Below are 56,884 nucleotides of genomic sequence, written 5' to 3'. Positions count from 1 at the left end.
CAACACCCAAAACAAAAATGCCGTTCAGTTCTTAACTGAACGGCATTACCCGCTCGGGTGCTTTTTCGTTTCGGTCCGCGGCGGTTGCTCGCGTGGCGTTACGCGCCGAGCTCCGAATGATCGCCGTGGGCCTGCTTGACGGTGTCGACGCTCGCGTCGTCCTGCTGCGGCGGCCCCTTCGACGCGGCAGCGGCCTTCGCGGTCAGCGGCTGCGCACCGTCGAGCGTCGCATGCACGCGCTTCGCGCCGCCTGCCGCGGCCGTCACGGCAGCGGCGGTAACGATCGGCTTCGCGGGCTGCGCCGGCGCCTGCGGCGCATTGACCGGCACGCTGCGGCCGCGCGCGACGTCGCGCAGGCGGCCGCGCTCGGCCATCACCTTCGAGCCGTAGCCGTTGTCGTCGGGGTTCGTCGAGCCGTTGTACAGGCGCAGGCCGCTCGCGAGCGAACCGCCGCGCGCGATGCAGTCCTTCAGCACCAGTGCACCGACCTGCAGGTTCGCGAGCGGTTGCAGCGCGGTGTCGGTGCCACCGAAATACTCGAACTTGTCGGAATGAATCTTCGACATGACCTGCATCAGCCCCTTCGCACCGACGCCGCTTTCGGCGTACGGGTTGAAGCCCGATTCGATCGCCATCACGGACAGCAGCAGCAGCGGATCGAGGCCGACGTCGCGCCCGGTCTGGAACGCGGCCTTGACGAGCTGGCCGAGCGGCTCCTGCGCGACGCGGTAACGGCGCGACAGATAGGTGGCGACGAGCGCCTGTTCGCGGTTCGACGCGAGCGCGCGATCGTCACGGGCATCGGCCGCCACGCGCTGAATCGGAATCAGCTTGGCCAGTGCGACGGGCGACGGGCCGTTGCGGGCCGCGTCGGACGCATCGCCCTGGGCGCCTTGAGCGCCCTGAGCGGCGGTTTCCGGTGCGACATCGAGGCCGACCGCAAGCGCATCGGCTTCGGGCGCGTCTTCCTGCTGCGGCTGCGCGCCGGCAGGCGCGAAGTTCGGCAGCGGATGGCCGGACAGCAGACGGGCCGGACCGGCCTGTACGGCCGCGGACACGACCGGCATCAGCTTCGCGGCGAGCGTGCCGCGGACGGTTGGCAGCAGCCACAGTGCAAGCGCAACCGCGACAGCGAAACAGCCGACAACGCTGAATAGATGGTGACTGACACGCGTCCCGCGACGCAGCAAGTTGCGCACGATTTGCGCATGCTGCTCAGTGGGACGCCACGATAACCAAGCGTTCATTCAGATCATCTCCCATGAACATGACTCGTGCGGCTCGCTCAGCTCGATGGCGAGACAGAAAACGCGCCGCGGAATCACGACGCCGCACGCCTTGGTTGGGACGCGCAAGCATCGGGGAAACGGTATAAGTACCGTTCGAGGCCACGGTGTAAGAAGGCCGGCGCCTTCGCACATTGGGCGAGGCGGGCATACGCGGTGGCACCCACGCAAAAAACCAGCGTCTCGTGGCGCTGGCTGGGACTACGACATAAGCCGTCGAAAACGCCGTGCAGGATTCGGCGGACGGTGACGCGCTGCGTCAAAGATCGGTGATTGGCGGCTCGAAGCCTTTTACCCTGCAACCAATGTGAGCGGATTCTAGCAGGGTTTTATAGATCGTCAACACTATAAAAACTCAAATTCATAACAAAAAGTAATTTAAAAGCCCTCTTCAGAACGCAATCCCCGTGCCGTAAGGGGTTTGCGCGCGATCGAGTTTTTCTCCGCCGGGGCGGCGGCGCGGCTGCCCGGGGTAAAATCGTCGGTCGATTCGGGGTCGCAGCCGGCCGCGGCCCCGCCCATCGCTGCCCGTTCACGCGGGTGGCCCGGACCTTCTTCATGAAATACAAAGACTTACGCGATTTCATTCAGCGCCTCGAGGCGCTCGGCGAACTGCGGCGCGTCACGCAGCCCGTGTCGCCCGTGCTCGAAATGACCGAGCTGTGCGACCGCGTGCTGCGCGCCGGCGGCCCCGCGCTGCTGTTCAACGCGCCGCCCGGCCATGCGTTTCCGGTGCTCGGCAACCTGTTCGGCACGCCGCGCCGCGTCGCGCTCGGGATGGGCGTCGATGCGGGCGACGATGCCGCGCTCGGCTCGCTGCGCGATCTCGGACGCCTGCTGTCCGCGCTGAAGGAACCCGATCCGCCGAAGAGCCTGAAGGATGCCGGCAAGCTGCTGTCGCTCGCGAAGGCCGTGTGGGACATGGCGCCGAAGTCGGTGTCGTCCCCGCCGTGCCAGGAGATCGTGTGGGAAGGCGCCGACGTCGACCTGAACCAGCTGCCGATCCAGACCTGCTGGCCCGGCGATGCGGGGCCGCTCGTCACGTGGGGCCTGACGGTCACGCGCGGGCCGAACAAGTCACGCCAGAACCTCGGCATTTACCGTCAGCAGTTGATCGGCCGCAACAAGCTGATCATGCGCTGGCTCGCGCATCGCGGCGGCGCGCTCGACTTCCGCGAATTCGCGCTGCAGAACCCGGGCAAGCCGTATCCGGTCGCGGTCGTGCTCGGCGCCGATCCGGCCACCACGCTCGGCGCGGTGACGCCCGTGCCCGATTCGCTGTCTGAGTATCAGTTCGCCGGCCTGCTGCGCGGCAGCCGCACGGAACTCGCGAAGTGCCTGACGCCCGGCGTCGACACGCTGCAGGTGCCCGCGCGCGCGGAGATCGTGCTCGAAGGCTTCATTCATCCGCAGGAAGGCGCGCCCGGCCCCGCTCCGGCCGGCGCGCCGCCGCGCCCGGCCGGCCATGCGGCGGCCGCATACGAGCACGCGCTCGAAGGGCCGTACGGCGACCATACCGGCTATTACAACGAGCAGGAGTGGTTTCCGGTGTTCACCGTCGAGCGCATCACGATGCGCCGCGACGCGATCTACCACTCGACCTACACGGGCAAGCCGCCCGACGAGCCCGCGGTGCTCGGCGTCGCGCTGAACGAGGTGTTCGTGCCGCTGCTGCAGAAGCAGTTCACGGAAATCACCGACTTCTACCTGCCGCCGGAAGGCTGCAGCTACCGGATGGCCATCGTCCAGATGAAGAAGAGCTACGCGGGCCATGCGAAGCGCGTGATGTTCGGCGTATGGAGCTTCCTGCGGCAGTTCATGTATACGAAGTTCATCGTGGTCGTCGACGAGGACGTGAACATCCGCGATTGGAAGGAAGTGATCTGGGCGATCACGACGCGCGTCGACCCCGTGCGCGACACGGTGATGGTCGACAGCACGCCGATCGATTATCTCGACTTCGCGTCGCCGGTGGCCGGGCTCGGCTCGAAGATGGGGCTCGACGCGACCAACAAGTGGCCCGGCGAAACGAGCCGCGAATGGGGCCGCCCGATCGAGATGGATGCGGCCGTGAAGGCGCGCGTCGACCGGCTGTGGCAGGAGATCGGCCTCTGACGCCACGCGGCCGGCGCGCGCCGGCCCACGCATCGCAATCGCCGCACGCACCCAGAAGATGAGCTTTCCGCCCGCCTCCATGCTGTCCGACGGATTCTTTCTGTCGCTGTCGTTGTGTCTCGACATCGGCCTCGTGAACGTCGCGATGCTGTCGCTCACGCTGTCGCACGGCTTCCGGCCGGGCTTCTGGCTCGGCGTCGGGTCGTGCGTCGGCGATCTCGTCTACGCGGCGCTCGCGCTCGCGGGGATGGCCGTGCTGCTGCAGTTCGAACCCGTGCGCTGGATCGTGTGGATCGGCGGCGGCGCGGTGCTGCTGTTCCTCACGTGGAAGATGGCGCGCGAAGCGCTGACGCCCGCGAAGACGGCCGACGACGACGCGGACGATGCACCGCTGCCGCGCGCGAGTGCACGACGCAGCTTTCTGCGCGGAATGTTGCTCGCGATGTCGTCGCCGAGCGCGATCCTGTGGTTCGCGGCGGTCGGCGGCGCGCTGATCGCGAAAGCCGGTGCGACCACGCCGGCCACCGCGTCGGTGTTCCTGTCGGGCTTCTTCCTCGGCGGCCTCGCGTGGACGCTCTTCATGTGCACGCTCGCGAGCCAGGGCCGCAAGCGCGCGGGCACCGGGCTGATGCGCGCGTGCCACGTCGCGTCGGCGCTGCTGTTCGCGTACTTCTCGTACAGCGTGATCGTCGGCGGCTACCGCGACCTGATCGTGCACGCGGCCTAATCGCGGTCGCGCTGCCGCGCGCGTCACGGCGCCACCTGTGAGCCTCAATGAAAAAACGGCGCAGCGCCCCTCGCGGGACGTAGCGCCGTTTTGCCGCGCGCGGTCAGGCCGCGCGGGACGAATCAGCGACGCCAGTAACCGTGATGGCCCCAGCCGCCGTAACCATGGCGCCAGTACGGGCGACCGTAGTAGCCGCCCACGACCACCGCGGGCGGCGGCGCATAGTAGGCGGGCGCCGGTGCGTAATACACGGGCGGAGGCGGCGGCGCGTAGTACACGGGCGGCGGCGGTGCATAGACGGGATACGCGGGTGCGACCGGGATGCCGATGCCGACCCCGATCGACACGTGGGCCTGCGCGGCGCTTGCGGCACCCAGGCCCAGTGCGGCGGCGGCGATGAACGGAATGAGCTTTTTCACTTCGATTCTCCTGCTGGAGCGGGATTTTAGGCGCTCCTGTCGGCAACGGCGGGCATGCACGTCGCATGGAAGCAATGTAGCGAAAACCCGCCCCGCGCGTATCGTCCATTTGTTGCAAATTGCAATTGCACGGGGCCGAGACCGCCGTGCGGCGCGGCGCCCGGCGGGAGCGGCGAGCCTCGCAGGTCGCGCGATTCCGTCCGCTGAGTCGGGTCGCAACAAAATGGCCGGTCAGCCTTACCGAATCGGCCGCGCGCGGCGGGCACGCTTGCGTAATGAACGATTACAAATTTGAGACAAGATGCCGACATTTCAAGCGGGATGCGGGGCACGGTGTTTGGGGTCGGATACTCCCTCATGAGCCGCCTGCAATGCCGAACTTCGACGCGTACACAAATCGCACCGTATACCGGTAATTCATACGTGCATCCGCCCCTGCGCCTTCCCCGACACCGCCGTCATTCCTGCGATACTGGCGGTTGCTTCGTTTTCGCTTACATCGACTGCCATGCCGCTTCCCGACACACCCCGCCTCGGCTTCATCGGCGCCGGTCGCCTCGCGCGCTGTATCGCGCAGCGTTTCGCCCGGGCAGGCTTCCCCGTCGTCGCGATCGCAAGCCGCACGCCTGCGTCGGCCGCCGACCTTGCCGCGCGCATCGACGGCTGTCGCGCGGTCGATACCCCGCAGCAGGTGGTCGATGCCGCCGACCTGATCTTCGTGACGACGCCCGACGATCATCTCGCATCGAGCGCCGCGGCACTGCGTTTCGACGCATCGCGCGCCGCCGGCCAGGCGGTCGTCCATTGCAGCGGCGCATCGGCGGTCGCGCTGCTCGATCCGGCGAAGCAGCAAGGCGCGGCCACCGGCGGCTTCCATCCGCTCTATCTGTTCGGCGGCACCGACGCCGACCTCGCGCGCATCGACGGCTGCTCGGTCACGATCGAAGCGGACGGTGCGCTGCACGCGACGCTGCTGCGACTTGCCGCCGCACTCGGCTGCCATCCGCTGTCGATTCCGGCCGGCGGCCGGATGCTGTATCACGCGGCTGCCCACTACGCGGCGAGCTTCGCGCTGTGCGGGCTGTCGGAAGCGGTCGAACTGTGGCGCGGCCTCGGTTTCGACGAGGACGCCGCGCTACGCGCGCTGTTGCCGATGCTCGCCGGCACGATCGAGACCGCGCGCGACAAGGGGCTCGCGAATGCGCTGTCGGGCCCGGTGTCGCGCGGCGACACGGGCATCGTCGAGCGTCAGCTCGCGCTGCTCGACGCGCGCGGCGGCGATCACGCGATGCTGTACGCGCTGCTGACGCGCCGCGCGGTCGCGCTGGCGGCAAAACGCGCGGCGCCGCCGGCGTCGCTGCCGGCGCTGGCCGAAGCCGTCGAAACCTCCCTCGCGCGCGCGGCCATACACCCCTCCCCGTCGCGAGACGAGGCGTGATAAGGTGTCGGCCGATGCGCCGCCAACCGGCGTTGGCGGCCGCACGCTACTGACTGTATAAAAAGGATGCCAACGATGTTCGGCGAGATCGCCCGTTTTCTGCTCAATACCGTCTTCACGCTATTCGGCGCCGCGCTGATTCTGCGCGTCTGGATGCAGGCCGTCCGCGTGCCGCCGTACAACCCCGTCACGCAAGCCGTGCTGCAGGCGACCAACTGGCTCGTGCTGCCGTTGCGCCGCGTGATCGCGGGCGTACGCGGCATCGACTGGGCCAGCGTCGTCGCGGCGCTGCTCACCGCGCTCGTCTATGTCGTGCTGATGGTCGTGATGGCCGGCTTCGATCCGGCCGCCGTGATCGCGACGCTCGTCGTGGTCGCGCTGCTCACCGTCGTGAAGTGGGCGCTCAATCTCGTGATCTGGATGACGATCCTGATGGCGCTGCTGTCGTGGCTCAACCCGCGCTCGCCGGCGATGCCGATCCTCTACCAGCTCACCGCGCCGTTCCTGAACCCGCTGCGCCGGGTGATCCCGAACCTCGGCGGCATCGACCTGTCGCCGATCCTGCTGTTCGTGATCGTGCAGGTGCTGCTGATGATCGTCACGCGCGCCGCCGTGTCGCTGACGATGTTCGGCATCTGATCCCGCGCGACATCTACGCCGCCGGCCCCTGCGCCGGCGGTGCGCCGAGCGTGTCGATCACGCCGAACTGCGCGGGCATCATCGCGTAGCACACACGCACTTTCTCGTGCGACAGCCGCTCGAGCAGCCGCCGCGCCTCGTCCTCGGTGACGATGAATTCGACCTCGATCGCGAGCGAACCCTGCAGTTCGAAAAAGCGATCCTCGTGCAGCACGCGATGCTGGCCGAAACCGGCCATCGCGCGAAACGCGGAACCGCCCGCGACGCCCATCCGGTTCGCCTCTTCCAGCAGCCATTCCCACAGCGGCTTCCAGTGCAGCCGGTGCTGCTCGTGCACGTAGAAGCGCAAAAAGACCCGGTCCATCGCACCCTCCGATGGCAGCCCGCTCAGGCCGCCGCGAGCCACGCACGCGCGGTCCACATGCCGAGGGCCGTCAGCGCGAACGATCCAGTCAAGTGTAGGACAGCCACCGCCAACGCCCATCCGAATTCGCCCTCGAGCGCGTGCGTCATCACCTCGACCGAATAGGTCGAGAACGTCGTGAGGCCGCCGAGAAAGCCCGTGATCACGAACAGCCGCCACTCCGGCGGCAACCCGACGCGAACGGTGAACACGACGGCGGCCATGCCGATCACGTAGCCGCCGAGCAGGTTCGACGCGAGCGTGCCGAGCGGCACCGCGGGAAAGAACGCATTGAGCGCGAGGCTCAGGAACCAGCGCAGCAACGCGCCGAGGCCGGCGCCGACGAAGATGGCGACGATCGAATAGAACAAGGGCACCCCCGGTCGATGACACAGCGCGGCGCAGCCGCCGTCTCCCGGTTACCCGGGCGGCGCGCAGACGCGCGGCACTAGTTGAACTGTATGCGGATTCGGCGAGCCGCCGCAACGACGGCGGCCGGCAACGCGCAGGCCGTGTGCCAGCCCCCCGGCACGTTCATGCGCGCTGCCGGGCCGCGTCGAGCGCGTTCAGCGTCGCCAGCGCCCCGCCCTTCAGCCCGATCACGTCCGCCCGGCGCGCATGCGCTTCGCGCGCATTGATGCGGATCACGTCGGCGCCGAGCCGTTCGCTCAGCAGGCGCACGGTCGGAATCGCGGTGCCCGCGCCGATCTCCACCACGGCGACGCGCCCGGCCCGCGCGATCCAGTCGTCCAGGGCGCGTTCCTGCGCGTCGTAGCACGCACCGAGCCAGCCGGTGTCGCCGAACATCAGGATGTTCGGCCGCGCGAGACCGCCGCAGTGCGGGCAGCGCGGCATGTCGCCCACGAGGCGGCACGTCGCTTCGTCGACCTCCGGCACGAACGGCGCCGCGTCCCACGTGTCGTCCGTGCACGGGCGCAGGCACTGCATCGCATGAATCGAACCGTGGATTTCGACGATGCGCGCCGGATCGAAACCGGCCTTCTGGAACTGGCCGTCGACGTTGCTCGTCAGCACGAAGCCGCCGTTCGGCATCGCGTCGATCCAGCGGCGCACGATCGCGAAGCCAGCGTGCGGCGTGGTCGCGCGGTAAAGCGCGAGACGGTGTCCGTAGAAGCCCCATGCGAGCGCCGCACGTGCACGAAACGCGTGCGGCGACGCGATCTCGTGAAATTCGAAACGCTCGCGGCGCAGCGCCGGATACGCGCGCCAGAAACCGTCCGTGCCGCGAAAATCGGGCAGCCCGGAATCGACGCCGATGCCCGCGCCGGCCGTGACGAGCAATGCGTCGGCGCGCGCGAGTGCGTCGACGGCGGACGCGACGAGATCGGCGGGAAGCGGCGCGGCGGCGGAGTCGGCGGAGTCGGCGGAATCGGAAAGCGGCATGATGGAAAAGCGGTGGCGTCGAACGTTGCGCGAGTAGCGTCGCGATCATACGCCGGTTCGGACGTCACGCCGCATCGGCAACGCAACCGCGTGGCGCTGCGCGTGTGCGGCTCGGCGATGCGCATGCGCGCCATCCGCACGCGCCGCACCGGCGCCCCCGCGACGCGGCGCCCACGCTTGCTCAGTGAGCCGATTCGTCCTGCGCAACCGGAATCTCGTCGACCGCGAAATAGACCGGCTTACCGAGTTGCCGCGCAAGCGCGACGTCCGCATCCGCCCCGCGCGACGCGCCGTCGATACGCAGCACCGCATCGCAACGCCGCAGCAGCCGGTGCGCGGCCGGATACAGGAACGTTTCGCCGATCGCGTCGCCGACCTGTGTCGACCCGGCCGCGGCCGCGAGCGGCAACGATACCCATTCGCCGATCATCGGCACGTGCCCGCGGCGATACACGGCGAGCGCCGCCGCTTCCAGCCGGTGCAGGTTCGCGGCGATGCGCGCGGGGTCGCCGTCCGTGCCGCTGCGATACGGGCCGGCGACCAGCACGAGCCGCGGCGTCATGCGGCGCGCACGCCCGCGGTTTCCCGCAGCGCGACGTATTGCAGGAGCATGATCGTCTTCGCATCGACGATCTCGCCGCGCTCGACCGCGTCCAGCGCCGCCTGCAGCGGCATCTCGACGACCTCCAGATCCTCGCCCTCTTCCGCGACGCCGCCGCCCGCGCCCGTGCGCAGCGACGCATCGTATTCGCCGACGAAGAAATGCAGCTTCTCCGTCACGGAACCCGGACTCATGAACGCCTCGAACACCTTGCGCACGCCGCGCACGCGATAGCCGGTTTCCTCCTCGGCCTCCGCGCGAATGCGCGCTTCGGGCGTTTCGTCGTCGAGCAGCCCGGCGGCCGCTTCGAGCAGCATGCCGTCGTGCCCGCTCACGAACGCCGGCATCCGGAACTGCCGCGTCAGCAGCACGTCGCCCGTCTCGGCATGACGCAGCAGGATCGTCGCGCCGTTGCCGCGATCGTAGGTCTCTCGGCTCAGGCGCTGCCACGTTCCGTCGCGGCGCAGGAAATCGAACGTCACCTTCCGCAGCACATACCAGTCGTCGGACAGCACCGTCGTATCGACGATGCGCACCCGCTCCCGCGTTGCAGCCAGTCCAGCCATTGCAGCCTCCGGTTCGACAAAGGACGGCGCCCATGGTAACGTGCAGATTCGTGCAATTTCAAGAATTTTCGTGCAAACACGATGCTGACGACCCAACGCAAGAAGGCGATCCTCGATGCGCTCGTGCGCGACGGCCAGGTACTGGCCGCCGAGCTGAGCGTGCAATTCGGCGTGTCCGAAGACACGGTGCGCCGCGACCTGCGCGAACTCGCGGCCGAAGGGCTGTTGCAGCGCGTGCACGGCGGTGCGCTGCCGGCGTCGCCGGCCGTCGCGCCGTTCGCGCAGCGCGAGGCGCTCGAAACCACGGAGAAGCGGCGCATCGCACGGCGGGCCGCGCAGATGATCGCGCCCGGGCAGGTGGCGATCGTCGACGGCGGCACGACCTCCGCGCTGCTCGTCAGCCAGTTGCCGGCCGACCTGCGCGCGACGATCGTCACGCACAGCCCGAGCGTCGCGGTCGCGCTGGCCGCGCATCCGTCGATCGACGTGATCCTGATCGGCGGGCGGCTCTACAAGCACTCGATCGTCGCGGTTGGCGCGGCGGCGATGGAAGGCATCGCGCGCATTCACGCAGATCTGTATTTCATGGGCGTCACGGGCGTGCATCCGGTAGCCGGCCTGAGCACCGGCGATTTCGAGGAAGCGGCGATCAAGCGCGCGCTGGCCGAACGCGCGGCCGAGACGGTCGTGCTCGCGTCGCAGTCGAAACTGCGCGCGGCGTCGCAGTTCGTGATCGGCGACATCGCGCTGGCGCAGGCGATCGTCGTCGAGAAGGAAACCGACGCCGCGCTGACGAAGCCGATCGAGGCCGCCGGTGTGACGGTGGTGCGCGCATAGCGTGCGGTGCGCTCGTACGCGCCGAATCGGTTGCGAGTTGCACCGCACTCGTGCCGAACCCATGTCAGCCTGCTGACAGGCACCGCTTGCTAACATGGGCGATCGTCCGATCACCACGTGCTACCCGCCTGATGCTTCCGCCCTCCACCACAACTGCCCCGGCGCCGCCCGCAGGCGACGCACCGTCGCCGGGCGTCCTCGCACTGTTCGTCGCGTTCGCGCAGATCGGCCTGACCAGCTTCGGCGGCGGGCTCAGCGGGCGGATGATGCGCGATTTCGTGCACGAGCGACGCTGGCTCGACGAAGAGGCGTTCCTCAACGGTCTCGCGCTGTCGCAGGCGTTGCCGGGCGTCAACGTGAAGAACCTCGCGATCTGGATCGGCTACCGGCTCGCCGGATGGCGCGGCGCGGTGGCCGGCTTCACCGGCATCATCGCGCCGCCGGCCGTGCTGATCGTGCTGTTCGGCGTCGCGTTCTCGACCCTCACGCGCTTTCCGCTCACGCACGTCGCGCTCGCCGGCGCGGCGGCCGCGGCGATCGGGCTCTCGATCTCGATGGCGATCACCGCGGTGCGCCGGCTGCCGCGCCGCGTGCTGCCGTTCGCCGTCATGACGCTCACGTTCGCGTCGGTTGCGGTGCTGCACTGGCCGCTCGTATGGACCGTGCTGATCGGCGGCACGCTGAGCGTCGCGCTCGAATACCGTCGTGCGGCCGCCGCGCCGGTCGGGAGCGACGCGCGATGAATGCGTCCGCACGTTACGCAGCACTGTTCGGCGTGTTCGCGCCGCTGTCGATCGCGACGATCGGCGGCGGGCAGGCGGTCATCGCGGATATTCAGCGGCAAGTCGTCGATGTCCATCACTGGATGAGCGCCACGCAATTCGTGAACGACTTCGCGATCGCGCGGATGGCGCCGGGCCCGGGCTCGTTGCTGGCGACGCTGATCGGCTGGCAGGTCGCCGGCTTCTGGGGCGCGGTGATCGCGACGCTCGCACTGTTCGGCCCGACCGCGTTCCTGATCTACGGCGTCGCGCATCTATGGCGACGACACCGGGGCGCGCGCTGGCAAATCGCGCTCGAAGCCGGCCTGCGTCCGGTCGCGGCCGGCATGATCCTCGCGTCGGTATGGGTGCTGCTGCAGGCGCTCGACGGCGGCTGGGCGGCTCGCGCGATCGCGATTGCGTCGACGCTGTGCGTGATGTACACACGCATTCATGCGCTGCTGTTGATCGCGATCGGCGCGCTGCTGCTCGTCGGCTTGCACGCGCTCGGCGGCGCTTGACGCGCGCCGCCGTCATCGCCCCGGGCGCCGCCTGCTCGCCTAAACGCCGCGAAATACCGGCGCACGCCGCTCCGCGAACGCACGCAACCCCTCGTCGAAATCCGCGCCTTCGCACGCATGCCGACGCAAGTCGGCGATCCGTTCGAGCGCGTCGGTCGGCAATGGCCGCGCACATCGAGACCCAGGAATGCAAGCTCGCGCTGTAGACGGTACCGCACAGGCTGTTCGCGCGCGCTCTGTCGCTGCGCTGACACGACACCGCGCTCGCCAGCCACGCGGTGCAGGAGGTGAAGGCCGAAATCGTCTGCGGTTCGATACGCACGGGCAACGGCCGGAGCGTGCGCGGCCGGCCGGTATTGACAACGCCCCAGGCACCCCTTAACGTGGCGTCCATCCTAACCATCACCGGTTCAGCTTAAGAGGTTGTCGGCCCGCTCGTGCTCGACACCTCTGCCTTCATCGAAGGCCTGCTGCTTGGCGCCGGCCTGTTCACGTCGGTCGGTCCCAAGGACGCCTTCGTCATCAAGCGCTCAATTTCGAGCCCTCACCTGCTTTCCATTGCCCTCGTCTGCGCCGGTAGCGACGCGCTGCTGATCGCGCTCGGCGCACACGGGCTGTCGGCGTTGCTGTCGCGCCATCCCGGCGTGGTGTCGGCCGCGCTGTGGGCCGGCATCGCATATCTCGCCGGCTATGGCCTGCTCGCGCTGCGCTCGGCGATCGTCGGACGGCAGCCTGAGCATGTAGATGGCTCACGCGTCGGCAGCGAACCCACGCGGTCGCGCACGGTGCTCGCGACCGCCGCCGTTTCGCTACTCAATCCGCATGCATGGATCGATACGGTGCTGCTGCTCGGCACCGTGATCGTGAGCCACGCGCCGTCCGCCCGCGCGCCGTTTGCGATCGGCGCAGTGACTGCGTCGCTCGCGTGGTTTCTGGTGCTCGTCTATGGCGCACGCGCGTGCCGTGCGTGGTTCGCTCGTCCGCTCGCGTGGCGCGTGCTCGACGGCTTCGTCGCGATGATGATGCTCGGCTTCGCGGCGCGTTTCGCGATCGACGCGCTTTAGGCGTCAGCCGCCCGATAGCGATTCCAATATCGCGCGGAATACGTCGTGCGCGCGGGCATGCAATTCGAACCCGATACCCGGTGCCCGCGGCACGCGTGCGTATCCCGCGTCGACGATTTCGCCATCGGCGAGTCCGCTGAACGGTTCGAATGCGAACGGGCTGACTTCCGCACCGCCGAGCCCGAGCGCCGCGACGACGTGCAACGAGAACAGGTGCCCCCCGTGCGGCCAGAACGCGTCGCGCCGCCAGCCACGCGATACGAAGTGATCGACGATCGGCAGATAGCCCGGCAGCCCGTAGCTGTGCACGGGATCGAACACCAGTACGTCGCGGTCGTTGCGCAAGCCGCCGTAGCGGTCGAGCAGCTTCGCTTCCGAGAGCGAGAACAGCGCTTCGCCGGACGCGATCGGTGGAGCGTATCGCGTGGCGACGTCCGCCTGGAGCGGCAGGTCGAGCGGATCGCAGATGTCCTCGAACCACCAGAGGTCGAACGGCGCGAGCATCGCGGTCGCGGCGGGTGCCGTCGTCGCGTCGTACGTGTTCATCGCGTCGACTGCAAGATGCGAAGGGCCGGCCAGCTGTGCGGCCGCGGCTTCGATGCGGCGCCGGTCCTGCTCGACATCCGCGCCGCCGATCTTGATCTTCGCGTGCGTGTAGCCGAAATCGACGATTCGGCGCATCTCGTCCGACAGGCGCGCGAGATCGTCATGCGGATAGCGGTAGCCGCCGCCCGCGTACACGCGCACGCGCGACTGCGGCGTGCGTCCGAGACGATCGGCGAGAAAACGGTGCAGCGGCAGATCGGCGATCTTCGCGGCGGCGTCCCAGATCGCCATGTCGAGCGTGCCGACCGCGACGCAGCGTTCGCCGTGCCCGCCCGGCTTTTCGCCGGCCATCATCGCGCGCCATGCGCGGAACGGGTCGAGGTTCGTGCCGGCTTCGTCGGCGAGTGCGTCGGCCGCGGCCAGCAGGCGCGGCGCGAACCGTTCGCGGATCAGGCCGCCCTGCGCGAAGCGGCCGATCGACGCGTAGCCATAGCCCGTCACCGGGCGGCCGTCGCGCACGACGTCGGTGACGACCGCGACGACGCTCGTCGTCAGGCCGCCGGACGCAATCGCGGGATCGGCATAGCGGGACACGGGAATCGCACGTTCGTGGATCGCGGTGATGCGCATGGTCGGGGCTCCGGAGGGGCGTCCGGCACAGGCGGAAAGTTCGTGCGCTGCAGCGGAAACGGTGGGCGGATCGCTGCATCTTAGGGGTTTGCGTGATGGCGTGCAGGATCGGTGGCGAGCGTCATCGTGTCGTCGCCCGGGCAATTGCGTGTCGAATTCGTCAGGGGGTGCAGCTGGATAAAGAAGCGCGCCGAGCAGGCGGCCAGGCTCGGTGCGCTATTTCCGAATCGAGTCCGGTCGAGCCGGGATCTCGATTGCCGTCCCGGCTCCATGAACCGGGACGATGGCGGTATGCCTGGACTGAATCGAATCGACAGGCTCGCTCAGGCGAAAACGAAGTACTTGCGCACCGTCTCGACCACTTCCCACGTCCCTTTCATGCCGGGTTCGATCACGAACACGTCGCCGGCTTTCAAGTGCTGCGGCTCCTCGCCTTCCGGCGTGATGATGCAGTAGCCATCGAGGAAGTGGCAGTACTCCCATTTTTCATAATTCACCTCGAACTTGCCCGGCGTGCAGATCCAGGTGCCCATGATCTTGCTGCCGTCCTTCGAGACGTACGCGTTGAGGTTCACGGTGTGCGGATCGCCGCCGATGCGCTTCCACTTGGTTGCATCAAGGACAGGCGTCGGGCAGGTTTTGCGCAGAACGGTGATGAAATCGGACATGTCGGCTCCAGACTAACGATCGTATGAGAGGCCTGTCACGTTAGTTCGAAAGCTTTGCATGGGCTTGTATGCTTCCGACACCGACTCGTCCATTTTCGACATTGGCTGGCGTGCCGGCCGGGCCGCACCAGTTTCGATACCGGCGGCCAAGACGCTCCGCTTGCCATCCCCGGCCAAATCCCTGTAGAATTGCGCGTTCTGCGGGCGTCGTATAATGGCCATTACCTCAGCTTCCCAAGCTGATGACGTGGGTTCGATTCCCATCGCCCGCTCCACTTTCCGGCTGCACAACAGCCTGCGCATGAGCCGCCTCGTCGAAGGCGGCTTTTTTGTACCATGCGCCGAATCGCCCGGCAGCATTGCTGCGCACGGGCCCTCGCCCGAACCGAGCCTTTCTCTGTACCGATGATGCACGACGATCCGAACGAAGCCGGCCTGCCGCCGCACGACGACGCCATTCCCGACGAAGCCGGCCAAGCCGGCGAAGGCGCCGACGAAGTCAACCCGCTGCACCGCCGCCGCATCCGCAGCTTCGTGACGCGCGCCGGCCGCGTGTCGACCGGCCAGCGCCGCGCGCTCGACGAGTTCGGCCCGCGCTTCGTCGTCCCGTATGCGCCGGAGCTGCCCGACTGGAACGCGATCTTCGGCCGCAGCGCACCGCGCATCCTCGAGATCGGTTTCGGGATGGGCGCGTCGACCGCGGAAATCGCCGCGCATCGCCCGGGTGACGACTTCCTCGGCGTCGAGGTCCACGAGCCGGGCGTCGGCGCGCTGCTGAAGCTGATCGGCGAGCAGGATCTGACGAACATCCGCATCGTCCAGCACGACGCGGTCGAGGTGCTCGAGCACATGATCGCGCCGGAAAGCCTCGACGGCGTGCACATCTTCTTCCCCGATCCGTGGCACAAGGCGCGTCACCACAAGCGCCGGCTGATCCAGCCGCCGCTCGTCGCGCATCTCGCGTCGCGTCTGAAGCCCGGCGCGTACCTGCACTGCGCGACCGACTGGCAGAACTACGCGGAGCAGATGCTCGAAGTGCTCGGCGCGGAACCGACGCTCGAAAACACGGCCGCCGATTACGCACCGCGCCCCGACTACCGTCCGGTGACGAAGTTCGAACGGCGCGGACTGCGGCTCGGCCACGGCGTGTGGGACCTGGTGTTCCGCAAGCGCCCACGCTGAGCGCCCCACCCCGCGCGGAATAAAAAAATCCCGACCGGCGTCTCGCGCCGATCGGGATTTTTTCATGGAGCGGCGCATCGACCGCTCGCCAGCCTCACGTCCAGTTCAGCCAGCCGCTGTAACCCACCAGCAGCACGAATAGCCCGAACGCGATCCGGTACCATGCGAACACCGTGAAATCGTGCGTCGCGACGTAGCGCAGCAGCCAGCGCACGCACACGAACGCGCTGACGAACGCGGCGACGAGCCCGAGCGCGAACAGGCCGAGCGAATCGACGGTGAACGCCTGCCAGTCCTTCACGGTTTCGTAGAGCGTCGCGCCGAAGATGATCGGAATCGCGAGGAAGAACGAGAATTCGGTGGCCACGCGCCGGTCGAGGCCGAACAGCATCCCGCCGATGATCGTCGAGCCCGAGCGCGACATGCCGGGCACCAGCGCGAAGCACTGCGCGATACCGACCTTGAGCGCGTCGAGCGGCGTCAGCGCGTCGACCGACATCACGCGCGGCGGCTCGCTGCGTTCGCGCTGCCGCGCCTCGGCCCACAGGATGATCGCGCCGCCCACGACGAGCGCGAATGCGACGGGCACCGGCGAGAACAGCACCGCCTTGATCTTCTTCTCGAACAGCAGGCCGAGCGCGATCGCGGGAATCGTCGCGATCACGACGTTCAGCGTGAAGCGCTGCGCGTCGGGCCGGCTCGGCAGCCCGGACACGACGGATACGATGCGCTGCCGGTATTCCCAGCAGACCGCGAGGATCGCGCCGAACTGGATCACGACGTCGAACGTCTTCGCGTGCGAATCGTTGAAATTCAGGAAGCTGCCCGCGACGATCAGGTGTCCGGTGCTCGACACCGGCAGGAATTCCGTCAGCCCCTCGACGACGCCGAGGATCAATGCCTTGCAGATCAGGATCCAGTCCATCCGTGGCCCAACTCCGAAATGGTCGAAAGAAAGGGCCACTCTTGCGCGCGCGGCCCGCCCGGCCGTGCGCGCCCGTCGTCACTTTTCGACGATCGCCACGCGTATGCCGTTTGTAAGGATCGTAATTGTACCGGGTTCGTAGTTCACTCCGGCAAATTGGAGTTGTTCCGGCTTGAACGTGTAGATCGGATAGTTGGTCAGCAGCTGCGTCGCGAGCAGGCCGGCGGCCGCGCCGACCTGCTGCGCGTACATCTGCGCGTCGCCGTCGAGCGCGAGGCTGTCGACGGCCGGCGCCCTCAGCACGACCGAACGGCTCGGTGCGTCGTACGCGAGCTGGCCCGACACGGTGAACTTGCCGCTGACGGGCTCGCGCAGGAACGGGCTCGCGAAATGGGCGTCGAGCTGCACGGCCACGCGGTTCTGGTCGGGCAGCAGGTTGACGGCCGGGTTCGCGAGCGACACGTCGACCACCTGGGCGACCGTCTTCTGGTAAGGAAACTTGCGCGCGACGGCCTTCTGCACGTCGCCGCGCGAGAACGTGTAGTGATCGGGAATGAACGGAAACGTCGACGCGCACGCGGCGAGCGATACGCACACGCCGACGGCGCCGATAGCGGCAGCGAGAAAACGGCGCCGGCCGGGCGCGCGAGGGACGGTCATGCTGATTTCTCTCCTGGATGCGCCGGCCGCGTCGCGGCCTCGAGGCGCGTGAGCCACGCGAGCGCGTCGTCGCGCGACGCGCCGCACATGTCGGCGGACGGCTGCAGCCCGGAACAGCACGCGGGGCGCTCGGGCCGGCCGAAGATCATGCAGCGCAGGTCGTCACCGAGCTGCACGCAGCGCACGCCGGCCGGCTTGCCGTCGGGCATGCCCGGAATCGGGCTGGAAATCGACGGGGCAATGCAGCACGCGCCGCAGCCCTCGCGGCACGCATGCGGCGGCGGGACTTCGGCGGGCGCCGGGCGGGCAGGCATTTCGACGGACACTCGACTCTCTCGACGAACAACGAAAAACGGTGCGGCAACCGGACGCGGCGTCCGGCAGCCCCACCCCGCATTGTGCCATCGCCGGCTGCGACGTTATTACACAATCCAGCCCGAGCGCGTGTTCATATACTCGAAAGCATCTAAAAAAGCGCGAGACCGCCATGCGTTCTGGTTCTGCCGACACGATGTTCCGTCCCGATTTGCTCACGAAATACGGCGCGAACGGGCCGCGCTATACGTCGTACCCCACCGCGCTGCAGTTCCGCGACGATTTCGATCCGGCCGACTACGTCCGCGCGGCCCGCGACCCCGGCGCGTCGTCGAGCGACCTGTCGCTGTACTTCCACATCCCGTTCTGCAACACCGCGTGCTTCTACTGCGGCTGCAACAAGATCGCGACCAACAACCGCCGCCGCGCGCGCCCGTATCTCGACCAGCTCAAGCGCGAGATGGCGCTGCAGGCCGCGCTGTTCGATCCGTCCCGCCCCGTCACGCAGCTGCACTGGGGCGGCGGCACGCCGACCTTCCTGTCCGACGACGAAACGGCCGAGCTGATGGCGGCCACGCGCGAGCATTTCACGCTCGCGCCGGACGCCGACGCCGAGTTCTCGATCGAGATCGATCCGCGCACGGTCACGCCGGCGACGCTCGTCCATCTGCGCACGATCGGCTTCAACCGGCTGAGCCTCGGCGTGCAGGATTTCGACCCGGTCGTGCAGCAGGCGATCAACCGCATCCAGCCGCGCGCGATGACGGCCGACCTGCTCGCCGCCGCACGGGCGACGGGCTTCCATTCGGTGAGCGTCGACCTGATCTACGGGCTGCCGCACCAGACGGTCGCCGTGTTCGCACGCACGCTCGAGACGATCATCGAACTCGCTCCCGATCGCCTGTCGGTGTTCGGCTACGCGCACATGCCGCACCTGTTCAAGATGCAGCGGCAGATCGACGATGCGACGCTGCCGCCGCCGGAAACGCGCATCGCGCTGCTCGGCCTCGCGATCGACATGCTGACGTCGGCCGGCTACGTGTACATCGGGATGGACCACTTCGCGCGGCCGTCCGACGAGCTCGTGCGCGCGCAACGCAACGGCACGCTGCAGCGCAATTTCCAGGGCTACAGCACGCGCGCGGATACCGATCTGATCGGCTTCGGCGTGTCGTCGATCGGCAAGGTCGGCGACGTCTACGCGCAGAACGCGAAGGACCTGCCCGCCTACGGCGCCGCGCTCGACGCCAGCCGGCTGCCGATCGCGCGCGGCGTGCGGCTCACGCCGGACGACCGGCTGCGCCGCGACGTGATCACGCAATTGATGTGCAACCTCGAACTGCCGTTCTCGCATGTCGAGGCCGCGCACGGGATCCGCTTCGCGGATCATTTCGCGCGCGAGCTCGACGCGCTGCGCCCGTTCGAGCGCGACGGGCTGCTGACGATCGCGCGCGACCGGCTGACGATCCATCCGGCCGGCCGGATGGTCGTGCGCAACATCGCGATGGCGTTCGACGCGTACCTCGGCCAGACGTCGCAGCAGCGCTACTCGCGCACGGTTTAGGGCGGTTCGCGCGCCGGCCCACGGGCGGGCGCCGGCCGCACGCTCGTGGCCGGTTTGATAGAGTGTGAGGCTTACATCCGCTCCGCCACCCCAAGATGCGCACCACCAAAGCGACCCACGCGGTCGAACGCCTGAAGGCCCGCTCCGGCAACCCGCAATTCGCGGCCGTCGCGATGGCGGGCGGCCTGTTCTATCTCGTCGACCGCTCGGGCGGCACCGCCGAAAAACGCTGCGAGCCGCTGCCGCTCGACGAATTCGTCAAGTTCGTCGACGAATTTGGCCCCAAAAAGCCGCGCAAGGCGAGCAAGCTCGACCTCGCGTTCGAGGCGCAGATCAAGAAGAGCAAAGGGTAAAGGTCTGTTGCAGGCCGCCTGAAGGCTTCGCGGCCGTGCCGTTTGGTACAATCACGAAGTTTCTCTATCCCCGCTGATGGCCGACCTGGCTGCGTGACCACACCATGAATATCGAAAACGCGCGTTTCAACATGATCGAACAGCAGATCCGTCCGTGGGACGTGCTGGATCTGGATGTCCTGGGCCTGCTGTCGATCGTCAAGCGTGAAAACTACGTGCCGGCCCAATATCGCGATCTCGCGTTCGCCGATCTCGAACTGCCGCTGCCGGGCGGCACGAGCAAGATGCTGTTTCCGCGCGTCGAAGCGCGCGTGCTGCAGGAGCTGACGGTCAAGAAGCACGAGAACGTGCTCGTGATCGGCGCGGGCTCGGGCTACCTGGCCGCGCTGTTCGCGCATCGCGCGCAGCACGTGACGGCCGTCGAGATCGATCCGGCGATCGCGAAGTTCGCGGAAGACAACCTGCGCAACGACGGCGTGACCAACGCCGAAGTCGTGCTGGGCGACGGCTCGCGCGGCTGGGCGGCCAAGGCCCCGTACGACGTGATCTGCGTCGCGGGCGGCCTGCCGGTCGTGCCGCAGGAAATGCTCGAACAGCTGAAGGTCGGCGGCCGCCTGTCGGCGTTCGTCGGCGGCCGTCCGGTGATGAAGGCGCAGATCATCACGCGCATCGACGACAAGCAGTACCGCGTCGCCGACGTGTTCGAAACGTACATCGATCACCTCGTCAACGCGATCGAGCCGTCGCGCTTCAAGTTCTGAGCGGCGGAGCCTCCATGCAGATCCTGACGCCCGCGATGCTCGCGGAATGGCTCGGCGACACGGCGCGCCCCGCGCCGGTCGTGCTCGACGTGCGCGAGCCGTGGGAAATCGCGACCGCGCAGATCGCCGGCAGCGTGTCGATTCCGATGCAGCAGATTCCCGCGCGCAGCGAAGAGCTCGACGACGAAGCGGAAATCGTCTGCGTGTGCCATCACGGGATGCGCAGCGCGCAGGTCGCGATGTTCCTCGAATCGCGCGGCTTCACGAAGCTGTACAACCTGCAAGGCGGGATCGACGCGTGGTCGCGCGACGTCGATCCGTCGGTGCCGCGCTACTGATCGATCCTTCCGGCGGCGCATCATGTGCCGCCGCGCCGCCCGGCACCCCGCCGCCGGCCGCACAGATCCGCCGAACGGGCGCGCACCGCGCGCCCGTTTTTCTTTTCCTCCCCCGGTTTGCCTGCGTTTCGACGCCGCCGCACCGTCGTGCACCATTTGCGCCCGTGCGCCTGCACCGCAACGGACCGCGGATGCTGCACGGCGCGTCATCCGCACCGCGCCGATGCCCGCCGGTGCCCACCCGTGCCCCGCGCAGGCACGCCGGGCGTGCATCCGCGCGACTGGCACATGCCTTGCGTTACACGATGGCCGGCGCCGCCACGGCGCACGCGCATCCAACACGACAAGGGGATACCGATGAAACGTCGCAGTCTGTTGAAGTTCGGTTCGATGGCCGGCGCGCTCGCGCTGGCGGGCAAGAGCCCGTTCGCGCACGCGGCCGATGCGGGCACCGGCCCGATCAAGGTCGGCATCCTGCATTCGCTGTCGGGCACGATGGCGATCTCGGAGACGTCGCTGAAGGACACCGCGCTGATGACGATCGCCGACATCAACAAGAGCGGCGGCGTGATGGGCCGCAAGCTCGAGCCGGTGGTGGTCGACCCGGCGTCGAACTGGCCGCTGTTCGCCGAGAAGGCGCGCCAGCTGCTCACGCAGGACAAGGTCGCGTGCGTGTTCGGCTGCTGGACGTCGGTATCGCGCAAATCCGTGCTGCCGGTGTTCGAGGAGCTGAACGGGCTGCTCTACTACCCGGTGCAGTATGAAGGCGAGGAAATGTCGCGCAACGTGTTCTACACGGGCGCCGCGCCGAACCAGCAGGCGATTCCTGCCGTCGAGTACCTGATGGGCGCGGAAGGCGGCGGCGCGAAGCGCTTCTTCCTGCTCGGCACCGACTACGTGTATCCGCGCACGACCAACAAGATCCTGCGCGCGTTCCTGAAATCGAAAGGCGTGAAGGACGCCGACATTCAGGAGGTCTACACGCCGTTCGGCCACAGCGATTACCAGACCATCGTCGCGAACATCAAGACCTTCGCGCAAGGCGGCAAGACGACCGTGATCTCGACGATCAACGGCGATTCGAACGTGCCGTTCTACAAGGAACTCGGCAACCAGGGGATCAAGGCGACCGACGTGCCGGTCGTCGCGTTCTCGGTCGGCGAGGAAGAACTGCGCGGGATCGATACGAAGCCGCTCGTCGGCCACCTCGCCGCGTGGAACTACTTCATGTCGGTGAAGAACCCGACCAACACGAAGTTCAAGGACCAGTTCGCCGCGTGGGTGAAGGCGAACAACCTGCCCGGCGGCGCGAAGCGCGTGACCAACGATCCGATGGAAGCGACCTACGTCGGCATCCATATGTGGAAGCAGGCCGTCGAGAAGGCGAAGAGCACCGACGTCGACAAGGTGCGCGTCGCGATGATCGGCCAGACGGTCGCCGCGCCGTCGGGCTTCACGCTCACGATGGACGGCAACCATCACCTGCACAAGCCGGTGATGATCGGCGAGATTCGCGGCGACGGACAGTTCAACGTCGTGTGGAAGACGAAGACGGCCGTGCGCGCGCAACCGTGGAGCCCGTTCATCGCGGGCAACCAGGGCAAGCCGGACGTCGTCAGCTCGATTCCGGCGTTCCTGCGCCGGCAGCGCGCGGCGCTGGCGTGACGCCGTGCGGCGCGTCGCGCTTCGTGCGCGACGTGCCGCTCGCGCATCCACCGCGATGCGCCGGCCGCGCTTGTCGTGACGAATCGCCACCGCCGGCGCCGCACCACTCCGCTCCCCTCGCCCGACAGGATTTCCCGATGCCTACACGCTTTCGCCGAGCCGCCCGCGCGATCGTGGCATGCGCCGCCCTCGCGGGCCTGCTGCCGCACGCCGCGTTCGCACTGACGGCGGCCGACACCGCCGCGCTCGCCGGCGACGACTTCGACGCGAAGACGGCGGCGATCGAACGGCTCGCCACAGACACCGATCCGCGCGCCGTCGCGGTGCTCAACGCGCTGTCGAGCGGCGATGCGCTCGCGACCGGCGACGGCCGCCTGCTGATCCAGTCCGGCGACACCGCGCACGACGCGCTCACGCAGGCCGCGACGCCGGCCGGCGACGCGCAGCCGGTGATGCAGAACAACCTGCTGCGCACGAAGATCGCCGGCGCGCTGTCGGGCCTCGCGCTCGCGTCGCCCGACGTGGCCGCACGCCGCGACGCGATCGACGCGCTGCTGAAGTCGCCCGACCCGGCGCTCAAGCCGATGATCGATCGTGCCCGCGCAAAGGAAACCGATCCGGCATTGAAACGTCGCCTCGACGCGCTGTGGGCAATTGCCGCGCTGCACGACGCCGATCCGGCGAAACGCCTCGAAGCCGTGCAGGTGGTAGCCGCGCGCAGCGACCTCGACATGATCGAACAACTGCGCCCGCTCGTCGCGAAGAACGCCGACGGCAGCTACGCGGAACCCGACGCACGCGTGCGCGACGCCGCGCAACACGGGCTCGATGCGTTGCACGCACTGCAGCGCCGCGGCGAAATCGTCGGCACGGTGTTCGCCGGCCTGTCGCTCGGCAGCGTGCTGCTGCTCGCCGCGCTCGGCCTCGCGATCACGTACGGGCTGATCGGCGTGATCAACATGGCGCACGGCGAATTCCTGATGATCGGTGCGTACGCAACCTATGTCGTGCAGACGCTGATCCAGCACTACGCGCCCGGCGCGTTCGACTGGTATCCGCTCGTCGCCGTGCCGGTGTCGTTCGCGGTGGCCGCGCTCGTCGGCATCGTGCTCGAACGGCTCGTGCTGCGACATCTGTACGGCCGCCCGCTCGAAACGCTGCTCGCGACCTTCGGCGTGAGCCTGATCCTGATCCAGGCGACGCGCATGCTGTTCGGCGCGCAGAACGTGCAGGTCGTGAACCCGTCGTGGATGAGCGGCGGCGTGACGGTGATGCAGAACCTGATCCTGCCGTACAACCGGCTCGCGATCCTCGCGTTCGCGCTCGCGGTGGTGTTCGTCGCGTGGGCCGTGCTGACGAAGACGCGGCTCGGCCTGTTCGTGCGCGCCGTCACGCAGAACCGCCGGATGGCCGCCTGCGTCGGCGTGAAGACCGCCCGCGTCGACGCGTATGCGTTCGCATTCGGCGCGGGCATCGCGGGCCTCGGCGGCTGCGCGCTGTCGCAGATCGGCAACGTGGGTCCCGATCTCGGCCAGAACTACATCATCGATTCGTTCATGGCCGTCGTGCTCGGCGGCGTCGGGCAGATCGCCGGCACCGTGCTCGGCGGCTTCGGGCTCGGCCTCGCGAGCAAGGCGATCGAACCGTTCTGGGGCGCCGTGCTCGCGAAGATCGCGGTGCTCGTGATGATCGTGCTGTTCATCCAGAAACGCCCGCAGGGCATGTTCGCGCCGAAGGGCCGCAGCGCGGAGGCTTGACGTGACTTCATACACCGATTCGATGTCGAACCCGGTCGCCGGCATGCCGCAGCCCGCCGCCGGCGCGCGCGCGGCGGACGGCTTCGCGCTCGGCCTGCCGCCCCGCCCCGCGCTGCTGTCGCGCCGCGCATGGCTCGCGCTCGTCGCGCTTTGCGTGGCGATCGGCATCGGCGTGCCGCTCGCCGCGCTCGTCGCGCCGGAAGCCAGCGCGTTCCATCTGTCCGCGTACACGATGACGCTCGCCGGCAAGCTGATGTGCTACGCGATCGCCGCGCTTGCGCTCGATCTCGTGTGGGGTTACTGCGGGATCCTGAGCCTCGGCCACGGCTTGTTCTTCGCGCTCGGCGGCTATGCGATCGGCATGTACCTGATGCGCGAGATCGGCCGCGACGGCAAGTACGGCAGCGACCTGCCCGACTTCATGGTGTTTCTCGACTGGCACCAGTTGCCGTGGTACTGGAGCGGCACGCAGCATCTCGCGTGGGCGCTCGCGCTCGTCGTGCTCGTGCCGGCCGTGCTCGCGTGGGTGTTCGGCTTCTTCACGTTCCGCTCGCGCGTGAAGGGCGTGTACCTGTCGATCATCACGCAGGCCATGACGTTCGCCGCGATGCTGCTGTTCTATCGCAACGAGACGGGCTTCGGCGGCAACAACGGCTTCACCGATTTCAAGCGCATCGCCGGCTTCGCGATCACGTCGCCGGGCACGCGCACGGTGCTGTTGCTGCTGACCTTCGCGACGCTCGTGCTCGCGTTCGTCGCCGCGCGCGCGATCGTCACGAGCAAGCTCGGGCGCGTGGTGACCGCGGTGCGCGACGGCGAGACGCGGCTGATGTTCCTCGGCTACAGCCCGCTCGCGTACAAGCTGTTCGTGTGGACCGTGTCGGCCGTGCTGTGCGGCATCGCCGGCGCGCTGTACGTACCGCAGGTCGGCATCATCAATCCCGGCGAGATGTCGCCCGGCAATTCGATCGAAATGGCGATCTGGGTCGCGGTGGGCGGGCGCGGCACGCTGATCGGGCCGATCGTCGGCGCGTTCGCGGTGAACGGCGCGAAGAGTTTCTTCACCGCGTACTTCGCCGAATACTGGCTGTTCTTCCTCGGCCTGATCTTCGTGCTCGTGCCGCTCTTGCTGCCGCGCGGGATCATGGGCCTCGTCGAAACCGTGCTCGCGAAGGGGAAACGCGCATGAACGGAACGGCTCTCTATCAGTTCACGCCGCCGCCGCCCGAAGACGAGCTGCTCGCCGTCAGCGGCAGCGCGTCGATGGGGCGCGTCGTGCCGGCCGGCATCGACACGTCGCACGGTACGATCCTCTATCTCGAGGATATCGAGGTGAGCTTCGACGGCTTTCGGGCGCTGAAGAAGCTGTCGCTCGCGATCGACGCGGGCGAGCTGCGCTGCGTGATCGGCCCGAACGGCGCGGGCAAGACGACGATGATGGACGTGATCACCGGCAAGACGCGGCCCGATGCGGGCAAGGTGTTTCTCGGCCAGACGATCGATCTCGCGCGGATGAACGAACCCGAGATCGCGCGTGCGGGCATCGGCCGCAAGTTCCAGAAGCCGACCGTGTTCGAACAGCATCCGGTGTGGGAAAACCTCGAACTCGCGATGCAGACCGACAAGGGCTGGCTCGCGTCTCTGCGCGCGCGGCTCGACCGCACCGCGCAGGCGAAGATCGAGGAGACGCTCGCGCTGATCGGCCTCGAAAGCCAGGCCTATCGCGCGGCCGGCGAGCTGTCGCACGGGCAGAAGCAGCGGCTCGAAATCGGCATGCTGCTGATGCAGCGCCCCGCGCTGCTGCTGCTCGACGAGCCGGCGGCGGGGATGACCGACCACGAGACGATGGAACTCGCCGAGCTGCTGAACACGCTGCGCGGCACCTGCTCGATGATGGTCGTCGAGCACGACATGGAGTTCGTCGCGGCGCTCGCGGGCGACACGGGGCGTGTGACGGTGATGGCCGAAGGCGCGGTGCTCGCGCACGGCACGCTCGACCAGGTCAAGCGCGACGATGCGGTGATCGAGTCTTACCTCGGACGATGATGCGATGCTGAAAATCGAAGCGCTGAACCAGTACTACGGCGGCAGCCATATCTTGCGCAACGTGAACCTCGCCGCCGACGACGGCAAGCTCACCGTGCTGCTCGGCCGCAACGGCGTCGGCAAGAGCACGCTGCTGCGCTGCCTGATGGGCGTCGTCGCCGCGAAAAGCGGCAGCGTGTCGTGGCGCGGCACCGCGCTCGGCGCGCTGCCGCCGTATGCGCGCGTCGCGGCCGGGCTCGCGTACGTACCGCAGGGCCGCGACATCTTTCCACGGCTCACCGTCGAGGAGAACCTGCTCGTCGGCGCGGCGAGCCGCAAGGCGCCGTCGAAAGTGCCCGATCGCATCTACGACCTGTTCCCGGTGCTGAAGGACATGCGCGCACGGCGCGGCGGCGACCTGTCGGGCGGCCAGCAGCAACAGCTCGCGATCGGCCGCGCGCTGATGAGCGAGCCGCAGTTGCTGATCCTCGACGAGCCGACCGAAGGCATCCAGCCGTCGATCATCCAGGACATCGGGCGCACGCTGCGCCAGCTCGTCGACGAATCGAAGATGACCGTGCTGCTCGTCGAACAGTATTACGACTTCGCGCGCTCGATCGCGGACAGCTACTGGGTGATGAGCCGCGGCGAGATCGTCGCGGGCGGCGACGCGCGCGACATGGAGGCGAACGGCGTGCGCGAGCTGATCGCGGTGTGACGGCAGGCGTGGCGGCCGGCGCCGCGGTGCGCGGCGGGTGACACGTGCGGACGGCGCGCGGGCAGCCGCGCACAGCCCTTTCAACGAACGCAGTATCTGCATTATTGTTCCGGTAGCATCCACGTTCTTCGCACCCGCTTCCTCGTTTCCCGTTCGCCGCCGATGTCCGCCCCCGATTCGCATGCCACGCTGTCCCGCCCCGCCGTCGCCAAGTCGTGGCACGGCCGCCTCGAACTCGGCTTCGAGCGGCACGGCGCGCGCACGACGCTCGTGCACCGACTGCACAACGGCCCGCTGCGCGTGCAGCGGCCGCTGTATCCGGAGGGCGACGCGATCTGCCACGCGGTGATCGTCCATCCGCCGGGCGGCGTCGCGGGCGGCGACCAGCTCGACATCGACATCGCGCTCGGCGACGGCACGCACGCGGTGCTGACGACCCCCGGCGCGACCAAGTGGTACAAGTCGAACGGGCTGGACGCGACGCAACGGATCGGCATCACGGTTGGCGAACACGCGAAGCTCGACTGGCTGCCGCAGAACAACCTGTTCTTCGACACGGCGCACGCGTCGCTCGACTTCACGGTGACGCTCGGCGCAGGCGCGAGCGCGATCGGCTGGGACGCGACGCAGCTCGGCCGGCAGGCGGCAGGCGAAAGCTGGTCGGCGGGGCGCATCGCGTCGAGCTCGGCGCTTGTCGCCGCCGACGGCCGGCCGCTATGGACCGAGCGCGCTCTGCTCGACGCGCGCGACCCGCTGCGCGGCGCGCTGCAGGGCCTCGCCGGCTTTCCCGCCTACGGCACGCTGTGGGCGGCCGGCGCCGCGTGCGACGCCGCGCTCGCCGAAGCGCTCGCCGCACGCATGCCGTTCGACGACACGCTGCGCGCGGGCGCCACCTGCGTGACGCCCGGCGTCGTGCTGGTGCGCGCGATGTCGACGTCGATGGAAGCGCTGCAGCGCCACTTCACCGACTGCTGGCTGCAGTTGCGACCGATCGTGCACAGCGTCGACGCGCGGCCGCTGCGTCTCTGGCAGACCTGAGCACGTCCACCTTACGCACCGTTTCGGCGCAACGCCACGACACACGACGCACAGTCTGCATGCATCACGCACCACGGGCGCGCATGGCGGCACGTCGAATGCCCATGGCACGCACCTTGCTGCTTACATAAGCGATACACGACGCACGCCAAACAGGGCGGTGCTACGATGGTCCGCACCCTGCCCGGTCGCTTACGCACCGATAAAAATTACGTTTTCCTGAACGCCTGCCTTCATGAAACTGACTCCCCGCGAAAAGGACAAGCTGCTGATCTTCACGGCGGCGTTGCTTGCCGAACGCCGCCGCGCGCGCGGCCTGAAACTGAATTATCCGGAGGCGGTCGCCTTCATCACCGCGGCGCTGATGGAAGCCGCGCGCGACGGCAAGACGGTCGCCGAAGTGATGCACTACGGCACGACGCTGCTCACGCGCGACGACGTGATGGACGGCGTGCCGGAAATGATTCCCGACATCCAGGTCGAAGCGACCTTCCCCGACGGCACGAAGCTCGTGACCGTCCACCACCCGATTCCGTGAGGCCCCGCATGATCCCCGGCGAAATCCTCACCGACGACGGCGACCACGAACTGAATGCGGGCCGCGCGACGCTGTCGCTCGTCGTCGCGAACACCGGCGATCGCCCGGTGCAGGTCGGCTCGCACTACCACTTCTTCGAGGTCAACGACGCGCTGTCGTTCGACCGCGCGGCCGCGCGCGGTTTCCGGCTCAACATCGCGGCCGGCACGGCCGTGCGCTTCGAGCCGGGCCAGACGCGCACCGTCGAGCTCGTCGCGCTCGCGGGCGAGCGCGCCGTCTACGGTTTTCAGGGCAAGGTGATGGGGCCGCTGTAAGCCGCGCCCCGCTCTTCAGGAACAGCACATGACACTACGCTTGAGCCGCCGCGCGTACGCGGAAATGTTCGGGCCGACGACGGGCGACCGCGTGCGGCTCGCCGATACCGAACTGCTGATCGAAATCGAACGCGACTTCACCACGTACGGCGAGGAAGTGAAATTCGGCGGCGGGAAAGTGATCCGCGACGGGATGGGCCAGTCGCAGCGCGTGGCCGCCGACGTGCCCGATACCGTCATCACGAACGCGGTGATCCTCGATCACTGGGGCATCGTGAAGGCCGACATCGCGATCAAGCACGGCCGCATCGCCGCGATCGGCAAGGCCGGCAACCCCGACATTCAACCGGGCGTGACGATCGCGATCGGCGCGGCGACCGAAGTGATCGCCGGCGAAGGGCTGATCGTGACCGCGGGCGGCATCGACACGCACATCCACTTCATCAGCCCGCAGCAGATCGACGAGGCGCTGGCCTCGGGCGTCACGACGATGCTCGGCGGCGGCACGGGGCCGGCCACCGGCACCAACGCGACCACCTGCACGCCGGGCCCGTGGCACATGGAGCGGATGCTGCAGGCCGCTGACGGCTGGCCGATCAACCTCGGCTTCCTCGGCAAGGGCAACGCGAGCCTGCCGCAGCCGCTCGTCGAGCAGATCGCGGCCGGCGCGATCGGGCTGAAGCTGCACGAGGACTGGGGCACGACGCCCGCCGCGATCGACAACTGCCTGTCGGTCGCCGACGACACCGACACGCAGGTAGCGATCCACACCGACACGCTGAATGAGGCCGGCTTCGTCGAATCGACGGTCGCCGCGTTCAAGGGCCGCACGATCCACACTTACCACACCGAAGGCGCGGGCGGCGGCCATGCGCCCGACATCCTGAAGGTGTGCGGCGAGATGAACGTGCTGCCGTCGTCGACCAATCCGACGCGCCCGTACACGATCAACACGCTCGACGAGCATCTCGACATGCTGATGGTGTGTCATCACCTCGATCCGTCGATCGCGGAGGACCTCGCGTTCGCCGAATCGCGCATTCGCCGCGAGACGATCGCGGCCGAGGACATCCTGCACGATCTCGGCGCGCTGTCGATGCTGTCGTCCGATTCGCAGGCGATGGGCCGCGTCGGCGAAGTGATCATCCGCACGTGGCAGACCGCGCACAAGATGAAGGTGCAGCGCGGCGCGCTGCCGGAAGACACCGCACGCAACGACAATTTCCGCGCGAAGCGCTACGTCGCGAAGTACACGATCAACCCGGCGCTCACGCACGGCATCGCGCACGAAGTCGGCTCGATCGAGCCCGGCAAATGGGCCGACCTCGTGCTGTGGGAACCCGCGTTCTTCGGGATCAAGCCGTCGATGATCCTGAAGGGCGGCATGATCGCCGTCGCGCAGATGGGCGACCCGAACGCGTCGATCCCGACGCCGCAGCCGGTTCACTATCGCGAGATGTTCGCGACGCGTGGCGGCGCGCTCGCGCGCACGTCGCTGACCTTCGTGTCGCAGATGGCGGCCGACGCGGGCATCGCGGAGCGCTACGGCCTCGCGAAGCGGATCGTGCCGGTGCGCAACTGCCGCAACGTGACGAAGGCCGACATGATTCACAACGCATGGCGTCCGTCGATCAGCGTCGATCCCGAAACCTACGACGTGATCGCCGACGGCCAGTTGCTCACCTGCGAACCGGCGACGGTGCTGCCGATGGCGCAGCGCTATTTCTTGTTCTGATCCGGAATCCTCAGCTTCATGCGCACCCTCGACAAACGCATTGCCCCGAACGTGAAACTCGCCGCGTCGCTCGTCGCACGCGCGCCGACGCTCACGCTCGCCTATGACGCGCGCTGCAAGAGCCGCCTCGCGGCGACGCTCGACAGCGGCGAGGACGTCGCGGTCCTGCTGCCGCGCGGCACCGTGCTGCGCGACGGCGACGTGCTCGTCGCCGACGACGGCGCGCTCGTGCGCATCGCCGCGGCACCCGAAACCGTGCTGCTCGTGCGCGCGGCCGACCCGCTCACGCTGATGCGTGCCGCGTATCACCTCGGCAATCGTCATACGCCGGTCGAAATCGGCGACGGCTACCTGAAGCTCGAAGCCGATCCCGTGCTCGCGGACATGCTGCGTCGGCTCGGCACGCAGGTCGACGAAACGAGCGCACCGTTCCAGCCGGAGGCCGGCGCGTACGGCGGCGGCCACAAGCACGGGCACGACGCGACGTTCGCCGAAGACTACGCGCTCGCCCAGCAGGTGTTCGGCGAACACCACGGACACTCGCACTCGCACGATCACGATCACGATCACGATCACGATCACGATCACGATCACGATCATCAGCATGGTCCCGGCTGCACGCACGGCCACCACGGTCATGACCACCACTGAACTCGTCGCGCTGCTGCACCTCGCATCGCCCGCATTGCCGATCGGCGCGTACAGCTATTCACAGGGCCTCGAAGCCGCGCTCGACGCGAACCTGATCCACGACGCCGATTCCGCCCGCGACTGGATCGCCAGCGGCCTGACCGACGTGCTCGCGCACGGCGAGTTGCCGTTCCTCGCGCACCAGCTCAACCGCTGGCAGACGCACGACACACACGCGCTCGTCGCCGAAAACGCGTGGTTCGTCGCGAGCCGGGAATCGGCCGAACTGCGCCGCGAAACCGAACAGATGGGCTGGTCGCTCGCGCAGCTGTGCGCGTCGCTCGAATGGGGCGACGCCGCCCGCCGCGCGACGCTCGCGTCGCTGTCGCCGGTCGCGCTGCCGACCGCGTTCGCATATGCGGCGGCCGCACACGACGCCAGCGCCGACGCGACGCTCGCCGCGTACGCATTCGGCTGGGTCGAGAACCAGACGTCCGCCGCGCTGAAGGCCGTGCCGCTCGGCCAGCTCGCCGGGCAACGCATCATCGTCGCGCTGCGCGGCGCGATCGACGCGGCCGTGCGCCGCGCGCTCGCGACGCCGCCCGACGCTGTCAACACGTTCGCGCCGCAGCTCGGCATCCTGTCCGCGCGGCACGAAACCCAGTATTCGCGGTTGTTCCGCTCCTGAACTTGATCCACGCCATGAACGCACCCGCTCCCTCCCCCGCCCGCCGCACGAAAAAACTGCCGCCGCTGCGCGTCGGCATCGGCGGCCCCGTCGGCTCCGGCAAGACCACGCTGCTCGAAATGCTGTGCAAGGCGATGCGCGACCGGTACGACCTCGTCGCGATCACGAACGACATCTATACGAAGGAAGACCAGCGGCTGCTGACGGTCGCGGGCGCGCTGCCCGAGGAACGCATCATGGGCGTCGAAACGGGCGGCTGCCCGCACACGGCGATCCGCGAGGACGCGTCGATCAACCTCGAGGCCGTCGACCGGATGCTCGCGCGCTTCCCGGATGCCGACATCGTGTTCATCGAGTCCGGCGGCGACAATCTCGCGGCGACCTTCAGCCCCGAGCTGTCGGACCTGACCATCTATGTGATCGACGTGGCCGGCGGCGAGAAGATTCCGCGCAAGGGCGGCCCCGGCATCACGAAGTCCGACCTGCTCGTGATCAACAAGACCGACCTCGCGCCGCTGGTCGGCGCGAATCTCGACGTGATGGCATCCGACACGCGGAAGATGCGCGGCGAACGGCCTTACGTGATGACGAACCTGAAGGCGCTCGACGGCGTCGCGGACGTGATCGCGTTCATCGAGAAGAAGGGCTTGCTGACGGTGTGAGCGGCATGGCGGCGGCTCGCGTCGCCGCCATGCGTGCGCGGGCGGCCTTGCGCCGCCCTTCGTCTATTCGTCTTCGGAAGCGGCGCCCAGCCCACCCGGCAGCCCACGCGCACCGGCTTCGGCGGGCGGCAGCAGCGCGGCGAGCACGTCGACCGTGCGCGCGGTCGCGCCGCGGTGACGCGACGCGAAGGCCGCGCCGGCCGCGCCCATCGCGATGCGCCGCGCCTTGTCGGCGAACAGCGCGTCGAGCACGTGCGCGAGATCGAGCGGATCCGCGACCTGCATCGCCGCGCCGGCCGCGACCGCATCGGCGGTCGCCTGCGTGAAGTTGAACACGTGCGGCCCGATCAGCACCGGCACGCCGACCGCGCACGCTTCGATCAGGTTCTGCCCGCCGAGCGGCAACAGGCTGCCGCCGATGAACGCGATATCGGCCGCCGCGTAGTACGCGCCGAGCTCGCCCATCGAATCGCCGAGCAGCACCGTCACGTCGTCGGCCAGCGGTTCGGCGGCCGGACGGCCCGCCGCGAGCGCGGCCGCATCGGCCGCCCAGACGGAGCGCCGCACGCACTTGAGCCCGTTGCGCACGATGAGCGCCTCGACCTCGGCGAAGCGCTGCGGATGACGCGGCACGAGCACCAGCAGCGCGCCGGGCGTGCGCATTTCCGCGAACGCCTGCAGCACGAGCGCTTCCTCGTTCTCGCGCGTGCTGGCGGCGACCCACACCGGCCGCGCGCCGATCGCGTCGCGCCACGCATGGCCGCGCGCCGCGAGTTCCGGCGGCGTCGTCATGTCGAACTTCAGGTTGCCGAGCACGGTCACGTTGCGCGCGCCGAGCGACGTCAGCCGCTCCGCATCGGCCGGGCTCTGCGCGAGCACGCGCGAGAAGCCGCCGAACACGTCGCGCGTCGCCGTGCCGAACTTCGCCGCGCGCCGGAACGAACGCGCGGACATCCGCGCATTGGTCAGCACGAGCGGCACATCCGCGCGGCGGCACTCGTCGATCAGCGTCGGCCACACCTCGGTTTCCATCACGAGACCGAGCGTCGGCCGCCATGCGCGCAGGAAGCGCCGCACCGCGCCCGGCATGTCGTACGGCAGGTAGCAGCGCAGCACGCGATCGCCGAAGATCTGTTCGCCCGTCGCGCGGCCGCTCGGCGTCATGTGCGTGAGCAGGATGCGCGCATCGGGGCGCGCATGCATCAGCGCGTCGATCAGCGGCTGCGCGGCGCGCGTCTCGCCGACCGACACCGCATGCACCCAGATCAGCGGCGCGCGATCGTCCGGCGAGCGGCCCGCGACGCGGCCGAAGCGCTCGCCGATATGCTCGCGATAGCCGCGCTCCTTGCGCGAACGCACATAGAGCCGGATCACGGCGGCCGGCGCGACGAGCCACCACAGCGCACGATAGATCGCCCTCAGCATGCGGCCGCCCTCGAGTGACGTCGAAGCAGAGGCGCGCTCAAACCAGCGCCCTGCCCGTCAGGCGTTCGAGAATGCCGAGCGGCGCGCACTCGCGGCGCACCATCGCATCGACCGGCAGGAAGAAGGTCTGCTCGAGCATGAACTGGCCGGACATCACAGCGTGCGAAGTCTGATCCGAGAAACATATCCACACGCTGCCCGGCGGAAACGGCATCGTCTGCTGCGGACAAGTCTTCTGATAGTCGAGGTCGGCCTTCATCCCGTCGTGCAGGTTCAACATCAGGTGGTCGTACGCGCTGCGCGGCGATTTCGTCACGTGCAGCAGGTTCAGCAGCCACGCGGAGCCCGGGAACTGCGGCCGGATCTTCGGCAGGAAACGCTTCGCGACGTCCTCGAACGGCTCGCCGACGCGCCACACGCGCGGTGCGCCGGCCGGGTTCACGTTCGTGAACACGCGCAGGATTCGCTCGCCGTAGTTCGGCCGCGACGGGAATGCGTCGACGTGCAGGCGGCTGTCGTCCTTGCGCCACGACGTCTGGCGCGTTTCGACCTGCATCAGCCGCAGGCTCGTCGGCGCGACGCGCAGCTTGCCGCGGTATTCGGGAAAGAGGCCGTCGACGAGCGTGCCGGCCTGCTGCTGGAAGCGCGCGACGAGCGCGCGCACGGCCGATTGCGTGACGCTGTCGCCGAGCACGCCGGCGAGCGCGCCGCCGTTCGGCGCGAGGCTGATGTTCTTGCGTTTCGGATCGGCGAGCGCCGGATCGAGCAGCGCTTCCTCGCCGCCTTCGATCGCGAAGCGCAGATGCGGGAAATACAGCACCTTGCCTTCCTCGACCGCGGCGAGCAACTGCTCGCGCGGCGCCGACAGGTTGTGTCCGCTCCAGTCGGCGGACGGGACTTCGATGATCTGGGATTCGCTCATGATCGGTTCGCGTGTGGACAGCGTTACAGGAGACCGAAGCCCGCGAGCGCCGACTTCACCTGCGCGATCGACGGGGGCTGCCCCGCCGTGCCGAGATTGACGACGTTCGGCGACCAGTAGCCGCCGGTCCGCCAGGCCGTCGCGAAATTGTACAGTTCGACCGTCGGACGCTTCAGCGCGGCCGCGATGTGAACCAGACCTGTATCAACCCCGACCGTCGCGGCCGCGCCGTCGATCAGCCCGACCACGGCCGGCAGCGACAGCTTCGGCGGCACGATCGCCGCCGCGCCGAATTCCTTCGCGAGCCGCTCGCTGGTCGCGCGTTCCGCGTCGTTGCCCCACGGCAGCACGAGCGACGCACCGCGCCGCACGAGCGCCTGGCCGAGCTCGATCCAGGCGGCATCCGGCCACTGCTTGTCGGCGCGCGACGTCGCGTGGACGAACACGACGTACGGCACCGGCAGGTTCAGGCCGAGCGCGGCCACCGCGAGCGCCGCCGCCCGCGTGTCGAGGCCGAATTCCACCGGGTCGGCCGGGGTCGGCGCCGGGTCGTCCAGCGCGGCCGCGACGAGTTGCCGCGAGCGCTCGACCACGTGCGTGCGCGGCGCGATCGGCACGCGCTTGCGGTAGAAGAAGCGCACCGGCCATTCGTAGCCGGCGCCGTCGGTGCGATTGCCGAGCCCGACGAGCGGGCCGCGCGCCCAGCTCGCGACCCAGGCCGTCTTGATGAGGCCCTGGCAGTCGATCACGAGGTCGTACTGCTCGGCCGCGAGGCGCCGGCGGAATGCGCGGATCTCGCGCCACGTCGCGCCCGAGAACGGCTGCTTGCGCCAGCGGCGCAGCGAGAACGGCAGCACGTCGCGCACGCCGTCGACGAGCCGCACGAGGTCGACGAAGCTTTCCTCGACGAGCCAGTCGATCTGCGCATCGGGGTGACGGCGCCGGATATCGGCGATCACCGGCATGTTGTGCACGACGTCGCCCAGCGACGACACGCGCACGATCAGGATCTTTTGCACGCTGAAAAAACGCCGGCTGGCAGCCGGCGACAGACATAAAGGGGAGATTTTATCCCGGCCGAAGGGCCGGACAGACAAAAAGCGGCCGCGCGCCGGGGCGCGCGCCGCTTTTCGGGATAAACACGGCCGATGAACGGGCCGTCGTACGGGCGGCCCGCCGGCCGCCTGCGCTCAGAACGGCAGCTTGACGTCCGGCTTCGCGGCCGTCAGCACGCGGCGGAAGTCTTCTTGGATGCGCTTGAGCCCTTCCTGCGTCTCGGCTTCGAAGCGCATCACGACGACCGGCGTCGTGTTCGACGAACGCGCGAGGCCGAAGCCGTCCGGGTACTCGACACGCAGGCCGTCGATCGTCACGACTTCGTCGGCGCCGTCGAACTTCGCCTCTTTCTGCAGTTGCTCGATCAGGCGGAAATTCTCGCCTTCGTCCAGCCAGAGTTGCAGTTCGGGCGTGCTCATCGCGTCCGGCAGGCTGTTGAGCAGCGCGCTCGGATCGGCCGTCTTCGCGAGAATCTCGAGCAGGCGCGCGCCGGTGTACAGCCCGTCGTCGAAGCCGTACCAGCGATCCTTGAAGAACACGTGGCCGCTCATTTCACCCGCGAGCGGCGCACCCGTCTCGCGCAGCTTCGCCTTCACGAGCGAGTGGCCCGTCTTCCACATCAGCGGCTCGCCGCCCTTCGACTTCACCCACTGCGCGAGGTGGCGCGTGCACTTCACGTCGTAGATGATCTGGGCGCCCGGGTTGCGCGACAGCACTTCTTCCGCGAACAGCATCAACTGGCGGTCCGGATAGATGATCTGGCCGTCCTTCGTGACGACGCCGAGGCGGTCGCCGTCGCCGTCGAACGCGAAGCCGATCTCGGCGTCGGTGTCCTTCAGCGCCTGGATCACGTCCTGCAGGTTTTCCGGGTGGGCGGGATCGGGGTGGTGGTTCGGGAACGTGCCGTCGATGTCCGTGAAGCGCTCGACGAGCTCGCAGCCGAGCGCCTTGAACAGGCGCGTCGCGAGCGGGCCCGCGACACCGTTGCCGGCGTCGACCACGAGCTTCAGCGGCCGCGCGAGCTTCACGTCGCCGACGATGCGTGCGATGTACTGATCGGCGACGTCGATTTCCTCATAGGTGCCGCTGCCCGTCTCGAAGCGCTCGTCGACGATGCGGCGATACAGCGCCTGGATCTGCTCGCCGTAGATCGCGGCGCCGCGCAGCACCATCTTGAAGCCGTTGTAGTCGGGCGGGTTGTGGCTGCCCGTGACGACGATGCACGAATCGACGCGGCGCTCGCCGCCCTTCAGCGCCAGCGGCACGTTCGCCGCGAAATAGCCGACCGGCGTCGGCACCATGCCGACGTCGACGACGTCGACCCCGGCCGCACGCAGGCCGTCGGCCAGTGCGCCGACGAGTTCCGGCCCGGACAGGCGGCCATCGCGCGCGACGACGACCGCATCGCCGCCCTGCGCACGCACTTCGCTACCAAATGCGCGGCCGATCCCGCGCGCCGTGTCGACGTCGAGTGTCTTGCCGACCACGCCACGGATGTCATATGCCTTGAAGATGGATTGGGAGATCATCGATTCTCTTCTCTCTCAGTTGCGTGCATGGAAAATTGTCTGGCTTGGCTGGCCGCCTCTCGCCGGTGCCGCGCATGATACAGGCGCCCCGTAAAACAGGGAGCGGAACGGCTGGAGCGGTCGCGATCCCACTTATAATCGCGGGTTTTGATGACGCGCATATCGCCCATTTTAATGCCTAGCCGCTCCGCCGCCGCCCACCCGCCGCTTCCGGCCGCCTCCCGCGCGCGCCGCCGCCGCCGCGCATGCTGAAGCGCTTCGGCAACCCGGACGTCGCGAAGGCCGTCGCGAACCTCGTCTGGCTGGGGCTCGAACGGCTCACGCAGATCGGCGTCGCGATCGCGATCAGCGGCCTGCTGGCCCGTTATTTCGGGCCAGATGTGTTCGGCAAATGGCAGTATGCGAATACGCTTCTCCTGGTGCTGGCGCCACTCACCTGGGTGTGCGGCGCGGAAATCCTCGTCCCGACCATCGTCCAGCGCCCGTCGCCCCAGCTCGGCGCGGTGCTCGGCAGCGCGTTCGTGCTGCGCATCGCCGTGTCGGTCGCCGCGCTCGCCGCGACCTGGATCGCGATCGCCGCGGGCGCGTTCGACCCGCTGGTCGGCGCGATGCTCGCGGGCCTCGCGGTCACGATGGTGTTCCGCGAGCCGTTCGTCGGCGTGATCAACGCGTGGCTGCAGAGCATGACCTACAGCAAGCCGCAGCTCGTCACCAGCATGGTCACCGCGCTCGCGAAGGCATTGCTCGTCTGGCTGCTGGTGCGTGCCGCCGTCGGCCCTGCCCGCTTCGCGTGGCTGTGGGCGCTGGAAGCCGCCGCGATCGGCCTCGCGCTGCTGCTGTACTACCGCCATCGTAACGGCGGCGCGCTCGGCTGGACGTTCGACACATCGCTGTTCCGGCACTTTGCCACGGCCGGCACCGTGTTCTGGCTCGGCCTCATCTGTATGTACCTGTTCCTGAAACTCGACCGCCTGATGCTCGAGCGCCACGTGTCGTTCGCCGATCTCGGCCGCTATTCGGCCGCGCAGCAGCTCAACGAGAACTGGATCACGCTCGCGCTGATGCTCGCGCAGACCATCGCGCCCGCGTTCGTCTACCGCGTGCAGGACGTCGCGCGGCTGCGCCGCAACATCGTCCGGCTGATCGCGATGACGGCCGGCCTGATGACGGCCGGCGCGCTCGTGCTCGACGCGGCCGCCCCGCTGATCGTCGGCAAGGTGTTCGGCCGCGGCTACGAGGCGTCGGTCGACATCTTCCGCTGGGCCGTCTGGCTGTCCGTGCCGGCCGGCATCGAGGCGATAGGCAATCTTATCGTTCTCAAATATCAAGCAAAATTCGTGTTGCTCACGAAATGGCTGCTCGCGCTGGCGATCGCCGCGCTCGTCAACCTGTTCGCGATCCCGCGGCTCGGCCTGTACGGCGCGCTCGTCGGGCTGGCGGCCGGCTACCTCGCCGCCGCCGCCGTCAACTTTTATTACATCCGTTTCAAGCTGCGAACATGACGCCCCCCGATTGCCCGCCCCCGCTCGACGACGTGGCCGTGCTGATGCCGGCCTACAACGGGCACGACGACGTCGTCCGGACCCTCGCGTCGTTTCGCGAGGATGCGCGCGTGCACGTGCTGATCGTCGACGACGGCAGCACGCCGCCGATCGTCGCGCCCGACCTGCCGGGCCTGTCGATCGACGTGCTGCGCATGCCGCAGAACGGCGGCATCGAACGCGCGCTGGCGGCCGGCATCGACGCGCTCGCCGCGCGCGGCTTCCGCTATGCGGCCCGCATCGATGCGGGCGATCTCGCCGCGCCGCAGCGCTTGGCGAAAGAACGTGCCTATCTCGGCGCCCACCCGCGCGTGGCCTGCGTCGGCATGTGGACGCAGGTCGTGTCGCGCGCCGGCGAGCCGCGCTTCATGCTGACACCGCCCGCCGATCCGCGTACGCTGCGCCGCACGCGCTTCCTGCGCTCGCCGCTCGTGCATCCGTCGGTCATGTTGCGCATCGACGCCGTGCGCGAGGTGGGCAACTATCGGGCGCAGTACCGCGCGGCCGAGGATCTCGATCTTTTTTTACGGTTAATGCAACGCTACGATTGCGCGAACCTGCCGGAACTCGGCCTGTATTACGAGCTTAACGAGGGCGGGATCAGCGCGACCAAACGCCGGCGCCAGCTGGTGTCGACGCTCACGCTGCTGTTGCGCCACTTCAACGTGCTGAACCCGTACGACTGGGCCGGCCTCGCCAAGAACCTGCTGCATTTCGTGACGCCGTACCGTACGCTGCAGCGCATCAAGCAGACGCTGTTCGCCGCGCGGCCGTCCGCCTGACGCGCATCCGGCCCGCTCGCCCATTTCGACGCTTTATTTTTTCTTTTTTTCATGTCCGCCACCTCCCCGCTGCGCATCGCGCTCGTCTGCAACACGGCCTGGGCGATCCATACGTATCGCCACGGGCTGATCCGTGCGCTCGTCGCGCGCGGCGCCGAGGTCATCGTGATCGCGCCGCACGACCGCACGGTGCCACTGCTCGAGCAGATGGGCTGCCGCTACGTGGCGCTCGCGATCGCGTCGAAAGGCACGAGCCCGCGCGAGGATCTCGGCACGCTCGCCGCGCTCGCGCGCCACTACCGCGCGCTGCGGCCCGATCTCGTGTTCCATTACACGATCAAGCCGAATATCTACGGCTCAGTGGCCGCGTGGCTCGCGCGCGTGCCGTCGATCGCGGTGACGACCGGCCTCGGCTACGTGTTCATCCAGAAGAGCCGCGCGGCGAGCGTCGCGAAGCGCCTGTACCGGTTCGCGTTCCGCTTCCCGCGCGAGGTGTGGTTCCTGAACCGCGACGATCTCGCGACCTTCACCGACGAGCGCTTGCTCGCGCATCCCGAGCGCGCGCGGCTGCTGCACGGCGAAGGCGTCGATCTCGAACAGTTCTCGCCCGTGCCGCTGCCGGGCGGCGACGCGCCCGTCTTCATCCTGATCGGCCGGCTGCTGTGGGACAAGGGCGTGCGCGAATACGTGGAAGCCGCGCGTCTCGTGCGCGAACGCTTCCCGAACGCGCGCTTCCAGTTGCTCGGGCCGCTCGGCGTCGACAATCCGAGCGCGATCGGTCGCACGGACGTCGACGCGTGGGTCGACGAAGGCATCGTCGAGTATCTCGGCGAAGCGCACGACGTGCGCCCACATATCGCGGCGGCCGATTGCGTCGTGCTGCCGTCGTACCGCGAAGGCGTGCCGCGCACGTTGATGGAAGCATCGGCGATGGGTCGCCCGATCGTCGCGACCGACGTGCCGGGCTGCCGCGACGTCGTCGCCGACGGCGAAACGGGCTTCCTGTGCCGCGTACGCGACAGCGCGAGCCTCGCCGAACAACTGAATCGCATGATCGCGCTCGGGCCGCAAGGCCGTGCGGCGATGGGCGTACGCGGCCGGCACAAGGTCGCGGCGGAATTCGACGAACAGCAGGTCGTCGAACGCTACAGGGAGACCATCCATTCGTTGACGGGATTCACACTCTGAAGGAGCGCATCAGCATGACCGCTAAAGGCACCATCCTCGTTACCGGCGGCGCGGGCTACATCGGCTCGCACACGGCCGTCGAGCTGCTCGACAACGGCTACGACGTCGTGATCGTCGACAACCTCGTGAACAGCAAGGCCGAATCCGTGCGCCGCATCGAGCGGATCACGGGCAAGACGCCCGCGTTCCACCAAGTCGACGTGTGCGACGAAGCCGCGCTCGCGAAGGTATTCGACGCGCACCCGATCACCGGCACGATTCACTTCGCGGCGCTCAAGGCCGTCGGCGAATCGGTCGCGAAGCCGCTCGAGTACTACCAGAACAACATCGGCGGCCTGCTCGCCGTGCTCAAGGTCATGCGCGAGCGCAACGTCAGGCAGTTCGTGTTCAGCTCGTCCGCGACCGTGTACGGCGTGCCCGAGCGCTCGCCGATCGACGAATCGTTCCCGCTCGCCGCGACGAACCCGTACGGCCAGTCGAAGCTGATCGCCGAGCAGATCCTGCGCGATCTCGAAGTCTCGGACCCGTCGTGGCGCATCGCGACGCTGCGCTACTTCAACCCGGTCGGCGCGCACGCGAGCGGGCTGATCGGCGAGGATCCGGCCGGCATCCCGAACAACCTGATGCCGTACGTCGCGCAGGTCGCGGTCGGCAAGCTGGAAAAGCTCCGTGTATTCGGTTCGGATTATCCGACGCCGGACGGCACCGGCGTGCGCGACTACATCCACGTCGTCGATCTCGCGAAGGGGCACATCGCCGCGCTCGACGCACTGGCCAAGCGCAACGCGAGCTTCGTCGTGAACCTCGGCACCGGGCAAGGCTACAGCGTGCTGGAAGTCGTGCGTGCGTTCGAGAAGGCGTCGGGCCGGCCGGTGCCGTACGAACTCGTCGCGCGCCGTCCGGGCGACATCGCCGAGTGCTATGCGAATCCGCAGGCCGCGGCCGACATCATCGGCTGGCGTGCGACGCTCGGCATCGAGGAAATGTGTGCCGACCACTGGCGATGGCAGGAGGGCAACCCGCGCGGTTTTGTATAATCCGCTGTCCATTTTTCGAGCGATCCCATGCTCAGCTTCGCGTCCGGCTTCATCGTCTCCTTGCTCGTCACGCTGTTCATCGTGCGCTACGCGCACCTTCACGAGAAATTCTCGATCGACAGCGACCTGGCCGGCGTGCAGAAATTCCACGTGCGGCCCGTGCCGCGCGTCGGGGGCATCGGGATCCTCGCCGGGGTCGTCGTGGCCGCGCTGGTGCTGTCCCGGCGCTATCCGACGATCTCCTGCAGCATTCTCGGGATCGCCGCGTGCGGGCTGCCGGCTTTCCTCTCCGGCCTCGTCGAGGACCTGACCAAGCGCGTGTCGCCGCGCGCACGGCTGCTCTGCACGATGGGCGCGGCCGCGCTGGCGTTCTGGCTGCTGGGCATCGCAGTCAAGCGCATCAGCGTGCCGCCGCTCGATTTCCTGCTCGGCTACGTGGCCATCTCGGCGTTCATCACGGTGCTCGCGGTCGCGGCGCTCGCGAACGCGATCAACATCATCGACGGGTTCAACGGGCTCGCATCGATGGTCAGCTTCATGATGTTCGCGTCGCTCGCGTATGTCGCGTTCCATGTGAACGACCCGGTCGTGATGTCCGCGTCGATCATCATGATGGGCGCGGTGCTCGGCTTCTTCCTGTGGAATTTCCCGGCCGGGCTGATCTTCCTCGGCGACGGCGGCGCGTATTTCATCGGCTTCATGCTCGCGGAGCTCGCGATCATGCTCGTGATGCGCAACCGCGAGGTGTCCGCGTGGTATCCGGTGCTGCTGTTCATGTATCCGATCTTCGAGACCTGCTTCTCGATCTACCGGAAGAAGTTCATCCGCGGGATGTCGCCGGGGATTCCGGACGGCGTGCATCTGCATATGCTCGTGTACAAGCGGCTGATGCGGTGGGCCGTGGGGACGAAGCACGCGCATGATCTGACGCGGCGGAATTCGTTGACTTCACCTTATCTGTGGCTGCTGTGCCTCGTCGCGGTGATTCCGGCGACGCTGTTCTGGCGGCATACGGTGCATCTGTTCGTGTTCGTCGTGCTGTTCGCGCTGACGTATGTGTGGCTTTATCTCAGCATCGTCAGGTTCAGGGCGCCGCGGTGGATGGTGGTGAGGAAGGAGCGGCGGGGGCACTGAGGAGCCGCGGCCGGCGTGTTGCCCGGCTCGCGCAGCCCGCCGCCGGGAACGGCGGCCGTGCGATATTCGGTCGCGAAGCGACGAGTGAAGCTGCTAGGCACCTGCTGTATTCGTGCTCCAGCGCGGCAGCGGCACATAGATCACGACGTTGCCGTCGTCCTGAACATAAGTCGCCGCGCCTGAATTGCCGCTGGTGCCGGAATACCAGAGCGGGACCCCCGTCGGACTGTAGACGACCAGATTGCCATCCGTTTGCATCGCCGCGAATGCGCCCGGATGACTATACGTACCGGAATTCCATTGCACAACGCCCTGGCGGAGCAGCACGAGATTTCCGTCTCCCTGCATGATCAGCACGTTCGCACCATTGCCTGAAGTAAAACTCTGGCCACTGCCGAGGGCAACACCGCCCTTCCATACGGCCGGGCCGGCCGGGGAGTTCGCATATCCGCTGGAAGCGGTCGATGTGGAGAATACCGGGACGAATGATCGGTAGATCACCAGATTGCCGTCGTCCTGCACGACAAGAAACTGGCTGTAGGACGTGCTGCTGGTCGCCGAGTTCCACAGCACATTACCGCTCGCGCCGTACACCACGAAGTTGCCATCGCCTTGGAAGGCGGCATACGCGCCGGGATTTCCGTAAGTGCCTGAATTCCACACCGCGGCACCATTGGTCGTGTTGTAAAGCACGAGGTTGCCGTCATTCTGCATGACCAACTGATGGCTTCTGGAACCCGAATATGCGATTTGCCCCGGCCTGAGCGTCGTACCTTGATTGATCACACCGCCGTAAATCGCCGCTGTCGGACCACATATCGCAGAATACATCGCGCTGACGTTCGGCGTGCCCCAGCCGGTCACGAAATCCCATCCCGAGCCTGCACCGTATGCGCCGTTCGATCCGTAGGTGATATCGCGAAAGATCGACGGCGTCTTGACCTGGGCGCTGTACAGCGTGGGCGCCGCAAAACCAAGATTCGTTGCGCAGGCCCCGGACAGCATGCGCGCCCAGGTCGCAGCAAACAACGGCGCGGACAGGCTCGTCCCACCCATTATCACGAGTTGTCCGCCCGCGACGACTGCTTCGCCGCTGTTCGGATCGGCGTCGAACGCGATGTCCGGCATGCCCCGAAAAGCGCGCCCCTTGAGCGCCGGAACATTCGACTGCCACGATGGAATCGGCTCGATACCGCTAATGCCGCCCCCACTGGAATCCCAGGCCGTCTCGCCTGCATAGCTGCCGTTCCCGTTCGTATAGAGCGTCGTGCCGCCAACGGCCACTACATACGGTGACGTTGCGGGATATTGCACCGATGTGCCACTGCAGCCGTATGCCACGCTGCCTGAATCGCCGGAGCTGACCGAAAAAGTCTGCCCCTGCGCGACGGCGAGTTGGAACAACGTGTCGATGACCGCCGTCGGCGCCCAGTTCTCGCACCCGCCGATCGACATGTTGATGACCCGAGCAGTGTTGTCGGTCACGGCGCGATTGATCGCCAGCGCCATATCGCTCCAGGCAAACGACCGCGCAACGTAGAAATTCAGTTGCTTGAGGCCGCCGGACATCCCGACGATGGTCTGGCTATCGAGCGACCATTCCGTGGTTGCGCTCGTGTCCCCACTCGACAGCCCGGCATGAATCACGGAAACGGGTACGGCAGGCAGGTGGTTATTGCTTTCGAACGTCGCCAAGTCGATGACGGACTGCGTCACGTCTCCTTCGGCAATGATGCCTACTATGGTGTTCACCGCCGCCGGGGCACTGCCGACGGAATAGATGCGGGGAAAATCCGTCGGATTGTGACCCACCGCGACGGCGGAAGTCGTCGGCGATGCGTTCGCGGTCGGCGCGACGGCGGCATCGGAAGCGCGTACGAAATTGGGGTGCAGGCGGGTCGCGGTATCGAGCCCGAGCACCCCTTGAACGACACCGCCGATCGCATTGGGCACCGTCTCCGGGGCGGTATTGATATGCGTGCTGGTGCCGTCCGCCATCGCGACCGGTACGAGCGTCGTCTGAAACACGCCCGATATCACGCCGGCCGGGGCATCGGCTTCGACGATCATGTTGTTGCCGGCCACGCTGATGTTCGTGAAGCCCTTACTTGCCAAGTAAGTCTTCACGGTGGCGACCTGGCCTGCGCTGGGTGCGTATTGTGCGGCGACCTGCGCGGAGGTCAGCACGGCCCCGAAACTCGCGCTTCCCGGAGTTCGCGCTTGCTGCAGAAAGCGGTTCAACCCGGCTTCGTCATTCAGCTTGAGCACCAGCACAACATGGACCGGCGCCGTCGCGCTCATCGGCGCGGCGCCCACCACGTTGCCCGTGGCCCGCAGCGCCGATAGTTTGACCGCCTGCGCAGAAGTCGCAGCCGGACCAGCGTCGTCGCCGCCGCAGCCTGCCAGCGCGAGCACCATGAGCGCCGCGCCTATTCCCCTGACAAGTTGTTCCGTTTTCATCGAATTGGTATGGACCGTAGAGCCTCGTATTTGGCTGTTCGCCTTTTTTCTTTACGGCAATCGCACGGCTACCTTGAGGAAAACATAGGAAGGAATCGGTCGGTAGTCAATTGAATGCAGCCGGGTGGAACGCGGGGTGGAATAGAACAGGATGATCCGTACCCGAAATGGATGGCAACGCCGCGCGTGCATCCGCCGACGCCGAGATACAACCGGCGATCGGCATTCCGACACCCGGCGGCGCAGACCCGCCGCATTCCCCTGATCACTACGCACATGAGTCGATCTTGCCCGCCGCTAGTCGACCGAGCCATTCGACACTTTCCGCGGCGCACGATCCGGAGTTTGGCAGCCGGTGTGCGGGTCGCCGTATGGTTTCACTCCAGACGCAGTTGGTGGGAATTCGATCCCGATCGTGTAAGCGAAAAAACGGGAGACGGATCAGGGCCCACCCGAGATCCGCGATCTCGAACGGCTCACTCATATCGAGGACAGCCGCTGCGGCCCGTCTGCGATGCTGGTATTGTGGCAGCCGCATTTCGTTGTCGATAAACTGACGCCCGAACATAGCCGCGCCTGTGGATCGATATGCCCCGCCGGCCTTGTACTTATCGCGAGTCATCGTGAAGAAACCGCCTCTCCAAGGCGATCATCGATAGATCATCTTCGACTAAATCGTGTTCGACTATTTCACTACGCCCAGATTTCAAAACGAGCCGCGCAACGGCGAGAAGTCGCTTGCGGTCATGCATATCCCGAAAACGGCAGGCACATCAGTAGTCACCGGCATATCGCAAACCTTGCAAACGAATGACGAAGTTCGAGGAATCGATCGACTACTGCTCGGCGCATTCGATCGACTTTCGGAGTTCGATGATGAGGTTGCACGCACGATTCATCTTGATGAAAGCAAGATGCCGGAATCGAAGCTGATCATGGGCCACTTCTCTTATCACACTTTGACGAGTCGATACCCTCGCGCCCAATTACTGACTTTCCTTCGTGAGCCGTTATCCCGCCTGATGTCTCATTGGGTGTACTGGCGATGTATGTCGGACGAATATCTTGTGCGGTGGGGAAGTTGGCGAGATTGCATCAAACTATCGCGCGGCACCCTTAAAGACTTCCTGACGGATCCACGCATTGCGTGCCAAACGGACAATCTGGCCACACGCATGCTATTGTGGCCGGACGAGCGTATCGGCAATGATTCGTTCATCGCCCGCGATCAGGAGCCCAGATTACTGAAAGATGCACTGAACCGGCTCAACTCAGTCGCTTATAGCGATATTATCGAGAATCCTCAGTTCCATCAAAATTTGAGTCGATGGTTTAACACCGATCTGCCGATGATGCATCTTAATCCAACTGCACGCGTGCCGGAAAATATGCGAATTCGTCTCGACAAGGAACTCGATCAAGAGACTCTGTCATTGCTGGATGACCGGTGCAGGCTCGATGCGAAACTCTGGTCCCTGCTGGCGATACGTCGACTCCCCAAGGGCGCGAATATACCGTCGCTCCAGCGTCAAATCACCATGCGAGCAATTGCACGATACGGGGCACTACTAGCACCGTAACGCCAGGTTGCATCATGTGTTCGATGCATGTCGCCTTCCTCCAGGAACGATTGCAAAAATGGATACGGTGGCGGTCGTGCGTGGAGGTATGCGCGGTCGCTATCCTCGCGCGACGGACTTCGGCGGGAACAACGCTGATACGGTTTGAAGGGCAGGACTTGCGGCCGCCTGATATTCCGGCACCCAGCGCCGCAGATCGCGCCGCACCTCGTCGTCGCTCAGCACGCGATTCTGCATCAGCCACGGCAGCAATTCATCGAGCAGATGATCCGGCACTTCGCGTGCGCGCGCAATCCGCAGCTTCGGATGCGGCGTACGCGTCGTCGTTTCATCATCCGCGAGCAGTTCCTCATAAAGCTTCTCGCCCGGCCGCAGGCCCGTGAATTCGATCCGGATCTGCCCTTCCGAAAGCCCATACAGGCGGATCAGATCACGTGCGAGATCGACGATCTTTACCGGCTCGCCCATGTCGAGAATGAAGATTTCTCCGCCATGCCCCATGCTCGATGCCTGCAGCACGAGTTGCGATGCTTCAGGGATCGTCATGAAAAATCGCGTGATCTCGGGATGCGTGACCGTCACCGGCCCCCCCCCTTCGCGATCTGTTGCTGGAACTTCGGAATCACGCTGCCGGCACTGCCGAGCACGTTACCGAAACGCACGGTCTCGAACTGCGTGCCGCCGCTCGTCTGCTGCAGCGCTTGGCAGGCCATCTCGGCGAGACGCTTGCTCGCGCCCATCACATTGGTCGGATTGACCGCCTTGTCGGTCGAGATCAGCACGAAATGACGCACGCCGTGACGAATCGCCGCGCGCCCGACGCGATACGTACCGAGCACGTTATTGCGCAGCGCCTGCCACGCGTTGTGCTCTTCCATCAGCGGCACATGCTTATACGCTGCCGCATGGAACACGATGTGCGGCGCATGACGCGACATCACTTGATCGAGCAACAGCGAATCCTTCGCGTCGCCGATGATCGGCACCACTGGCTGATCGGGAAAACGCTCGCGCAACTCTTCTGTCAGCCTATACATCGCGTATTCGGACAGGTCGAACGCGACGAGTTGCGCCGGCGCAAAACGGAGAATCTGCCGGCATAGCTCCGAGCCGATCGACCCGCCCGCACCCGTCACCATCACGACGCGGCCGCGCAGCAACGCCTCGACGTGCGGTGTGTCGATCGTCACCGCGTCGCGGCCGAGCAGATCCTCGAGATCGATGCTCCGTACCTGTGACAGGAAGCCCTGCCCCGGCATCAGCGCGGTCAGCGACGGCAGCACCATCGCTTTCACACCGGCGCGCACGCACAGTGTCGCAACCCTGCGCTGCGTCTCGACCGATGCCGACGGAATCGCGATGATCGCGTATTCGACCTTCAGCGCGTCTGTCCAGTGCTTCAGGTCATTGAAAGAGCCGAGCACCTTGTAACCGTAGATCTCGCGCCCCTGCTTGGTGACGTCGTCGTCGAGCAAGCCCACCAGACGCCATTCGCCCGAACGCGACAGTTCACGCGCGAGGCTCGCGCCGGCGGTACCGGCGCCGAGCACCAGCACGGGCTTGCCCTGCCCGACCAGCCCGCCGTACAGGTAGAACTCCTTCGTCGCGCGGTACAGCGCGCGCGCGCCGCCCATCGCGAGAAACAGCATCAGCGGCGAGACGAGCAACACCGAGCGCGGAATGATTGGCGACGGCTGGAACATCACAGCCCCGATCATCACGATAACGCCACCGCCGACGACCGCTTTCGAAATGCGCATCAGGTCGGGCAGGCTCGCAAATACCCACAGCCCACGGTACAGGCCAAACAGGTGGAACATCAGCGCGTAGACCGGCAACACCCACACGAGCGCCATCAGCGCGCCGCTCAGGAAATCAGGCGGAACGCTGCCGTTGAAACGAATGAGATAAGCGAACAACCACGACGCGACGACCGCCGTCAGGTCAAACAGGAAAGCGCTCAGCGAAAGCCATGATGCTTTGGATCGCAACATCGGCGGGAGACCTCAAGAGTTATTTTCGGCGGCGGACTGAAACCGGCGCCAACGCATGTCGATCACCAATCCGAGACATGCCAGGACGCCGTACCACGCGAAGAACGACAGCCACTGCTGCAGTTCCGCGCGGTCCTTTGCCCACACGGCGACGATTATGCCTGCGAGCATGATGAGGTACCAATAAAGAGCGGTCCGGCGGTGACCTACGCCCGCCCGGACCATCCTTTGATAATAGTGCTCGCGGTGGGCTTGCCAGAACTTTTCGCCACGTAACAGACGTCTCAAAAGTGTTACAGATGCGTCAGCAATAAAGGGCGCGAACACTAGGGCTGGAAACCAGATCGGCCAGACGCTCGTACGCCAGCCCCAGTAGCCGAGCGCGCCGGCCAGGAAACCGAGCGGAATGGAGCCTGCATCGCCGAGAAACAGCCTCGCCGGATGGAAGTTAAGTAGCAGAAAACCGAACGCGGCGCCTGCGACCGCCGCGCCCGTCAAGGCGAGATCGGGGGACGGATGCGCGCCGGTCGCTGCAGCGGCCGCGTACGCGCCAAAGCCGAACAGCGCCATGCCGCCCGCGAGGCCGTCGGCGCCGTCCATGAAGTTGTACAGGTTCGTGAGCCAGACCATCACGAAGCCGACGCCGACGAGCAGCCACCACGGCGCATCGGCCGGATAGACCGCGATCAGCACGACGACGGCCGCCAGGTGCACCGAGAACCGCACGCGGGCCGGTAGCCCGCGTCGATCGTCGATCTGCGACATCGCGGCAAGCGCGGCGGCGGAGACTGCGATCAGCCACAGGTGCGGCGCCACCGCCAGCAGCGCGACGATGCAAACCGGCACGATGCCCCAGCCGCCGACGCGCGGCGTCGGAAGCGTATGGAGCGAACGGTCGTTCGGGATGTCGGTGGCGAGGCGCCAAGCGAGGCCGGTCGCGAGCAGCACGCGCAGGATGGCCGTCGATGCGATGGCGGCGGCCAACGCCACCGTAACCGCCAGGGGGCACGCGAATATCGGGAAAGGCATATCGGCTATTGTTGTGTATCGCGCGAACGATACCATGCAGCGGTCGCTTCGAGGCCCTCGCGAATCGTATAAGGCGGTTGCCAGCCAAGCACGCGCTTGATCCGGCCCGTATCGAGCTGCAGGCTGCCGGTCAGGCGGTCTATCGCCGCGCTGCGGCCGGTCAGCTTGCCGAGCGCACGCAGCAACGCAGCCGGAACCGGCAGAAGCCGCGCCGGCTTGCCAAGAGCGTCGCCGACCAGACGCAACAGGCCCGTGACGGACGGTGCGTCGTCGTCGGCGACGTGGAAGCATTCGCCGGCCGCGCGCGGGTCCGTCGCGCATTGCAGCATCGCATCGGCGAGATTGTCCACGTAGACGATGCTGCGACGCGAGGCGACGGAACCGAGCGGCAGCGGCATCCCGCGCGCCACCGCGTCCATCATACGCAGAAAATTGGCACGGACGGACGGGCCGTAGACGAGCGGCGGTCGCACGACGACGACATCGAGCCCGGCCGATGCGCCGAACAGCGCGAGTTGCTGCTCCGCGCGCAGCTTCGAGCGGCCGTATGCGTCCTGTGGGTTCGGGCGAGTGCTTTCGGACAGCGGTGTGCCGCCGTCGCTTTCGCCCACCGCCTTGATGCTGCTCGCGTACACGATCCGACGCACGCCATGCTTGCGCGCGGCTTCGGCGAGACGCAGCGTGCCGGCGACGTTGGTCGCGTCGAATGCGGCGTCGGGATCGGGCGACTCGTCGCGCATGACGTGCACGCGCGCGGCGAGGTGGATCACGCAATCGGCGGTTAGGTCGGCCGGCCATCCTTCGGCGAGGCCATCGAAATCGGCGCCGCCATGCACCCACTCGCGTACGCCGTCGACACATCCGCCCGGCCGCCGCACCAGTGCGGTGACAGCGTGCCCGGCGGCTAGCGCGCGACGGCAAACCGCGCGGCCGACGAAACCGTTCGCGCCGGTGACAACGAGATGCGTCATGGTCGCCTCCAACTCAACCGACGGACATCGCTACATAACCGCCCGATGCCACTGCCGATGACCACGCACGAAATCGAAGCGACAGGCTCGCGCTTTACAACGCCACGCGCTGCATGGCACGCGGGACTGCCGGTGCCCAACGGGCGCGCGCATACGGGAAGGGGGCCAAAGACGAACACAGATGGCTCTCGAAAACGAGGGGGATATCGATCGTGGACACCGTCATCTATTCGCATCACCGCGCAGGCGGCCGTGGCGAGGCCGATACGAATCGATACGTGTCTCCGAATCGGACGTCAATGCTGCGTCGCTGATGTGACCGGGACCGCTCTCTCCCCGGACGCGGCATCGTGAAAAAAGACGCCACCGGCATCGGCATCCGATCGGACGCGTGCCAAATTGTAACCGCGCCGGCTCATGACCTCCAAGCGGGCGCGTCGAACAGCCGGGCCGATGGCACTCGAACCGCTACTTGCAAGCGAGCCGTGCGCGCATCGGCCACGACAATCTTGGGCACGACAGCGATCAAGCCAGCAATGCGTTCACCTTTTCGACGAGCGGCGCAATCATTCGCTCCCACCCATGCTCACGTTCGACGAAGGTTCGCGCTCGCGCCGCCATCTCTGCCGACGCGGCCTCGTCGGCAACGAGCTGTTCGATGCAATCGACAAATTCCTCCGGAGTGTCGGCAATCAACAGTTCCCGGCCTCCTTCCGCGCCCAGGCCCTCATGACCCAGCGGCGTGGTGACGACGGGCAGCCCGAGCGCCATGTACTCGAGAATCTTGTTCTGCACCCCGGCGCCGATGCGCATCGGACATACGCCGATTGCGCCGTCGGACGCAGCTTGCGCAACCGACTCGACCCGACCGGTTACTTCGACGCCCTCGTATGCGCGAAATCGTTCGGCGAGTGCAGGTACGATCGACCCCACGATCCGGAAACGGTAGTCGGCACGCTTGCGCAGCAATGGCAACACGGCCCCGGCGAAAAAGTGACACATATCCTGGTTCTGGACCGTGCGCATGTCGCCGATGAAAATCACGAGCCGGCTTGCCATGCTGCGCGCCGTGTACGGCAGGTCCGACAGATCCACACCGTTCGAGCACACCATCACGTTCTTGCCTGACGCGTCGGGAAACAGGTAGTCGCGATCGGTCCTGGAAACCAGCACCGAGAGATCGAAGTCGTCGACGATCGTGCGCTCGTAGTCGAGCAGGCGCTTTGCCTCGATACCGAACACGCGCGACTTCAGCCCGCGTGCATTCTTCAACTGCTTCACGCGACTGTAGTTGAGCGAGATCGCGTCCGTCATTTCCAGGATGCGCGGCTTGTCCGACTTGCGTACATATTCGGCACAGCGCACGAGATGCACGAATACGCCATCATGTGACGACAGCAATCTCGCCACCGCCACCGCAAACTCGCGGCTCCGGTAATACGCGACCTGCAACGGCGTGCGAGTCGGCAACGCGAACAGTGTATTGACGTACGATCGCCGGCGCGACAGGAAGACCCGTTCGACGCGGTCGAACACCCCGTCGTCCGGCAACGCGGCATGCATTTCTTCGTCGGTCTCGCACATGCTCAGCAGCGTCAGTGAGTAATGGCGGGACAGCACGCGACAAAGATGGTAGATCCGTAGCTTGTCGCCGCCGATCACCGGATAGGGAAACCGCGGCGTCAGCACCAGCAGTTTCTTCTTGTTCTGGCTCATGACAGACGGGCCCAGAAATCCTGAATCAATGGGCTAACGGCAGACGCCGAAAAGGTGCGCGCCCGGTCCATGCCGGCACCGACCGCCACGTCGAATCGCGTGCTGTCGCCCCATACGTTGCGGATCTGTTCGGCCATGTCCTCGACCGAATAAGGATCGAACTGCAGACCGCAATCGCCGACGATCTCGGGCATCGACGTCGTGTTGCTGCATGCGACAGGCGTACCGGACGCCATCGCCTCCAGCAATGGAATCCCGAACCCTTCGAACAACGACGCAAAGACGAACGCGCGGGCTTGGCGGTACTGATGCCGCAGATCCTCTCGCGACACGTAGCCCAGCAGTTCGACGACGCCTCCCAGCCCGAGCGCTTCCGCTCTCCCGAGAAAGTGCGCGTGATGATCGGACTTGATTCCCGCGATCCTGAGCCGTGCGTCATCGCCCAGCTCGGGCCTCGCCATCGCGAACGCCTGCAGCAAGCGGTCAACATTCTTGCTGGGCACTTCGCCCGCCACCGTGAACAGATACGGCTGGCGGGCAGACCGACTGACCGGCGGCGCGAACCAGTCGTCCGAAATTGTGCACGGAATGACAGGAACGTCCGCCTCGCGCAGCCCGAACCGCTCCATCAACTCTCGCTGCGTGAAGCGTGAGATGGTGAGCACGGCGTCGGCCCGGCGAACCAGCCGCGGCACCACTTGACGACGGTAGACTCGCCCAACAGTCTGATACAGCGATCGCGCCGGCGGCAACACATGCCACGGCTTCATGTAGATCAGGTCATGGACAACCGCGATCACCCGGGTGTTGCCCGTGGACCGCAGGGGTCCCGTGTTATACGGGCATAGCAGGTAGTCGAGCTTCTGTTCACGGCACAAGCGTGGCAACTCGACCTGCTCCCACCACGGGAAGAAACCGTGTCCGTCACTGACGAATGGCCATTCCTCGGCACTCACGCCACTCGGTGCCAGACCCAGCACCGACGCGCTGACCGGTTCCACCAGTTGTCGGGCGAATCGCCCCATGCCGCGGTAGTTGCCCACCATCCAGGTGATATCCACCCCCAACTTCACGTGCTGCTCCTCATCCGAGCCGACTCATCAGCAACGCGAACGCGGCCACCGAACGCAGAGAATCGTACAATCCGGCTGAACGAGGTCGATACCTCGTCACACCCTGCACGTTCAACAAACTGCCGACACGCGCCCGGCAAGACGACGTACGCTTCACGCGAGACCGACGCAACCATAGCGAAACCAATTCTCACCCACGCCCCGCTTCGAACATCCAGCGCAACGTACTCTCCAGCGGAATGTCGCCGAGCGGCCCGATAGCGGCCTGCAACCGCGCACCATCGCCCTGCAGTCGGCGCACTTCGTTCGCACGTACGAATGCGGGATTGACCTGGACGTCGATCGTATAGCCGGCGATCTGCTCCATCATCGCGATCACCGCCTTCAGCGACACCGCGCGGCCCGAACAAACGTTGAACACGCCACCAGCCGGTGCCTGTTCCAGCAGGCGCCGATAGGCATCCGCCACGCGCCGCACGTCGGAAAAATCTCGCTCGACATCGATATTGCCGAGTTCGATCGCACGCTCGCCGCGCTGAAAATGCCCGACTATCTTCGGCAGCAGAAACTGCGGCGACTGCCCGACGCCCGTGTAGTTGAACGGACGCGCAACGACGATCGGCAGCTTGTCTTGCCACAGGCGCGCCAGGTATTCCATCGCCAGTTTGCTAACCGCGTAATCGTTCGCGGGATTCGGCTCGACCGATTCGTCAATGGACTCGACCGCCGCGTTGCCATAGATATTGGCGCTGCTCGCCAGCAGAATCGCTCGCGGACGATTCGCCAGATTCGCGAGCGCTTCCAGCAGGTTCCGCGAGCCAACCACATTCGTGCGATAGATTGCGTCCGTATCACCGTGCGCGACGAACGAGACTGCGGCGAGATGCGCGACCACGTCCGGCTGCACGTCCGCGACGACCTTTGCCAGCGCCGCCCGGTCGCACAGATCGACCCGGTACATGCCGGCTCCGGTCGCCTCGGAGCCGTGCGTCGTGCCGAACACGCGATAGCCGGCCGCCTGCAACGACTTCGCGAGATAGTCGCCGGTAAAGCCGCCGAGCCCCGTCACCAGGGCGCGCGGGGCATCAGAACGAGAAGCCGCGTTCATTTCGGCGCAGATCCGCTTCGACCATCATTGCGCACAGCTGCTCGAGCGTCGTCTCCGGTTCCCAGCCGAGCTTCTGCTTGGCCTTCTCCGGATTGCCGATCAGCAGATCGACTTCGGCCGGTCGATGGAACTTCGGATTGACCCGGACCACCGTCTTGCCAGTGGCGACATCGACGGCGATTTCCTGCTCGTCGCTGCCCTTGAACTCGAGGTCGATGCCAGCTGCCTTGAACGCCATGCTCACGAAATCACGCACGGTCTCGGTACGGTTCGTGGCCAACACGTACGTATCCGGCTCGTCGGCCTGCAGCATGCGCCACATACCTTCAACATACTCCTTCGCGAAACCCCAGTCGCGCTTCGCATCCATGTTGCCCAGTTCGAGTACGTCGAGCTGGCCGAGCTTGATCTTGGCGACGGAATCCGTAATCTTGCGCGTAACGAATTCGCGGCCGCGCAGCGGCGATTCGTGGTTGAACAGGATCCCGCTGCAACCGAAGATGTCGTAGCTCTCGCGATAGTTCACCGTGATCCAATGCGCATACAGCTTGGCCACGCCATACGGGCTGCGCGGATAGAACGGCGTCGATTCGATCTGCGGGATCGCCTGCACCTTGCCGAACATTTCGGACGTACTTGCCTGATAGAAGCGGATCTTCGGATTGACGATGCGGATCGCCTCGAGCAGGTTCAGCGGGCCGATGCCGGTGATCTCGGCGGTTGTGACCGGCTGGTCGAAGGACACGCCGACGAAGCTCTGCGCCGCCAGGTTGTAAACCTCCGTCGCGCCGGTCGTCTGCAGCAGCCGGATACTCGCCGACAAATCGGTCAGATCGTATTCGACCAGATGCAGGTTCGGGTGCTTACCAATGCCCAGCTCTTCGATGCGCCAGAAATTCACCGAGCTAGTGCGGCGGTAAGTGCCGTAAACCGTGTAGCCCTTGTCGAGCAGCAACTGGGCCAGATAAGCGCCGTCTTGTCCGGTAATGCCGGTGATGATGGAAATTTTGTTAGACATAGTCGTCCTACTTTAAGAATACGCTTCAGTGCGCGTGAGAATTTTTGCCAAATGGCGGGCACTTTGCGCCCAAGTCAAGAACGGCATGCCACGAGACGAAGGCTCTTGCTGCTTCGCTCGAAGCTCGAGCCATGCCTTGAGCTCGGTCGCCAGATCATGCCCTTCTTGCGCGGAAAAATAAAATGCGTGCTCACCAGCCACTTCACGAAACACCGGCAGATCGCGCGCAATGATCGGCAATCCGTGCTGCGCGGCTTCAATCAGCGGCAAACCAAAGCCTTCACCATAAGACGCCGCGATCAGACACGAACTCGCCCCGTAGATTTTCTCCAGGTAATCGTCAGAGGCGTTTTCCAGCCAGAACAAATGGCGTCCCTGCTCGGTATGCGCCCGCAACCGCCCGACCAGATCCTCGACCATCCATCCCTGCCGCCCCACGATGACCAGATTGACGTTCTGATTCTCGCGCCACAGCCGGTCGAACGCCTCTAGAACCTGAGCGTGTCCCTTGCGAGGTTCCAGGGTCCCGACCATCAGAAACGTCGGGCAATTACGCAGTTGTTGAAGTACCTTGCCTCCGTCGCGCGGGATTTTCGAAGTCGTCGGGGAATTTTCGATATCCGCACCCAAATGGAACCAGTCGATCTCGAACGAGCCCGCCCGCTCGGGAGCGTGCGTCGCGATCCATGACGAAAGGTCCGTGGCCACCGCTTGCGAAATGCACAATGCGCCGTCATTCTCCGCCACGACGTCCAGCCAGCCCGTAAAACCCTCGGCGGCGCCAGGAACAAAGTATTGGGGGAGCAGCACACACAGCAAATCGTAGAC

55 protein-coding genes, 1 tRNA gene and 1 pseudogene (1 of these 57 running past the window's edge) are annotated in these 56,884 nt (G+C 66.6%); 32 read left to right on the top strand and 25 right to left on the bottom strand.

Translation table 11 applies throughout. The annotated features are described in order from the left end of the window. Positions 1–98: 98 nt before the first annotated feature. On the bottom strand, positions 99–1,247 hold the full coding sequence (locus CFB89_RS04225) for a lytic transglycosylase domain-containing protein (RefSeq protein ID WP_089466858.1): 1,149 nt from the start codon (positions 1,245–1,247) through the stop codon (positions 99–101). Positions 1,248–1,844: 597 nt separating this feature from the next. Between CFB89_RS04225 and CFB89_RS04220 the strand changes: the two genes are divergently transcribed. Then, positions 1,845–3,401, top strand: a complete 1,557-nt coding sequence (locus CFB89_RS04220; RefSeq protein ID WP_089466857.1) for a UbiD family decarboxylase — start codon at positions 1,845–1,847, stop codon at positions 3,399–3,401. A 58-nt stretch (positions 3,402–3,459) separates the two neighbouring features. Further along, positions 3,460–4,128 (top strand): LysE family translocator, encoded by a 669-nt coding sequence (locus CFB89_RS04215; RefSeq protein WP_089466856.1) that lies wholly within the window; start codon positions 3,460–3,462, stop codon positions 4,126–4,128. A 122-nt stretch (positions 4,129–4,250) separates the two neighbouring features. Here CFB89_RS04215 and CFB89_RS04210 read toward each other — a convergent pair whose 3' ends face one another. Beyond that, on the bottom strand, positions 4,251–4,547 hold the full coding sequence (locus CFB89_RS04210; protein ID WP_006488565.1) for a hypothetical protein: 297 nt from the start codon (positions 4,545–4,547) through the stop codon (positions 4,251–4,253). Between the two features lie 508 nt (positions 4,548–5,055). Here CFB89_RS04210 and CFB89_RS04205 point away from each other — a divergent pair. After that, on the top strand, positions 5,056–5,985 hold the full coding sequence (locus CFB89_RS04205) for a Rossmann-like and DUF2520 domain-containing protein (RefSeq protein WP_089466855.1): 930 nt from the start codon (positions 5,056–5,058) through the stop codon (positions 5,983–5,985). 75 nt (positions 5,986–6,060) lie between these two features. Then, positions 6,061–6,624, top strand: coding sequence for a YggT family protein (locus tag CFB89_RS04200; protein WP_006488584.1), 564 nt, complete (start codon positions 6,061–6,063; stop codon positions 6,622–6,624). 13 nt (positions 6,625–6,637) lie between these two features. Here the strand turns inward: CFB89_RS04200 and CFB89_RS04195 are convergent, their stop codons facing one another. From CFB89_RS04195 to CFB89_RS04175, 5 genes are all read right to left on the bottom strand, one after another. Continuing rightward, positions 6,638–6,988, bottom strand: a complete 351-nt coding sequence (locus CFB89_RS04195) for a DUF190 domain-containing protein (protein WP_089467904.1) — start codon at positions 6,986–6,988, stop codon at positions 6,638–6,640. A gap of 23 nt (positions 6,989–7,011) precedes the next feature. Continuing rightward, positions 7,012–7,398 carry a fluoride efflux transporter CrcB gene (gene crcB / locus CFB89_RS04190; RefSeq protein WP_089466854.1) on the bottom strand — a complete coding sequence of 129 codons (387 nt, stop codon included), beginning with the start codon at positions 7,396–7,398 and terminating at the stop codon, positions 7,012–7,014. Positions 7,399–7,561: 163 nt separating this feature from the next. Then, entirely contained in the window at positions 7,562–8,431 is an 870-nt protein-coding gene (locus CFB89_RS04185) for a Sir2 family NAD-dependent protein deacetylase (RefSeq protein ID WP_089466853.1), read from the bottom strand. A 181-nt stretch (positions 8,432–8,612) separates the two neighbouring features. Continuing rightward, positions 8,613–8,993, bottom strand: coding sequence for a DUF4406 domain-containing protein (locus CFB89_RS04180; protein WP_089466852.1), 381 nt, complete (start codon positions 8,991–8,993; stop codon positions 8,613–8,615). Further along, positions 8,990–9,589, bottom strand: a complete 600-nt coding sequence (locus CFB89_RS04175; RefSeq protein ID WP_059574153.1) for an NUDIX domain-containing protein — start codon at positions 9,587–9,589, stop codon at positions 8,990–8,992. Before CFB89_RS04175 ends, CFB89_RS04180 begins: the two co-directional genes overlap by 4 nt. A gap of 90 nt (positions 9,590–9,679) precedes the next feature. Here CFB89_RS04175 and CFB89_RS04170 point away from each other — a divergent pair, with 90 nt between their 5' ends. The 4 genes from CFB89_RS04170 (at position 9,680) to CFB89_RS04150 (ending at position 12,781) form a co-directional block, all read left to right on the top strand. Further along, entirely contained in the window at positions 9,680–10,435 is a 756-nt protein-coding gene (locus CFB89_RS04170; RefSeq protein ID WP_089466851.1) for a DeoR/GlpR family DNA-binding transcription regulator, read from the top strand. A 131-nt stretch (positions 10,436–10,566) separates the two neighbouring features. Beyond that, positions 10,567–11,178: a chromate transporter gene (locus CFB89_RS04165; protein ID WP_089466850.1), complete on the top strand. Its 612-nt coding sequence runs from the start codon at positions 10,567–10,569 to the stop codon at positions 11,176–11,178. Next, positions 11,175–11,717: a chromate transporter gene (locus tag CFB89_RS04160; protein WP_089466849.1), complete on the top strand. Its 543-nt coding sequence runs from the start codon at positions 11,175–11,177 to the stop codon at positions 11,715–11,717. Before CFB89_RS04165 ends, CFB89_RS04160 begins: the two co-directional genes overlap by 4 nt. Before the next feature lie 437 nt (positions 11,718–12,154). Further along, positions 12,155–12,781, top strand: a complete 627-nt coding sequence (locus CFB89_RS04150; protein ID WP_089466847.1) for a LysE/ArgO family amino acid transporter — start codon at positions 12,155–12,157, stop codon at positions 12,779–12,781. 3 nt (positions 12,782–12,784) lie between these two features. Here the strand turns inward: CFB89_RS04150 and CFB89_RS04145 are convergent, their stop codons facing one another. Further along, positions 12,785–13,957, bottom strand: coding sequence for an enolase C-terminal domain-like protein (locus CFB89_RS04145; protein WP_089466846.1), 1,173 nt, complete (start codon positions 13,955–13,957; stop codon positions 12,785–12,787). Between the two features lie 323 nt (positions 13,958–14,280). Next, positions 14,281–14,625: a cupin domain-containing protein gene (locus CFB89_RS04140; RefSeq protein ID WP_006496617.1), complete on the bottom strand. Its 345-nt coding sequence runs from the start codon at positions 14,623–14,625 to the stop codon at positions 14,281–14,283. A 200-nt stretch (positions 14,626–14,825) separates the two neighbouring features. Here CFB89_RS04140 and CFB89_RS04130 point away from each other — a divergent pair. Together CFB89_RS04130 and trmB are read left to right on the top strand one after the other, a co-directional pair. Then, positions 14,826–14,900: transfer RNA gene (locus CFB89_RS04130), tRNA-Gly, on the top strand. A gap of 130 nt (positions 14,901–15,030) precedes the next feature. Continuing rightward, positions 15,031–15,807: a tRNA (guanosine(46)-N7)-methyltransferase TrmB gene (gene trmB / locus CFB89_RS04125; protein ID WP_089466844.1), complete on the top strand. Its 777-nt coding sequence runs from the start codon at positions 15,031–15,033 to the stop codon at positions 15,805–15,807. Positions 15,808–15,901: 94 nt separating this feature from the next. Here the strand turns inward: trmB and CFB89_RS04120 are convergent, their stop codons facing one another. From CFB89_RS04120 to CFB89_RS04110, 3 genes are all read right to left on the bottom strand, one after another. Continuing rightward, a complete protein-coding gene (locus CFB89_RS04120; protein WP_089466843.1) occupies positions 15,902–16,732 on the bottom strand; it encodes an undecaprenyl-diphosphate phosphatase in 831 nt (276 codons plus the stop codon). Positions 16,733–16,810: 78 nt separating this feature from the next. Continuing rightward, a complete protein-coding gene (locus CFB89_RS04115; protein WP_089466842.1) occupies positions 16,811–17,392 on the bottom strand; it encodes a DUF1439 domain-containing protein in 582 nt (193 codons plus the stop codon). Next, a complete protein-coding gene (locus tag CFB89_RS04110) occupies positions 17,389–17,706 on the bottom strand; it encodes a YkgJ family cysteine cluster protein (protein WP_089467903.1) in 318 nt (105 codons plus the stop codon). Before CFB89_RS04110 ends, CFB89_RS04115 begins: the two co-directional genes overlap by 4 nt. A gap of 173 nt (positions 17,707–17,879) precedes the next feature. On the opposite strand from CFB89_RS04110, the gene hemN reads away from it, so the two are divergent. The 16 genes from hemN (at position 17,880) to ureG (ending at position 32,493) form a co-directional block, all read left to right on the top strand. Beyond that, positions 17,880–19,271, top strand: coding sequence for an oxygen-independent coproporphyrinogen III oxidase (gene hemN, locus CFB89_RS04105; protein ID WP_089466841.1), 1,392 nt, complete (start codon positions 17,880–17,882; stop codon positions 19,269–19,271). A 95-nt stretch (positions 19,272–19,366) separates the two neighbouring features. Further along, positions 19,367–19,624, top strand: coding sequence for a hypothetical protein (locus tag CFB89_RS04100; protein WP_089466840.1), 258 nt, complete (start codon positions 19,367–19,369; stop codon positions 19,622–19,624). A gap of 104 nt (positions 19,625–19,728) precedes the next feature. Beyond that, on the top strand, positions 19,729–20,385 hold the full coding sequence (locus CFB89_RS04095; protein ID WP_089466839.1) for a protein-L-isoaspartate O-methyltransferase: 657 nt from the start codon (positions 19,729–19,731) through the stop codon (positions 20,383–20,385). 14 nt (positions 20,386–20,399) lie between these two features. Then, entirely contained in the window at positions 20,400–20,723 is a 324-nt protein-coding gene (locus tag CFB89_RS04090; protein WP_006488544.1) for a rhodanese-like domain-containing protein, read from the top strand. A 357-nt stretch (positions 20,724–21,080) separates the two neighbouring features. Continuing rightward, the gene (gene urtA / locus CFB89_RS04085) at positions 21,081–22,388 is read left to right on the top strand and encodes an urea ABC transporter substrate-binding protein (RefSeq protein WP_089466838.1); all 1,308 of its coding nucleotides are present in this window, start codon (positions 21,081–21,083) and stop codon (positions 22,386–22,388) included. Positions 22,389–22,525: 137 nt separating this feature from the next. Then, positions 22,526–24,145, top strand: coding sequence for an urea ABC transporter permease subunit UrtB (gene urtB / locus CFB89_RS04080; protein ID WP_089466837.1), 1,620 nt, complete (start codon positions 22,526–22,528; stop codon positions 24,143–24,145). 1 nt (position 24,146) lies between these two features. After that, positions 24,147–25,334 (top strand): urea ABC transporter permease subunit UrtC, encoded by a 1,188-nt coding sequence (gene urtC, locus CFB89_RS04075; RefSeq protein ID WP_089466836.1) that lies wholly within the window; start codon positions 24,147–24,149, stop codon positions 25,332–25,334. After that, positions 25,331–26,191: an urea ABC transporter ATP-binding protein UrtD gene (gene urtD / locus CFB89_RS04070; RefSeq protein WP_089466835.1), complete on the top strand. Its 861-nt coding sequence runs from the start codon at positions 25,331–25,333 to the stop codon at positions 26,189–26,191. Before urtC ends, urtD begins: the two co-directional genes overlap by 4 nt. 4 nt (positions 26,192–26,195) lie before the next feature. Further along, a complete protein-coding gene (gene urtE, locus CFB89_RS04065; RefSeq protein ID WP_089466834.1) occupies positions 26,196–26,888 on the top strand; it encodes an urea ABC transporter ATP-binding subunit UrtE in 693 nt (230 codons plus the stop codon). A 162-nt stretch (positions 26,889–27,050) separates the two neighbouring features. Then, positions 27,051–27,926 carry an urease accessory protein UreD gene (locus tag CFB89_RS04060; protein WP_089466833.1) on the top strand — a complete coding sequence of 292 codons (876 nt, stop codon included), beginning with the start codon at positions 27,051–27,053 and terminating at the stop codon, positions 27,924–27,926. 235 nt (positions 27,927–28,161) lie between these two features. After that, a complete protein-coding gene (gene ureA, locus CFB89_RS04055) occupies positions 28,162–28,464 on the top strand; it encodes an urease subunit gamma (RefSeq protein ID WP_006406310.1) in 303 nt (100 codons plus the stop codon). A gap of 8 nt (positions 28,465–28,472) precedes the next feature. Beyond that, positions 28,473–28,778 (top strand): urease subunit beta, encoded by a 306-nt coding sequence (locus CFB89_RS04050; RefSeq protein ID WP_089466832.1) that lies wholly within the window; start codon positions 28,473–28,475, stop codon positions 28,776–28,778. A 28-nt stretch (positions 28,779–28,806) separates the two neighbouring features. Then, complete coding sequence (gene ureC / locus CFB89_RS04045; RefSeq protein WP_006476701.1) at positions 28,807–30,513, top strand: urease subunit alpha; 1,707 nt, start codon at positions 28,807–28,809, stop codon at positions 30,511–30,513. 18 nt (positions 30,514–30,531) lie between these two features. Next, positions 30,532–31,164, top strand: a complete 633-nt coding sequence (gene ureE, locus CFB89_RS04040) for an urease accessory protein UreE (RefSeq protein WP_089466831.1) — start codon at positions 30,532–30,534, stop codon at positions 31,162–31,164. Beyond that, entirely contained in the window at positions 31,151–31,831 is a 681-nt protein-coding gene (locus CFB89_RS04035) for an urease accessory protein UreF (protein WP_089466830.1), read from the top strand. The genes ureE and CFB89_RS04035 overlap by 14 nt, the downstream gene beginning before the upstream one ends. Before the next feature lie 14 nt (positions 31,832–31,845). Next, a complete protein-coding gene (gene ureG / locus CFB89_RS04030) occupies positions 31,846–32,493 on the top strand; it encodes an urease accessory protein UreG (protein WP_058901948.1) in 648 nt (215 codons plus the stop codon). A gap of 63 nt (positions 32,494–32,556) precedes the next feature. Here the strand turns inward: ureG and waaA are convergent, their stop codons facing one another. The 4 genes from waaA to CFB89_RS04010 all read right to left on the bottom strand — a co-directional run bounded on the left by waaA (position 32,557) and on the right by CFB89_RS04010 (position 37,425). Further along, complete coding sequence (gene waaA, locus CFB89_RS04025) at positions 32,557–33,918, bottom strand: lipid IV(A) 3-deoxy-D-manno-octulosonic acid transferase (protein WP_089466829.1); 1,362 nt, start codon at positions 33,916–33,918, stop codon at positions 32,557–32,559. A 37-nt stretch (positions 33,919–33,955) separates the two neighbouring features. Beyond that, positions 33,956–34,840 (bottom strand): Kdo hydroxylase family protein, encoded by an 885-nt coding sequence (locus CFB89_RS04020; protein ID WP_006485119.1) that lies wholly within the window; start codon positions 34,838–34,840, stop codon positions 33,956–33,958. Between the two features lie 23 nt (positions 34,841–34,863). Beyond that, positions 34,864–35,859 carry a lipopolysaccharide heptosyltransferase I gene (gene waaC, locus CFB89_RS04015; protein ID WP_089466828.1) on the bottom strand — a complete coding sequence of 332 codons (996 nt, stop codon included), beginning with the start codon at positions 35,857–35,859 and terminating at the stop codon, positions 34,864–34,866. Positions 35,860–36,030: 171 nt separating this feature from the next. Continuing rightward, complete coding sequence (locus CFB89_RS04010) at positions 36,031–37,425, bottom strand: phosphomannomutase/phosphoglucomutase (RefSeq protein WP_089466827.1); 1,395 nt, start codon at positions 37,423–37,425, stop codon at positions 36,031–36,033. A gap of 245 nt (positions 37,426–37,670) precedes the next feature. Between CFB89_RS04010 and CFB89_RS04000 the strand changes: the two genes are divergently transcribed. Genes CFB89_RS04000 through CFB89_RS03980 form a run of 5 tightly spaced genes read left to right on the top strand, consistent with a single transcriptional unit; the run spans position 37,671 to position 43,107 of the window. Next, positions 37,671–38,927, top strand: a complete 1,257-nt coding sequence (locus CFB89_RS04000) for a lipopolysaccharide biosynthesis protein (protein WP_089466826.1) — start codon at positions 37,671–37,673, stop codon at positions 38,925–38,927. Beyond that, positions 38,924–39,748, top strand: coding sequence for a glycosyltransferase (locus tag CFB89_RS03995; RefSeq protein WP_089466825.1), 825 nt, complete (start codon positions 38,924–38,926; stop codon positions 39,746–39,748). The genes CFB89_RS04000 and CFB89_RS03995 overlap by 4 nt, the downstream gene beginning before the upstream one ends. A 51-nt stretch (positions 39,749–39,799) precedes the next feature. Beyond that, a complete protein-coding gene (locus tag CFB89_RS03990; RefSeq protein ID WP_089466824.1) occupies positions 39,800–40,936 on the top strand; it encodes a glycosyltransferase family 4 protein in 1,137 nt (378 codons plus the stop codon). A 14-nt stretch (positions 40,937–40,950) separates the two neighbouring features. Continuing rightward, positions 40,951–41,973 (top strand): UDP-glucose 4-epimerase GalE, encoded by a 1,023-nt coding sequence (galE, locus tag CFB89_RS03985; RefSeq protein ID WP_089466823.1) that lies wholly within the window; start codon positions 40,951–40,953, stop codon positions 41,971–41,973. Between the two features lie 27 nt (positions 41,974–42,000). Further along, on the top strand, positions 42,001–43,107 hold the full coding sequence (locus tag CFB89_RS03980; protein ID WP_089466822.1) for a glycosyltransferase: 1,107 nt from the start codon (positions 42,001–42,003) through the stop codon (positions 43,105–43,107). Positions 43,108–43,200: 93 nt separating this feature from the next. On the opposite strand, the gene CFB89_RS03975 is transcribed toward CFB89_RS03980, so the two are convergent. Beyond that, entirely contained in the window at positions 43,201–45,567 is a 2,367-nt protein-coding gene (locus tag CFB89_RS03975) for a protease pro-enzyme activation domain-containing protein (RefSeq protein WP_144030058.1), read from the bottom strand. 677 nt (positions 45,568–46,244) lie between these two features. Between CFB89_RS03975 and CFB89_RS33970 the strand changes: the two genes are divergently transcribed. Further along, on the top strand, positions 46,245–47,147 hold the full coding sequence (locus CFB89_RS33970) for a sulfotransferase family 2 domain-containing protein (RefSeq protein WP_144030057.1): 903 nt from the start codon (positions 46,245–46,247) through the stop codon (positions 47,145–47,147). A 99-nt stretch (positions 47,148–47,246) separates the two neighbouring features. Here the strand turns inward: CFB89_RS33970 and CFB89_RS03970 are convergent. The 8 genes and pseudogenes from CFB89_RS03970 to CFB89_RS35230 all read right to left on the bottom strand — a co-directional run. Next, positions 47,247–49,141, bottom strand: a pseudogene (locus CFB89_RS03970) (polysaccharide biosynthesis protein). A gap of 12 nt (positions 49,142–49,153) precedes the next feature. After that, a complete protein-coding gene (locus CFB89_RS03965) occupies positions 49,154–50,170 on the bottom strand; it encodes a glycosyltransferase family 4 protein (RefSeq protein WP_089466820.1) in 1,017 nt (338 codons plus the stop codon). Between the two features lie 5 nt (positions 50,171–50,175). Beyond that, positions 50,176–51,141, bottom strand: coding sequence for an SDR family oxidoreductase (locus CFB89_RS03960; RefSeq protein ID WP_089467902.1), 966 nt, complete (start codon positions 51,139–51,141; stop codon positions 50,176–50,178). Positions 51,142–51,666: 525 nt separating this feature from the next. After that, positions 51,667–52,857, bottom strand: a complete 1,191-nt coding sequence (locus tag CFB89_RS03955) for a glycosyltransferase (protein ID WP_089466819.1) — start codon at positions 52,855–52,857, stop codon at positions 51,667–51,669. Then, on the bottom strand, positions 52,854–53,918 hold the full coding sequence (locus CFB89_RS03950) for a glycosyltransferase family 1 protein (RefSeq protein WP_256979573.1): 1,065 nt from the start codon (positions 53,916–53,918) through the stop codon (positions 52,854–52,856). Before CFB89_RS03950 ends, CFB89_RS03955 begins: the two co-directional genes overlap by 4 nt. A 202-nt stretch (positions 53,919–54,120) precedes the next feature. Beyond that, on the bottom strand, positions 54,121–55,038 hold the full coding sequence (locus CFB89_RS03945) for an NAD-dependent epimerase/dehydratase family protein (protein WP_089466817.1): 918 nt from the start codon (positions 55,036–55,038) through the stop codon (positions 54,121–54,123). Then, positions 55,016–56,056 carry a GDP-mannose 4,6-dehydratase gene (gmd, locus tag CFB89_RS03940; RefSeq protein WP_089466816.1) on the bottom strand — a complete coding sequence of 347 codons (1,041 nt, stop codon included), beginning with the start codon at positions 56,054–56,056 and terminating at the stop codon, positions 55,016–55,018. Before gmd ends, CFB89_RS03945 begins: the two co-directional genes overlap by 23 nt. Before the next feature lie 12 nt (positions 56,057–56,068). Beyond that, positions 56,069–56,884, bottom strand: the 3' portion of a protein-coding gene (locus CFB89_RS35230; protein ID WP_256979572.1) for a glycosyltransferase family 1 protein. It continues 528 nt past the right edge of the window; only the last 816 of its 1,344 coding nucleotides appear in the window; its start codon lies off the right edge, out of view — the gene reads right to left on this strand; the stop codon is at positions 56,069–56,071.

The organism is Burkholderia sp. AU16741, assembly GCF_002223345.1.
In the GTDB taxonomy this organism is placed as follows: domain Bacteria; phylum Pseudomonadota; class Gammaproteobacteria; order Burkholderiales; family Burkholderiaceae; genus Burkholderia; species Burkholderia sola.
The sequence above is the reverse complement of the archived record's forward strand: the minus strand, read 5'-3'. Positions and strand labels throughout refer to the sequence as shown.

Coding starts and splice junctions, on each gene's coding strand:
- urtE (WP_089466834.1), top strand. CDS start 26,196: ATGCTGAAAATCGAAGCGCTGAACCAGTACTACGGCGGCAGCCATATC.
- CFB89_RS04090 (WP_006488544.1), top strand. CDS start 20,400: ATGCAGATCCTGACGCCCGCGATGCTCGCGGAATGGCTCGGCGACACG.
- CFB89_RS04115 (WP_089466842.1), bottom strand. CDS start 17,392: ATGACCGTCCCTCGCGCGCCCGGCCGGCGCCGTTTTCTCGCTGCCGCT.
- urtD (WP_089466835.1), top strand. CDS start 25,331: ATGAACGGAACGGCTCTCTATCAGTTCACGCCGCCGCCGCCCGAAGAC.
- CFB89_RS03995 (WP_089466825.1), top strand. CDS start 38,924: ATGACGCCCCCCGATTGCCCGCCCCCGCTCGACGACGTGGCCGTGCTG.
- ureG (WP_058901948.1), top strand. CDS start 31,846: ATGAACGCACCCGCTCCCTCCCCCGCCCGCCGCACGAAAAAACTGCCG.
- CFB89_RS03975 (WP_144030058.1), bottom strand. CDS start 45,567: ATGAAAACGGAACAACTTGTCAGGGGAATAGGCGCGGCGCTCATGGTG.
- CFB89_RS04160 (WP_089466849.1), top strand. CDS start 11,175: ATGAATGCGTCCGCACGTTACGCAGCACTGTTCGGCGTGTTCGCGCCG.
- CFB89_RS04165 (WP_089466850.1), top strand. CDS start 10,567: ATGCTTCCGCCCTCCACCACAACTGCCCCGGCGCCGCCCGCAGGCGAC.
- CFB89_RS04110 (WP_089467903.1), bottom strand. CDS start 17,706: ATGCCTGCCCGCCCGGCGCCCGCCGAAGTCCCGCCGCCGCATGCGTGC.
- CFB89_RS04100 (WP_089466840.1), top strand. CDS start 19,367: ATGCGCACCACCAAAGCGACCCACGCGGTCGAACGCCTGAAGGCCCGC.
- CFB89_RS04050 (WP_089466832.1), top strand. CDS start 28,473: ATGATCCCCGGCGAAATCCTCACCGACGACGGCGACCACGAACTGAAT.
- CFB89_RS03960 (WP_089467902.1), bottom strand. CDS start 51,141: ATGACGCATCTCGTTGTCACCGGCGCGAACGGTTTCGTCGGCCGCGCG.
- waaA (WP_089466829.1), bottom strand. CDS start 33,918: ATGCTGAGGGCGATCTATCGTGCGCTGTGGTGGCTCGTCGCGCCGGCC.
- ureA (WP_006406310.1), top strand. CDS start 28,162: ATGAAACTGACTCCCCGCGAAAAGGACAAGCTGCTGATCTTCACGGCG.
- CFB89_RS04185 (WP_089466853.1), bottom strand. CDS start 8,431: ATGCCGCTTTCCGATTCCGCCGACTCCGCCGACTCCGCCGCCGCGCCG.
- trmB (WP_089466844.1), top strand. CDS start 15,031: ATGATGCACGACGATCCGAACGAAGCCGGCCTGCCGCCGCACGACGAC.
- gmd (WP_089466816.1), bottom strand. CDS start 56,056: ATGTCTAACAAAATTTCCATCATCACCGGCATTACCGGACAAGACGGC.
- CFB89_RS04195 (WP_089467904.1), bottom strand. CDS start 6,988: ATGGACCGGGTCTTTTTGCGCTTCTACGTGCACGAGCAGCACCGGCTG.
- CFB89_RS04225 (WP_089466858.1), bottom strand. CDS start 1,247: ATGAACGCTTGGTTATCGTGGCGTCCCACTGAGCAGCATGCGCAAATC.
- CFB89_RS04180 (WP_089466852.1), bottom strand. CDS start 8,993: ATGACGCCGCGGCTCGTGCTGGTCGCCGGCCCGTATCGCAGCGGCACG.
- CFB89_RS04170 (WP_089466851.1), top strand. CDS start 9,680: ATGCTGACGACCCAACGCAAGAAGGCGATCCTCGATGCGCTCGTGCGC.
- CFB89_RS04205 (WP_089466855.1), top strand. CDS start 5,056: ATGCCGCTTCCCGACACACCCCGCCTCGGCTTCATCGGCGCCGGTCGC.
- CFB89_RS03955 (WP_089466819.1), bottom strand. CDS start 52,857: ATGAGCCAGAACAAGAAGAAACTGCTGGTGCTGACGCCGCGGTTTCCC.
- CFB89_RS04215 (WP_089466856.1), top strand. CDS start 3,460: ATGAGCTTTCCGCCCGCCTCCATGCTGTCCGACGGATTCTTTCTGTCG.
- CFB89_RS04140 (WP_006496617.1), bottom strand. CDS start 14,625: ATGTCCGATTTCATCACCGTTCTGCGCAAAACCTGCCCGACGCCTGTC.
- CFB89_RS04145 (WP_089466846.1), bottom strand. CDS start 13,957: ATGCGCATCACCGCGATCCACGAACGTGCGATTCCCGTGTCCCGCTAT.
- CFB89_RS04095 (WP_089466839.1), top strand. CDS start 19,729: ATGAATATCGAAAACGCGCGTTTCAACATGATCGAACAGCAGATCCGT.
- ureC (WP_006476701.1), top strand. CDS start 28,807: ATGACACTACGCTTGAGCCGCCGCGCGTACGCGGAAATGTTCGGGCCG.
- urtA (WP_089466838.1), top strand. CDS start 21,081: ATGAAACGTCGCAGTCTGTTGAAGTTCGGTTCGATGGCCGGCGCGCTC.
- CFB89_RS04035 (WP_089466830.1), top strand. CDS start 31,151: ATGACCACCACTGAACTCGTCGCGCTGCTGCACCTCGCATCGCCCGCA.
- CFB89_RS04010 (WP_089466827.1), bottom strand. CDS start 37,425: ATGATCTCCCAATCCATCTTCAAGGCATATGACATCCGTGGCGTGGTC.
- CFB89_RS04000 (WP_089466826.1), top strand. CDS start 37,671: ATGCTGAAGCGCTTCGGCAACCCGGACGTCGCGAAGGCCGTCGCGAAC.
- CFB89_RS04220 (WP_089466857.1), top strand. CDS start 1,845: ATGAAATACAAAGACTTACGCGATTTCATTCAGCGCCTCGAGGCGCTC.
- galE (WP_089466823.1), top strand. CDS start 40,951: ATGACCGCTAAAGGCACCATCCTCGTTACCGGCGGCGCGGGCTACATC.
- CFB89_RS03980 (WP_089466822.1), top strand. CDS start 42,001: ATGCTCAGCTTCGCGTCCGGCTTCATCGTCTCCTTGCTCGTCACGCTG.
- CFB89_RS03965 (WP_089466820.1), bottom strand. CDS start 50,170: ATGCCTTTCCCGATATTCGCGTGCCCCCTGGCGGTTACGGTGGCGTTG.
- CFB89_RS04120 (WP_089466843.1), bottom strand. CDS start 16,732: ATGGACTGGATCCTGATCTGCAAGGCATTGATCCTCGGCGTCGTCGAG.
- hemN (WP_089466841.1), top strand. CDS start 17,880: ATGCGTTCTGGTTCTGCCGACACGATGTTCCGTCCCGATTTGCTCACG.
- CFB89_RS03990 (WP_089466824.1), top strand. CDS start 39,800: ATGTCCGCCACCTCCCCGCTGCGCATCGCGCTCGTCTGCAACACGGCC.
- CFB89_RS04020 (WP_006485119.1), bottom strand. CDS start 34,840: ATGAGCGAATCCCAGATCATCGAAGTCCCGTCCGCCGACTGGAGCGGA.
- urtB (WP_089466837.1), top strand. CDS start 22,526: ATGCCTACACGCTTTCGCCGAGCCGCCCGCGCGATCGTGGCATGCGCC.
- ureE (WP_089466831.1), top strand. CDS start 30,532: ATGCGCACCCTCGACAAACGCATTGCCCCGAACGTGAAACTCGCCGCG.
- CFB89_RS04060 (WP_089466833.1), top strand. CDS start 27,051: ATGTCCGCCCCCGATTCGCATGCCACGCTGTCCCGCCCCGCCGTCGCC.
- CFB89_RS04200 (WP_006488584.1), top strand. CDS start 6,061: ATGTTCGGCGAGATCGCCCGTTTTCTGCTCAATACCGTCTTCACGCTA.
- CFB89_RS03945 (WP_089466817.1), bottom strand. CDS start 55,038: ATGAACGCGGCTTCTCGTTCTGATGCCCCGCGCGCCCTGGTGACGGGG.